Source organism: Amycolatopsis alba DSM 44262, from assembly GCF_000384215.1.
GTDB classification, from domain to species: domain Bacteria; phylum Actinomycetota; class Actinomycetes; order Mycobacteriales; family Pseudonocardiaceae; genus Amycolatopsis; species Amycolatopsis alba.
In genome coordinates this window covers 7057520-7114742 of sequence record NZ_KB913032.1, presented here as the reverse complement: position 1 = coordinate 7114742, position 57223 = coordinate 7057520, and the positions used below count along the sequence as shown (strand labels likewise).

Genomic DNA, 57223 nt, shown 5'->3' with positions numbered 1-57223 from the left:
TCGGCGGCCGCGAGCGCGATCATCTCGTGCGGGGCGCCTCCCGCGATCAGGATGACGAATCCGGCGGCCAGTGAGCCGATGCAGACCGCGAACGGGACGAGTCGTCCCGCGCGATCGGTGACATGGTGGCTGTCCCACTTGCCCTTCTTGGCGCCCCGCACGATCACGGCCATCGGGATCAGCGAGCCGGTGACGCCGACGATGAGCCCCCACAGCAGGGTCTTGCCGAAGTGGTGGCCGGTGACCTGCCACGCGACGACCAGTGGCAGGCCCAATACCCAGACCCACGGCGCGAGCACCTCGGTCGCGATCCGCGCGAGACGGCGGCGGGTCACGGGCGCTTCCGTGGGCTGGGTCGGCATGGTGCGTGGTCTCCTCGGGGATCGTGGCCGGAGCGGCTCCTGCCGGACGTGGGCCCGGCAGGAGCGGTGATCATCGTTCCAGACCGCGACGTCCCGCCCGCGCGAGGATGTCGGCGCCCGCCGGGTCGGCCAGGATCGCTTCCCCGAAGGTCTCCTTGGGCAGCACGGTGTTCGCGGCCACGGTCACCGTCTCGGGCGGGGTGTCGTGGCCATCGGGCCGGACGTCCCAGAAGTTCCCCACGAAGGCGACGTTCTCCATCGGCGGCCCCACCTGGAGCACGATCGGGGTGTCGGCCCCGTGGACGACGTTGCCGGTGACGGTGATCCACGCGGCGCCGTAGTCGGTGTAGAGACCGAAGTTGTACGAGGTGAGGACGTCGCGGATCACGTTGCCGCGGACCAGTGCCCCGCCGGCGAACGACGAGCCCTGCGGCGCCGAAAGGTAGATCCCGCCGCCGTCCATCAGTTTCCCCATGCTGCGCTCGACGAGGTTCGAGATCACCTGGGTGCCCTTGGCCCGCTCGCCACCGGTGATCACGACGCCGTTGTGCGGGACGTCGCGGATCTCGTTGTGGGCCACGGTCGTCTCTTCGGACTCGACCACGAGGACGGCGGACGAACCGCGGTACTCGGTGCCGATGTGGTGGACGAGGTTGTCTTCGAGTGACACCCGTGTGCTCGTGTGCACGGCGAGCCCACTGCCCGAGATATCGTCGAAGACGCATCCCCGGATCCGGACGTCGGCGCTGTCCTCGATGAGCAGCCCTCCCGCGCCGAGCCGGGTGAAGTGGCTGTCCTCCACCGTGACCCGGCTGACCGACGTGAGGCTGACGTTGGCGGGCAGCTGAACCGGCTGGGCGGGCACGTGGACGTAGCCGACGTCCGCGCCGAGGTCGATCTTCTGGAACTCGCCCTGCTCGTAGCGAGTATTGCCGTGATAGTGCAGGTAGCCGCCGGTGCGGGTGGGGCCGTTCCAGGTCGCGTCGGCGAAGGTGAAGCCGCGCAGCACGAGGTCGTGCACGCCCTGCCCGCTGATGAGCGTCTCGAGCACAGGGGCGACGACAATGGTCTTGCCGATCTCCTCGCCGGGTCGCGGGCGGTAGTGCAGGACATGGTCGCCCGGCCCGGTCCGGCTGACGGCGAAGGTGCCCGGCTCGGACAGGAACGCCACGTTGTTCTCGAGCACGGTGGGCGCGGCGAGGCCGTCCCAGGTCCCGTCGCCGCCGGCTCCGTACCACTTCGAGTCGTAGAGGGATTTGGCGTTGTCGAAGGCGGGCTGCGCCATCGTGACCGTGGTCGAGGAGGCGTCACCGGAGATCGACGCGACCGCGATCCGGGCTTCGGACCACGGGTAGACGCCGGGGTAGACGAACTCCAGGCCGGACGGATCCGGCCATGACTGAGGCTCGATGCTGTCCGTGACGTAGCCGGTCGCTGTTTTCGTCACGTTTCCTGGCAAGCCGGACGTGCGGGCCGCTCGGGTCGAAGGATGGTCGTCGACAGTGAGCCGTCGCGGCGCCAGGTCGCCGATCGGTGCCGTCCAGACGTCGTCGTCACCGGCTTGCCAGTCGCCGATCTCGCGGCCGCCGCTGAGTTCGACCTTGACCTGTTCCGGTGTTCCGTAGCCGTGCGCTTGGTAGACGACGCGGAAGCCGTTCGCGCCGGAATCGCCTAGTGCACCGTCGAAAATGAGAGGTTGTTCGAGGCGGTGGACGCCCGCGGTGAAGGTGACGACGATGTCGCCGGTCATTCCGGCCGTGACGGCGCGGACAGCGGCTTGCGCAGCTTTGGCGGTGGCGAAGGGCTGGTCGGCGGTCCCTGGCCAGTCGTCCCTGCCGTCGGGGGACACGAAGAATCTGATTTCGGGCATACTGAAGTGCTCCTGCGGGAGGTTTATGGGATATACTGCGGTTTATTACTTAAACACGAATGAGCGAAGAGCGTCAAGGAGTGCTGGTGACGGAAGACGACGCGCAGCCGGATCCCGAGCGGGCGATCGAGCTGCTGTGGGGCGCACCCGAACCGGACCGGCCGGGGTTGAGTCTCGGCCGGATCATCGCGGCGGCGATCGAAGTCGCGGACGCGGAGGGACTCGCCGCGCTGTCGATGCGCAAGGTCGCGGAACGGTTCGGCACCACCACCATGTCGCTGTACCGGTACGTTCCCGGCAAGGCGGAACTGGTGGAACTCATGCGCGACGCCGTGCACGGCGAGTTCCCGATGAAGCCTTCGGCCGGGCTCGGCTGGCGCGCGGGCCTCGAACACTGGGCGCGACGGGTCTGGGAGATGCACCGTTGTCACCCGTGGCTGGTCCACAGCGCCGGAACCCGTCGCCTTCCGGGGCCGAACATCATGGCCGGGTACGACCACGCGCTGGACGTGGCTTCGCGGAGCGGCCTGGCGCCGGCGCAGGTGATCGCGGTCGTGAACCTGGTCGGCGGATTCGTCGAGTCCGTCGCGCGGCAGGCGGGGGAGACCGCGGAACTCCAGCGCCGCACGGGCGTGTCCCATGAACGCTGGTGGAGCGAACGCGAGTCCCTGTTCGAGCGCCTCGACGGCTATCCCGCCCTGACGAGGCTGTGGAAGGGCGGCGGTATGGACGCGCCACTCGACCCCTTCGAATTCGGGCTGCAGCGCACCCTCGACGGGGTCCAGGCGCTCATTGAAGGCGGGGGGAGTGAGGTAATGCGTGACGAAACTGAGCGCGGGGAGTGTGCCATCTGCGGCAAGCCTCTGGAAGGGGTCGGGCGGGGCAGGCCGCGGGACTACTGCTCGAGGGCATGTCAGCAGCGTGCCTATCGCCGGCGGCAGGCTGAGGCGTCCGCAAGCGAATAGTACACGAATAGCCGCTTCGGACGTGCATAGCTGGCGAATAGCATCGGGAGGACACGGTAGGTCGGAGAGCGGGGAGACCGATGTTCGCCAACTGGATCCAAATCGCCGAACTCGCACTGCTGCCAGTGGGCCTCGCGATCGGCTACGCGGCCGGACGAATCTGCCGCCACGACGAGCGCGCCTCCTTCGGCGGGGGAGTCGCGATCACCCACCCCGGCTTGGTTTCGGAATACCAGGACCCCACCTGGGACGCGGGTGCGACTTGGGAATCGGCCAGGTAGGCCGATTCCGGGGGAGGGCGGCGGCAGGTCTCGGGAGAATCCGCTCGGGGCCTGTCGTCGGTTATAAAGTGTATAACGACCTATTCACCTTGGCAACGAACAAGATCAACTACACGATCTGACAATCAAAACCGCCAAGAGTGTCGGGGGTACTGGCTAGGGTTGCCCGATGATCACCGAGATCCAGCTCGAGCCGGTCGAAGAGCACACCGCGACGCCGGTGCTCTTCAAGGGTTTCGTCGAACCCGGAGCTCAGGCCGCTCAGGCGCTGCTCGTACTGGGAAAGGTCGCCCGCACGCGGTTCTGGATGCCGCCGTCGATGGTGAACCGGCTCATCGCCGAGTCCGATCCGGTGTTCACCGCGAGCCGGACAACGTTGCGAGCGGAGGCTTTCTCGCCGTGCTGCGGCGTCTACGCCAGGCTTGATCTCCAGGAAGTCGGAAGTCTCGGTGAAGGGTGCACGAACGTCGACCTGTCGGACGCGACACGAACCGTTCTGGCAGGCGTCGTGGCACAGGATCCGTTGCACCTGACCGTTCGCGGTGAGGGAATCCACTTGCGAACTCTCGACGGGCAGAACGACGAGTCGCTGGTACCGCTGCCTGATCGCTGGGTGGCGGGCTTCGCCGAGGTCGCCGCTGTCACGGCGGGCGCGGTCAAGATGGCGGAGCTGGACAAGGTCGAAACACAGGCCTTCCTGCGGCGGCTGCCCACCGCCGGTGGCAGGTCGTGGGCTGTGCCGTCCGGGCGTGGGCTCCGGCTGACGTCGCGTGCGGGCCGTGACTCGATCCCGGCGTCCGGACTGCATCGGCTGCGCGTGGTCGAGCCACTCGTCCGGTTCGCCCGAGGACTGACCGTCTACACACGACCGGACAGTGAGGTCGCGAGCTGGGTGCTTCAGCTGGAGCGCGCGCGACTCGTCGTGACGCTGTCTCCGGAGCCGTCCCGCGGCTTCTCCGGTGAAGGCGGTTGGTTGAACGCGCTGGCGGCGGGACTCGACGCGCCGGAACTCGTCGCGGGGCGTGCCGGACACGACGTCGTCGACGGCACGTGGTTCCCGCGGGAGCTGCCGAGCGGGAACGCTCCGGTGAACGGCCGACTGGCGAAGGCGCGTGAGCTCGTGGCCGCCGGGGCGGTCCGGTCGTTACCCGGCGGCGGCTACGAGATCACCCGTGCCGGGTCGGTGCAGCGGGTGCGGTTGTCCCCGGCGGGTTGCACCTGTGCTTGGTGGGCCAAGCATCAGGAGACACGGGGGCCGTGTTCGCACGTACTGGCGGCCCGGATGTCAGCGGCTGAGGCGTGATGCCGCCTTCGCCGCCTTCGAACTGCCTTTGAAACCTGCCAGCCAGGTCTTCGTTTCGGCGCTGATCGTGCCCGCGCCGCGTTCCATCAGGTCCGCGGCGAGCTCCAACAGCGCGAAGACGCCGCGGTGAGAAGGTTCCAGCCTCGGCAGTAAGGTGTCCAAAGTGGACAGGATGGCGATCGGGTGTTCGTTCGCGATGGTCGAAAGCCGGGGGGCCAGCCTCGTCGGAATGAGCTCAGGGCCGAGCACGCCCAGTGCTTCGCCGAGCGCGCGAGGGCCGAGCATCCGTCGGTCCAAGAGGGTCAGTGCGGCGTCCATGCCCAGCTGGACGGCGGCGGCGCGTTTCAGCACGAGCGTGGTGGCGATGAGCATCGTGCCGGGAAGGCCGGGTGTCGAAGGACTGTCCAGGAATGGCGGCAGCGCGGCCTTCTCCACGGGGTAGCCGACTTCGAAGTCGTTGAAGAGCAGGTTCCCGGCGACGGCGGCTTCCAGGTGGTCGCGGTCGTAGGGTGAAGAGACCGCTTCGTGGCATTCGGTGAAGCCGAGCCATTCGGGCGCCGGGCTGCCGAAAAGCACGCCCAGCCAGGGGGCTTTCGGTGAGACGGCTTCCGGGGTTTCGTCGATGTCCAGCGAGGTCAAGCCGTACTGGTTCAGGCCGATCTTCGCCGTCCAGGTGAACGGCGGTCCGGGGTCACCGCGCAGCGCAGCGGCGGGGTCGGCGGATTCGGGGTATCGGGCACGGGCGGCGGCGAGGGCGGTCCAGCCGGTGTCGCCGATGGGCGGTCCGCCGAGGGCGTAGCGGATGCAGTCGGCGTGCGGGCCGGTGAGTGCCGAGGCGAGTGAGCGGGCTTCGGGCCGGGTGTCCGGGGCAAGCCTCAGCAGCGCGTCGGCGACGTCGTCTTCGGGTGCTTCCGGGTGTTCGAGCATGCGGGAGACGAAGACGACCGGGTCGAGCCAGCCGCCCTGGTGGGTGGCGGCGGAGACAGGGCGGGCGGTGCCGTCCAGCAGGGCGTTGACCCGGTGGTGGAGCGGACGACGCCAGCCCTCGACCTGTGGTGGGCAGGCGACGTCGCGGCCGCTGAGGCCGAGGACGAGGGTGGCGACCAGTTTGGGGACGGCCGCGGCGTGCTTCTCGCCTGCGATCTTGGTGGCGCGTTTCACCAGTGGTTTGAGGGCGTCCTGGAGTTCGCCGGTGACGCGGTGTGCGCCGTCGAGGACGGCCAGGAGGAGGTCGGCCTGGTCGGGATCGGCGAGGAGGGAGGAGAGGGCTTCCGCGATCGCGGCCGGGGTGTCGGGGACGTCGAGCGGGATGGTCAGTGTTTTGCGCTGGTCCCAGGGTGGTCGTGTGGGTTCGGGGTATTCGGCGGTGTCGATGACGTCCGGTGTCTCGGGGGTGACGCCGAGCCGGGCGGTGGCGAGGGCGCGGACGTCGGAGGCTTCGTGGGTGAGTGCCGCTTCGAAGACTTCGTTGGCGATGTCGGTGAGTTCGGGTCGCCGGTCTGCGATGCGGCCGGCGAGTTTGAGCGCGAGTTTGGCGGTGGTGGCGCCTCGTCCCGCCGCGGCGGCGGGGAGGTGCTGGAGGGCGATTTCGTCGTCGAGGGTGCCTTGTTTGTCCACGAGAGACAGTGCTTTGACGGCGAAGGAGACAGTGCGGGGGAGGCTGCTTCCGCATAGCCGGGCGTAGCGGATTTGTGCCGTTGTGCGTTCGTCCGGTGTGGGTGCGAGCGCTTCGTGGAGGGCGGCGTACCACTGGGCGCGAAAGGCGGCGAAGTCGCGGGCGAGGACGTCGAGGGTGAGGTCGAGCAGTCTGGTGCGGTCGAGTTCGCCGGTGGCGGTGAGTTCGAGGAGCGCGGTCGACCATTTGTCTTCGTCGCGGACGTACTTGTCGAAGGCGGCGAAGCTGGCATCCCCGTTGCCTTCGAGCGTGAGGAGTTCCCAGAGTTCGGTGAGCGCTTCGGGTTCGGTTCGGAGCCGTTCGGCGAGGGGTTTTCCGCCGAAGCGTCCGGCCCAGCGGAACCAGCCCGCGTGGTACTCGGGTGTCCGGATGGGTTCGAGGTCGCCGTCGAGGGTCATGCGGCGGATCGCTTCCCACGCGGTCTGGTGGCCGATCAGGCGGAGAGCCATCGCCTTGCGTTCGGCGAGGGGCCGGTCCTGCAGCACGCGTTCGAGGATCGTGGGTGTGGCGATCCAGAGTTTCCGGAGCAGGGGGTCGCTTGTGGGAAGGATGGCCAAGAGGGCCGTGGCGGCTTGCTGGCCTTTGAGCGGGTTTCGGACGCCGTAGGTGTCGGGTTCGATCTCGATGAATTCTCGGCTGTCCTTGAACGCGGCCATGAGGTCGGGGATGAGGGCTTTCCGCTCGGCGGGGGAGAGCCCGAAGATCCGGGAGAGGACTTCCGAGGGTTGACCGGTGAGGATCGCGTCCAGGTGCACGGGGCCATTGTGTCGTGAGGGGCTACGGCCGAGGTCACGAGCGCCACGCTCGAGACGTTGAGCGTCACGAGACCCGGCCTCTGACTCCCTCAAGGAGTCCTTCACGGACATCTCGGCCCAGTTCCGTTCGTGAGCGTCGTCAGGAACGCTTGGATCTCGTGCGGTGTGAACACGAGGACCGGGCTTTTCTCGCCGAGCTTCGAATCCCGCACGCCGACGTAGCCGGGCATGGAGGCGTTGAACTCGACGCAACCGCTCGCCCCATTGCTGTAGCTGGACTTCCACCAGCCCGAAACAGTGGTGAGGGTGGGGCGGGGTGAATCAGTGGACATCAATTTCCCTTGCACAATCGCGGATCAGAGCACGTGAACGTTCAGGGTTCTCCGCTTGAACCTGAAGTCGTTCGAATGTGTTGCGAAAATCGAGGAGAGCTGCGGCGCTCTCGTAGTAGAGGCCTTCGCGTCGATTTTCGACATAAACGGTTCCAGGGTCGCCCCGGAACTCGGGTGGATAGGTCAAGATGATGAACATGCCGTCCGACGCGCCGTGGGCGCCCGCGCTGAAGGGGAGGACCTGGATGTCGATCTTCGGTCGTTCGGACAGGTCGATCAAGTGCTGCAGTTGCTCACGCATCACCGCAGGTCCGCCGATCTGCCGCCGCAGGACGCTCTCGTCAAGGATCGACCAGATCTGCGGAGCGTCTTCGGTGCGCTCGAGTATCTCCTGTCGCGCCATCCGCAGGTCGACCATGGCGTCGAGTTCGGCTTCGGAGGACCATTTCCGGCCTTCCAGCATGATCGCGCGTGCGTAGGCACGGGTCTGGAACAGTCCGGGAAGTGCGATCAGATCGACGGTGTTGATGCGCGCGGCGCCGGTTTCCAGCCCCAGATACAGATTCAACCATTCGGGCACCGCTCGGTTGAATTTGATCCACCAGTCGCGGCCGCGTTTCGCTCGCCTGGTCATGTCGCGGAAGAATTCGACCTTCTCCGGTGCGCCGTAGAAGGCGAGCAGGATTTCCAGGTCGGCGGGCGCCGGCAGGTTTCGTGCGGTCTCGATGTGCGCGATGACCGTGGTTGCCTTGCCGATACGTTCCGCCGCGGTCGCTCTGTCGTAGCCGGCGGCTTCCCGGAGGCGCTTCATCTCGAGCGCGATCCAGCGCTTGACGGCAGTGGGGTTCAGCGTGCTCATGAAGTCACCGCCTCTTCAGGGTGGTCACGTAGTGCGACCACGACATCACCCGCATGGCCCACGGTGCTGCCATGGACTCCCACAATGTGAAGCTCTACATTTGAGAACGTCTACAACTCGCGATTCTACATTGTGGAGGCGATGGGGTCACCGGCGGGGCCTGAGCGGGGGAGGTGGATGGCAATGATCGAGATCGTGATGGTGGAGCGCGCCGACGCGGTACACCACGTCTACTGCGCCGACAACAACTGACCGAGGGGAGGTTCTGATGCGTCCACGCGTGAAAGGCGAGCATCGACCGGTCCGTTTCGGGGACGGGATTCGGATCGGCGGGAAGGTGTTCGGCATCGCCGCCGAGCTGAAGGATCCGGATGGCGCGGTGTGGGCGCTGCTGGCCTGTCTGGACGGGACGCGAACGGTCGGTCAGGTGGTCGCCGACCTGACGCGGCGCTTCCCGTCGTGCTCCGCCGAGGAAGCCGCGGACGCCATCGAAAGACTGGTCGAACTCGGATATGTCGAGGACGCCGACGAGCCGGAGTGCACCGCGTTGAGCGCGCGGCAGCGTGAACGGCATTCGAGAGGCCGGTCGCTGTACCGCTGGATCGACCTGAAGCGCAGGATCTCGAGCTGGGATTTCCAGGTCCGCCTTGCCGAGGCGCGGGTGGTGGTGGTCGGCGTTGGCGGCGTCGGCTGCACGGCGGCTCTGGGACTGTGCATGTCCGGGGTGGGACGGCTGCACTGTGTCGATCCGGATGTGGTCGAACTGTCCAACCTCAGCCGCCAGATCCTCTACACCGAGCGGGATCTGGGCCGCTTGAAGGTGGAGGTGGCGGTGGACCGGCTGCGGGCGGTCAACTCCGACATCGAGGTCACCGGAGAGGCGACGAGGATCAAGGACGTGGCCTCCCTGCGAAGGCTGGCCGCCGATTGCGACGTGCTGGTGATGGTCGCCGACCAGCCTTCGGAGCTCCGGGCCTGGACGAATGAGGCGTGCGTGTCCACCGGCACCCCTTGGGTGCACGGGGGCTATCACGGCCCGCAGGTCAACGTCGGCATCTACCGTCCGGGTGCAGGGCCGTGTTACGAATGCGCCCGCCTCGCCGAACAGGACCGTGAGGCGTTGCGGCCACCGCTGGAGACCTGGAGGACTCCGACGGAGGTCCCGGTGAACGCGGCGAACGCGGTGACTGCCGGTGTGGTCGGCAACCTGGTCGCGCACGCGGCGATGCGCCTGATCACGGACGCGCCGATGCTCCGGCTGAATTGCCAGTACGGGTTCAGTCTCGCCACCATGGACCACAGTTTCATCACCGGTCTCGACGAGTCGCATGCGGAATGCCGGGCTTGCCGGATGGCGGGGTGATCACCCATCCGGGTCTTCGGTGACCAGACGGCGCGACACACGCCGGATCAGCCCGGCCGCTTCCTCCTCGCCGACCGCTTCTTCGTGCAGCAGGCGGAACAGTTGCCGGTACAGGGCGATTTCGTCCGGGTCCCTGAGCTGATGCTCGCCGGTGAAGGTCTCCACCGCGACGAACTCGGCGTCGATGATCCTGAATCCGTGCAGCGGGGCGATCGGGGTGGCTTTCCCGAAGGGCAGGATCCGGAGGTCGACCGTGTGCAGGCCGGCCAGGGACTGAAGCCGGTCCAGCTGGCCGAGCTGGGTCTCCAGGTCCCCGACGCGGATCCACAGGGCAGCCTCGCCGATCACGAACGGCAGGTCCTTGTCGCCTTGGTACAGCAGCGATTGCCGTTCGATGCGAGCGGCAACCAGCTGTTCGATGTCGGCGCTGGAGGCGTTGCCCATCTGTGCGGGCCCGGACGGCAGGGACAGCAGGCTGCGCATGAAAGCGGGTGTCTGCAGCAAACCGGGGAGCATCGCCGGTTGGAAGGTGGCGACCCTGGCCGCCTGGCGTTCCTGCTCGTGGACCGATCGCTGGGTTGCCCCGGCCCCGCCTGCCTTGCCGAACTCCTGGCGGACCGACACCGATTCGACCCGCGCGCGCCTGAGCAGTTCGGTGACCACGTTCTCTTCGCCGCGGGCGCCGGCCGTCCCGAGCCAGGCGACGATGTCGTCGCCGGTCGGGAACTGCGCGGCTGTTTCGATCTTGGACACCCGTGATTGCGGCCAGCCCAGTTCCTTGGCGAACTGGTTACCCGACATCCCGGTGGCCGCGCGGAGTTCGCGAAGCTTCATCGCGAGCCGGGCGCGGTCGGAGCCAGGGGCGGGTGAGGAAGGCATGATCCCCTTTCGCAGGGTGGGACTGCCGGGTCAGATCGTGATCATGTTACCGCCCTCTCGGGTCCATGGGTCGAATAGTACCCGAATAGCCCTGTGGGGTTGGCATAAAACAAGAATAGGCCTAGGGTGCGGCGAGCCTGCCGAAGCCGTCCTCCCCGTGCCCGGCGTCGATGGCTCGCTGCGCCTCGGCGCGGGCGGCGGACAGCACGCCGTTGTCGAGGTCTCGCGCGCGGATCGCGTCGAGGACGTGGTCCATGGTCGCCGCGGCGGAGCCGATGGTGCCGTACTCGCCGGGGTAACGGTCCGAGCCGACCTGTTCGGCGAGCACGTCGATCATGTCCGGGAAGAAACCGAGCAACGCTTTCGCTTCCCCTGCGATGTCGGCGGCGGCGATGCCTTCCGCCTTGGCGAGCGCGAACATGTGCACCACGCCGCTCATCGAGGTCCAGAGCATGTCCTGCAGGGACGCGTCGAACGCGGCGGCCCGGCCGGCGGAATCGCCGACGAAGCGCGCGTTCTCGCCGAGCGCGGCCAAGGTGGAGCGATGCGTTTCGTAGACGTCGGCGGGCCCGCTGAAGAACAATGCGGCGTCGGGGCCGCCGATCGCGTCGGTCGTCGCCATGATGACGCCGTCGAGGTAGTCGATGCCGTTCCCGGCGGCCCAGTCCGCCATCGCGCGGGCCTGTCGTGGTGATCCGCCGCTGAGGTTCACCAGGGTGCGGCCCTTGAGCGCTTCGGCGTCGAGGATCGACTGTGCCACGGCGTAGTCCCGGACGCAGACGATCACGAGCGGGCTGGCCGCGATCGCTTCGGCGGCCGTCCCGGCGACGGTGGCGTCGAGGCCGTTTTCCTTGCCAGGAGTGCGATTCCAGACGGTGGTGGGGTGGCGGGCGGCGGTGAGCGCGGCGGCGAGGGCGTGCCCCATGGGGCCGAGTCCGAGGACGGTCACGGTGGTCATGGCGGCTAAGCTAAACCTTGACATCGACGTGAGAGTCAAGGCTGGAGCGCGGATGAGGATCGGGGAACTCGCGCGGCGGACGGGTGTCAGCGAGCGCGCGCTCCGGTATTACGAGGAGCAGGGGCTGCTGACCCCGCAGCGGCGGCCGAGCGGCTACCGCGTGTACGGCGACGCCGACGTGGCGGCGGTGCGGCGGATCCGGATCCTGCTCGGGGCCGGGCTGAACACCGCGCAGATCCTGGAGATCCTGCCCTGCATCATCGACGAGGACGGCTGGCTGACACCCGACTGCCCGGAACTCGTCGACGCCCTGCGGCAGCAGCGGAACCGGATCGACGAGGCGATCGGGGAGCTGGAAAGCACTCGGGCCAACCTCGACACGATCATCGGTGCGGACCGGCGGGCGAGCTGAACCGGAAAGGCGGCCGTGCCCCTCGGGACACGGCCGCCTTGCACGGGTGGATCAGGCTCAGATGAGGCCGAGCTTCTTCACCGCGTCGCGCTCTTCGGCCAGCTCGTTGACCGAAGCGTCGATACGGGCGCGCGAGAAGTCGTCGATCTCCAGGCCCTGGACGATCTTGTACTCGCCGTTCGCGGCGGTGACCGGGAACGAGGAGATCAGGCCCTCCGGGACACCGTAGGAGCCGTCGGACACGACCGCCGCCGAGGTCCAGTCGCCCTCGGGGGTGCCGTTGACCCAGGTGTGGACGTGGTCGATCGCCGCGGAGGCGGCCGAAGCGGCGGAGGACAGGCCGCGGGCCTCGATGATCGCCGCGCCGCGCTTGGCGACGGTCGGGATGAAGTCCTCGGCCAGCCACTGCTGGTCGGTGATGACCTCGGTCGCCGGCTTGCCGGACACCTCGGCGTGCGCGATCGACGGGTACTGGGTCGCGGAGTGGTTGCCCCAGATCGCGACCTTCTTCAGCTCCGTCACCGGTACACCCAGCTTCTTCGACAGCTGCGCGAGCGCGCGGTTGTGGTCGAGGCGGGTCATCGCGGTGAAGCGGTCGGCCGGGACGTCCGGCGCGTGCGCCTGCGCGATGAGGGCGTTGGTGTTGGCCGGGTTGCCGACCACGAGGACCTTGATGTCGCTCGCCGCGCCGGCGTTGATGGCCTCGCCCTGCGGTTTGAAGATGCCACCGTTGGCCTCGAGCAGGTCGCCGCGCTCCATGCCCTTGGCACGGGGACGGGCGCCGACCAGCAGGGCGACGTTCGCGCCCTCGAAGGCCTGCTTCGGGTCGTCGAAGATGTCGATGCCCGACAGCAGCGGGAACGCGCCGTCTTCGAGTTCCATCGCGGTGCCCTCAGCCGCCTTGACCGCCTGCGGGATCTCCAGGAGCCGCAGCTTCACCGGGGTGTCCGGGCCGAGCAGCTGACCGGACGCGATGCGGAAGAGCAGCGCGTAGCCGATCTGGCCGGCCGCACCGGTGACGGTGACGTTGACAGGGGCTTGGGTCATTGCGGTTCTCCAGCTTGAGGCGACATCGACTTTGTACCGCGATGCTAGTCCTGTCCCGAGTCGCCGTTCGGGTGCGTCCAGTCACTGTTTTCTTGATCGATGCCACCACCGGCCACGTTCGCGGCGAGCCGGGACAGCAGCCCGGCCAGTGTGGTGATCTCTTCGTCGCTGAATCCGGCGCGGATCCGTTTGTCGTGTGCGATCGCCGCTTTCGCCAGCCGGTGGAAGACCGTTTCACCCTCGTCGGTGAGTTCGACCACGTGCACGCGCCGGTTGTCCGGGTCGCGCCGCCGGGTGATCAGGCCCGCGCTCTCCATCGCGTTGAGGTGATGGGTCAGCGTGGCGCCCTGGATGCCGACCGCGGCCGCGAGTTCCCGCTGGTTGGCCACGCGCCGGGTCTTCAGCGTGATCAGGATCTGCCAGACCGGCTGCGAGCCGCCGTCGGTGGCCAGCGCCTGGTCGAAGGCGCGCCCGACGGTCTTCGCGGTCTTGGCGAGGACGACGCCGATGGGTGCCGTGGTCGGTTTCTGCACGCCACCCAGTATAGCGCATCAATCTAAGCGTTTGACATCGAAACGTTCGATATCTAACGTTGTGGACATCGAACGAGATGGAGGGAACGCCATGCGCAGCACGGAGAACGAGATCCGCGAGCTCGGAGCCCGCTGGGCCGACGCCGAGGTCCGCGGCGACACGGAAGCACTCGACAGGATGACGGCGGCCGACTTCACCCTGGTCGGGCCGCTGGGTTTCGTCCTCGGCAAGCCGCAATGGCTGCAGCGCTACCGGGGCGGGGACCTGATCACCGAGAAGCTCGACTGGGCCGAGGTCGAAATCCGCGACTACCGCGCGGCCGCCGTGTCCGTCGGCGTGCACGCACAGGAGGGAACGCACCAGGGGAACCGGGTCGACGGCCGATTCCGCGTCACCCACGTGTTCGTGCGCGATGGCGAACGGTGGCTCATCGCCGGCATCCACCTGAGCCCGATCGCCGGACCGCCGCCCTTCGCGCGCCCTGAAGCCCCCTGAGTGCCCTCGGCCTCCGGGCGGCGGCGTTGCGAAAGCCACTTTCGCAACCTTCAGCGTTGCGAAAGAAAGTGGCTTTCGCAACGTGCTCCCACTGTCATACCTCTCACCCAAGGACGTGAATCATGCGAATCAGTGTCAGTGTCACCGACTTCTCCTGGCCCGGCGGGCAGGCCGCGCTGGTCGACAACCTCGCCGAGGTCGCCCGCGTGGCCGACACGACCGGCCTCGACACCCTGTGGGTGGCCGACCATCTCCTGCAGACCGCGCCGGGCAGCGATCCGGACTCGGAAATGCTGGAGGCGTACACCACCCTGGGCTTCCTCGCCTCGGAGACGTCCCGGATCAAACTCGGCACGATGGTCAGCGCCGCCACCTTCCGGGCGCCCGCCCTGCTGGTGAAGGCCGTCACCACGCTGGACGTCCTTTCGCGGGGCCGGGCCTGGCTGGGGATCGGCGCGGGATATCAGGAGGACGAGGCACGCGCGATGGGACTGTCGCTCCCGCCGGTCGCCGAACGGTTCGAGCGGCTGGAGGAGACCCTGCGGATCGCGCGCCGGATGTGGGACGGCAACAGCTCCGCGTTCACCGGTCGGCATTACCGGCTGGAACGGCCGGTCAACAACCCGCTGCCGGTCCGGCGGCCACGGGTGCTCATCGGCGGCACCGGGCCGAAGCGGACGCTGCGGCTGGTCGCCGAGTACGCCGACGCGTGCAACCTCTTCGACGTTCCCGACGGCGGCAAGACCGTCCGCGGGCATCTGGACGTCCTCGCCCGGCACTGCGCCGACGTCGGACGGCCGGTCGAGGAGATCGAGAAGACCATCGCGACCCGGCTGGCGCCAGGGGAGTCCTCAAAGGACTTAGCGGGCCGGTGCGCCGAGTTCGCGTCGTGGGGGCTCGACCACGTGGTGGTGATCACCGCCGGGCCATGGCGGCCGGAGGCGGTGGCGGTGCTCGGCGAGGCCGTGGGGCTGATCGCCGCCTGAGCGGGGCTGTCTTTCCGGAACCGTCAACAGCAGTCCGCGAACGCAATTTCCATATCGTGCGAACCGAGTGGTGTTTTCCGGGTAAAGTGGCTTTTTCGCCGCCCCCGGAAAACGGTTACAGACCATAATATAATTTCATGAACCGATTGCCGGGATGGTTTCGTCCGATCGGCGGGCGGCATCGCCGAGATCGTTTCGCTAACATGAGTCCGCCCAGTTCCCCGCCCCCCGTGTGGAAGTTTTGGGAAGGACCCCATGCTCAATGCAGTGGTTGCCGCCGTATCACTTTTCTCGACGATATTAACACCGAATAGCTGGGCGCCGCCGGGACCGCCGCCCGACCGGGTTGTCATCGACGTGGTCACGGTCAACGGCTCCGGTTGCCCGCCGGGTTCGTCCGCGGTCGCCGTCGCCAGGGACAACAGTGCCTTCACCGTGACCTACAGCGAATACACCGCGCAGGTCGGGGTCGGCGCGAAGCCCACCGACTTCCGGAAGAACTGCCAGCTGAATCTCAACATCCACGTGCCGCAGGGATTCACCTACGGTATCGCCAGCGCGGATTACCGCGGTTTCGCGGCGCTCGAGCCGGGCGCAAAGGGTTTGCAGCGGGCGAATTACTATTTCCAGGGCAATTCGCCGACCGCGCAGGTGAGCCACCCCATCAACGGGCCGTTGTCGGACAACTGGCAATTCCGCGACGAGGCCGAGGGCGGAGTCATCATCTACAAGCCCTGCGGCGAGGACCGGAATCTCAACGTGAACACGGAACTGAGGGTCGCGGCGGGTTCGTCGGATCCGAGGAAGACCACCAGTTTCATCACGATGGATTCCACCGACGGTGCGTTCCACACCACCTATCACTTCTCGTGGAAGGTCTGTCCGGGCTCCTGACATCGTCCCCAGGGTGACGGCCTGCTTCCCGGTCCGGAAGAAGGCCGTCTCCCACCCATACCCCGGTCAGGGCGCTGGCCGCCTGAACCGAGGAAATCGCGGCTCGTCGTCGCCCTGCCCGGCGGCGGCGAGTCTTCTCGACGACCCTGTTTCCGCGGTCGCCCCTGAGTCCGGTGACCGAATCCGTTTCGTCCGATCGGCGGGCGGCCGGGACGAGATCGTCTCGCTGACATCGCATCCGCCCAGTTCCCGCCGCGTGGAAGCTTTGGGAAGGATCTCATGCTCAACGTGCTGGTTGCCGCCGTGACGCTGCTCTCCTCGGTCGTCACGCCGAGCGGCTGGGTGCCGCCGCCCCTGCCGTCCGACAAGATCGTCATCGACGTCGTCACGATCATCGGAACCGGATGCAGACCGGGTACCGCGGCTATTTCCGTATCACCGGACAACACCGCGTTCACGGTCACCTACAGCGAATACACCGCCCAGGTCGGACTCGGTGCCAAGCCGACCGATCTGCGCAAGAACTGCCAGCTCAACCTCTATGTCCACGTACCGCAGGGATTCACCTACGGTATCGCGGGCACCGATTACCGTGGATTCGCTTCCCTGGCCGCGGGGGCCACCGGCCTGGAACGAGCGAACTACTACTTCCAGGGCAATTCCCCGACAGCCAACGTGAACCACACCCTCAAGGGCCCGTTGGAGGACAACTGGCAGTTCACCGACAACATCGAAGTCGGGGCCATCGTCTACAAACCCTGCGGCGAGGACCGCAACTTCAACATCAACACGGAATTGCGGGCCGCGGTCGGCACTTCCGATCCGAAGAAGACCACCAGCTTCGTCACCATGGACTCGACCGACGGCTCCATCAAGACCACCTACCACTTCTCGTGGAAGACCTGCCCCAAACCGAAGAACTGATCCCCAGAGGCGGCGGCCTCCTTCGAACCGAAGGGGGCCGTCACCCTTTCCCGGACGGCGCCGGATCCGTGGCCTCCACCCCGAACGCGCGGCCCAGCGCGATCACCGTCTCGTCGAGATGCCCGAGACTGGTGAGCACCGAACGCGCCCGCGGATCGTCGATCCGGTCCGCCACCGGCGTACCGTCGTCCCGGACCAGCGTCCCGTGCCCCGAACCGCCGGGATCGCCGATCGCCTTCCCCAGCACCACGATGTTCTCCCGGATCCGCCCGGTGTACAGCAGCAGCCGATCCGCCTCGTTGACCAGCAGCCCGGCCTGCGACCGCGCGGCGACATGCCGGGCGCGGAAGGCGATCGTCTCCACCGTCGTGAGCACATGCCAGCCGTAGTCACGGCGGCTGCTGAGATTCACCGGATGGGTGAGCGGCTCGATCGTCGTGCGGACCTTGTCCACCGCCCGGTCCAGATCACGCGACTTCTCGATGACACTCACGTTCTCCGCACCGGACAGCAGGCCCGCGGCCTTCTCGACGAACTCGTCCAGCTCGTCAAGCAACGCCGAGACGTCGTCCAGCATCACCGCGCGCGTGCGCACCGGCACGATCACCACCGCCGCCAGCACCCCGGCCGCCGCACCCACCGCGGTCTCCGCGACCCGGATCCAGAGCACTTCGAGGCTGAACGTCCCCAGCAGGCTGTAGAGCAGGCCGAGCATGCTGGTGATGAAGAACGCCATGATCACCTGCGACACCCGCGCCATGTAGACCATGCCGAACACGCACACCAGGATCAGCGCCAGCGTCGCGGGCACACTGCCCGACACCACCAGCGTCAGCACCAGCCCGCCCACGATCCCGATCAGGGTCCCGCCGAGCCGCCGGACACCCTTGACGAACGTCGCCCCCGCGGTCGACGAGCCGATGAACACCACGAACACCGTCAGCACCGCCCAGTACCACCGCTGGCTCGACACCAGCTCGCCGCCGAGAACGGCGAGCCCGCCGCCCACGACGGCCTGAATGGCGCTGCGGGTCTGGTTGTCGTACGCGAACGCCGCAGACTTCTCCTCGTCGGGATCTTCGGGATCGTCGGCGGTATCGGAGACGTCGTGCTCGGCGACCCGCTGCGCCCGCACGTCGGCCAGCGCGAGTTCGGCGAGGGCGCGGCGGACTCCGTCACCGGGCGCGGCGTGCTCGTCGATCCGGCTGCCTTCCACCAGCATCTTGCTGAACTCTTCGGTCTCGCTGATCAGCGGCAGCTCCCGCGGATCGCGCTCGATCAGTGACCGGAACCGCCGCATCCGCGCGATCAGATCGTCACGGACGTCCTCGTCGAGATCCTCGGCGCAGGTGCGCTGCACGGTGATCGTCAGCCACTGCACCGCCAGCTCGACCTCGATCGCGCGACGGCGGAGCCGGTTCGCCGACTCCGCGCCCGCCACCTCGGGCGCGGTGTCCTCGATGAGCAGCACCGACTCGTGCATGCGGGAGTTCGTCGTGCGGAGCCGCTTGCGGGTGCGCTCGCTGCCGCCCACCGCGAGATGGTCCTCGGCCGCCCGCACCACCGCGGCGAGCCTCGCCCGGAACGCCCGCCGGATCCGGAGGAACTCCGCGTCGGTGCGCTTGCGCACCAGGACGAACCGGACGACCGCGTTGGCCGCGATGCCGATGGTCAGCGCCAGCAGCAGCACCGGGACCTGCTTCAGATGCGTCTGCAGGAACATCGCGAAGAAGAACAGGAAGAACGACAGCGACCCCAGCGCGATCCCGCGTGAACCGAACCGCTGGGCGTAGACCGCGACGAAGATCAACAGTACGAACACGACGCTGTCCAGCGGCGGCACCGCCGAACCCACACTGGCCGCGGTGAGCGACGCCGCGCCGAGCACCAGCCCGAGCAACAGCGTCACCGCCTGCTGCCCCGTGGTCGTGTCGTTGACGGTGAAGGCGGAGGTCATCGCGGCGATCGCGGCGACGAGGGTGACCGTGAGCGGCTGGTGGAACGGCAGGATCGCCAGCACCGCGACGACGATGCTGAGCACGGCGGAGAAGGCGAGCCGGAGCCGGACCAGGCCGGGGTCGGAGGCGACCAGACGGTCGGTCGTGGCCTGGGTGATGCGGGAGATCATCGGGCGAGCAGCTCTCCTTGGGCGAGGGTGACCCGCCTGGCGGTGGACGAGGTGATGCGAAGACGGTATCGGGCGTGCCGCGCCGGCTCGGCGAGGGCGAACGGACGGGTCTGAAGGCGCCACCGGAACGTCTCGCCCTCACGCTGGTCCAGCAGCGTCCAGCGCTCGCCGTCGTCGGATCCCTCCAGCACCCACGAACGCGGATCGCCGCGGCGGCTTCCCGAGGTCAGGGTGTACATCACGACGTCGCGGGCGGTGTCTTCGACGGGGAAATCGATGACCGGTTCCCGTTCGGAGAAGGTGACCTCGGTCTTGGTGGTGTCGTCGAACAGGGCACCGGCGCCCGCGGTGATGTCCGTGAGCGGGCACGGGGTGGCCGGTTCGGCGGGGGTCCGGCCCCAGTCCGACGGCTGCGCGCCCATCGTGAACTCCAGCACCGCCCCGTCGGCCAGCGCGGAATGCGCGAGCGTGCTGCTCTCGTGCGGACGTCCGTCGATCGTCAGGCCGTGGACGTACACGGTGTCCTCGGTGTTGCCGGGCGCCTTGACGACCAGGTCCTTCCCGTTCTCCAGGTGGACGGTCGCCTTCGTGAACAGCGGCGAACCGATCGCGTACTCGGGGCTGCCCATCGCCAGCGGGTAGAACCCGAGCGCGCCGAAGACGTACCAGGCGGACATCTCGCCGTTGTCCTCATCGCCCGGATAGCCCTGGCCGAGGTCGCTGCCGACGTAGAGCCGCCGCAGGACCTCCCGCACGATCCGCTGCGTCTTCGAGGGCGCGCCGGCGTGGTTGTAGATCCAGGGAATGTGGTGCGATGGCTGGTTGGAATGCCCGTACTGTCCCATCCGGACATCGCGGGCCTCGGTCATCTCGTGGATCAGCCCGCCGTAGGAACCCGGTTTGCGGCCGGTCTCCGGCGTCGCGAAGAACGTGTCCAGTTTGGACTCCAGCGCCTCGGTGCCGCCGTGCAGCGCGGCGAGCCCGGCGCCGTCGTGCGGAACGGAGAAAGCGGTGTTCCAGGAGTTCGTCTCGGTGAAGTCGCCACCCCACGCCTCGGGGTCGTAGCCCTCGGCGGCGAAATGGCGGCTGCCGTCACGGTTGCGGCCCTGGAAGAACCCGATCAGGTGGTCGAAGTGGTTCGCGTACTGCCGCGAGCGCTGCCGGAAGTACGCGGCGTCGTCGTGGTGGCCGAGCTTCTCGGCGAGATTGGCCAGGCCGAAGTCGTTGACACAGCCTTCCAGCGCCCACGACAGGCCTTCGTGGACCGACGTCGGCGTGAACCCGAGGAAGATCGACTCGGCAAGGCCCTTCCGGCCGACGCTCTGCCCGTGCGGCGTCACGGTCGCGTTCTTCAGGCCCGCTTCGTAGGCGGCCTCGGCGTCGAACCCGCGCACGCCTTTGAGGTAGGCATCGGCGAACGCCACGTCGGAACTGGTGCCGGTCATGAGGTTGGCGTAGCCGGGGGAGGACCAGCGTGAGATCCAGCCGCCTTCACGGTACTGCCGGACGAATCCGTCGATCATCCGGCCGCACCGGCCAGGGGTGAGCAGGGCGTACGCGGGCCAGGTGGTGCGGTAGGTGTCCCAGAAGCCGTTGTTGACGTACATCTCGCCGTCCACGACCTTCGCGCCGGTCCTGGTGCGGGTGCTGGGCCGGAGGCGGCGGATGACCGGGCTCGCGTGGCGGACGCCCTTCGGCGTGTTCTCGTGCGCAGAGTTCGGATACAGGAACAGGCGGTAGAGGTTGGAGTAGAACGTCGTGCGCTGGTCCTCGGTCGCCCCCTCGATCTCGACCCGGTCCAGCACCTCCGCCCACTGTGCGCGGGCCCGGCCGCGGACCTGCTCGAAGGTCGTGCCGGCGGGGATCTCCAGGTCGAGGTTCCGTTTCGCCTGCGCGAGGCTGATCAGCGACGTCGCGATCCGCATCGTCACCTCGCCCGCCGCGAACTCCAGGAACCCGGTCACCGTGCGCCAGGCCGGGCGGCGGATCTTCCCGCCGCGTTCGGCGGGGACATCGAACTCCGCGTGGACGAACATCCGCCGCGCCCCGGCCGACAACCTGCTGCGGACCCAGGTGTGCCCGGTGACCATGCCTTTCGCCGCGTCGAGCCGCAGGCCGCCGCGGTTGCGGGCGTTGTCGAACAGCAGCCAGCCGCGATCACCAGGGAAGGTGAACCGGATCAGCGCCGCGTGATCCGCCGGGGCGATGTCGGTGGTGATGCCGTTGACGAACCGGACACCGTAGTGATGTGGCCGGTCGATCTCGTCGTCATGGGAGAACGCGAGCGCGCGACGGTCACGGTCCGCCTCGACCGGGCCGATCCCCGGCATCACCTGGAAGGTGTGCCGGTCGCCCATCCACGGGCTCGGCTGATGCGACAGTGCGAACGCCTGCAGCGCCGGGCGGTTCGCGGCGTCGTTGTGCCGGTGATAGCTGTAGAGCCAGTTGGTGGCGCTCGCGTCGGTGACCGGGGTCCAGAAGTTGAAGCCGTGCGGGACCGCCGTCGCGGGGAAATTGTTGCCCCGCGAGAACTTGTCGCTGGAATGCGTGCCGCGGGTGGTGCGGACGTGGTCGACCGGTTCGCGGATCTCGACGGCGCGTTCGGTGATCCGGACGTCGTCCAGCCAGCCCGCGCTCGCGCCGTCCGGCGGCTCGCTGATCAGGACGATCCGGGCGATCCGTCGTCCGGCGAACCCGCCCAGCCTGCGGCGTACCAGGTTCCACTGGTCCACGTACAACGTCTTGCCGAGGCCTTGCTCCGAGGCGCTGAACCCGGCGGCTGTCCCGTCGGCGAACTCGACGTCCAGCGCCACGAAGGTGCTGTGATAGCTGGGCACGGCGTCGGGCTCGGCTTCGGGGAAGACCACATAGGACAGTTCCAGGTGGCCGGTGACCTCGATGTCCACTTCGAACACCGTCGCGCGCAGCGTGTTCCCGTAGCGGAGGGCGTGCGCGCCGGTGAAGCCGACGCCCGTCTTCGCCGTCGGCGACGAAGCCGGTCCGGTGCCGACACGCAAGGCTGGATCCACCGGCTGCGGATCACCCGTTTCGAAGGAGGAGAAGAACCCGGTGATCGTCACCAGGCCACCGTAACTCGCACGCGTGAGCCCGGCTCGGTACGGCCTAAGCGTGGGAGGCGAGGAACTCCTCGAAGGTGCCCGCACCGGTCGCGTTCTCCGGCGTCAGGTTGCCGCCTGCCCGAAAAGCGCGGAACGCCTTGCCCGGCAGCCACAGCGGCACGATCGGCTTCCGGCGTCCCACCGACCGCTGAAACGCCTCTGCCAGGTCACGGGCGCTGCGCACCTCGGGGCCGCCCATGTCCGGCACCCGGCCCGACGGCTCACCGGACACCAACGCGACCAGCCGTTCCGCGACGTCGCCGGTGCTGACCGGCTGGAAACGGAATCCGGACGGCATGAACGTCACCGGCAGCCGACGCTGCGCCGCCGACGCCCGCGCGACGAGCTCGTGGAACTGCGTCGCGCGTAGCACCGTCCACGGCAGACCGGACTCCTCGATCACCTTCTCCGAGGCCAGCTTCTCGTCGTAGTAGAAGAACCGGATCACGTCGACGCCGACGATCGAGATGTACGCCAGATGCGGCCGGCCCGCCCGCCGCGCGGCCCCGACCAGATTCCGCGTCACCCGCTCGTCGCCGCGCCCCAGTGTCGACGCACAGTGGATGATCGCCGAGACACCGTCGACAGCGTCGGCCAGGCCGTCACCGGTCTTCAGATCGCACTGGGCCCATTCGTGGGAAACGTCAGTGGGATGCGGCCGACGGCTCATGACCCGGACCGGCAGGTTTCCGGCCGCCAGCCGCCGCACCACTTCGCGGCCGAGGTCGCCGGTACCGCCGGTCACCAGAATCGGTTTCATCACCCAGGTCCTCCGTTCACGAGAGCTTCCACCCTCAAGAACCGGCGGGCTACCCGGAACGTGACAGCTGCCGCGAGAGGAACGCGAGCTTGTCCGGATTCGCGACCGCGCGGAGCCCGGCGATCCGGCCGTCCACGACCTCGAACCCGAGGATGCCGAACAGGGCGTCACCGGCCGTCGCGATCACGGCGGGACCGCCGTTGACCTCGCCGATCGCGATCGACACCGGCGCCGCGCCTGCGAACATCCCGGCGTACAGGCGGGCGACCCGCTCCGCGCCGTGCACCGGACGCCGCGCCGCGGTGACCTTGCCGCCGCCGTCCGACCACGCCGTGACGTCGGCGGTCAGCAAGCTCTCCAACGCGGGCAAGTCACCGTCCCGCGCCGCCGACAGGAAGCTCTCGACCAGCTTTTCGAGCTGTCGAGGGTTCGAAACCCGTCGCTCGTCCGAACGGTCCAGGGTCCGCCGCGCGCGGCTGTGCAGCTGACGCGAGTTGACTTCGGAGACGTCGAGGATCGCGCCGATCTCGCGGTGGCTGTAGGCGAAGGCCTCCTTCAGCACGAACACCGCCCGCTCGACCGGACTGAGCTGTTCCAGCAGCACCAGCATCGCCAGCGACACCGAATCCCGCTGCTCCGCCGTCTCCAGCGGGCCGAGCACGTCGTCCGAGGTCAGGACCGGTTCGGGCAGCCACGGCCCGACATACCGTTCACGCTGTGCCCTGGCCGAGGTCAGCCGGTTCAGGCAGAGATTGGTGACCACCTTCGCCAGCCACGCCCGCGGCGACTCGATCGACCCGCGCTCGGCGCCCGACCACCGCAGGTACGCGTCCTGCACGGCGTCTTCCGCCTCCGCCGCCGAACCGAGCAGGCGATAGGCGAGCCCGAACATGACAGGCCGCAGCCGCTCGAATTCCGTGGCGCCGTCCATCTTCCCCTACGAATCCCGCTGAATCCACTGTGGACACCCCTGCGCCGGAGGTACCGATCACCGGGATGGCCGTACCTGATCGGCGCTGACGTCCACGGTGACTGTATCGGTACGAAGGGAACGTCTGCGTCACCACCGAGAGAGGGGTCTGGAGTGACGTCACGTTCCTCGCGTTCGCGTGCCTCGTTGTGCGCCGTGACCGCAATGACAGTGTTAGCGCTGGTCACAGCGCCCCAAGCCGGAGCGGCACCGGCACCGGGCGCTGTCCACACCACACCGGACAGATCCGGAAAGGACGTCGACGTCCGGGACACGGCGAGATCCGGTCCGCGCGCCCTGGACAGGCTCTCGGCGTCGCGGACGAGCTCCGTCGCGAAGGCTCGCGCGGAACTCGGTAACCAGGCCCTGCTCGATTTCGACGAGCTGACCGGTACTCCCCGCGTCCTCGCCCGCACCGACGGGTTCCTCACCGGACCGAGTGCGAAGTCGCCCCGCGACGTCGTGCTGGACTACCTGCGCGAGCAGGAAGGTCTCGTCGGCCTCGGGGCAGGCGACACCGCGAAACTGAACCTGCGCAAGGACTACGTCGACGTCGAAGGCACGCACCATCTGTCCTTCACCCAGGCCGTCGGCGGCGTCCCGGTCTTCGGCAACGGCCTGAAGGCGCACGTCACCAAGGACGGCAGGCTCATCCAGCTGGACGGCTCGCCCGTGCGCGGCCTTCCCGAGTCGCTCGGCGCGGGTGCCTTGGCCGCACCCGCCCCGGACGCCAAGCAGGTCGCGTTCCTCACCGCCGACGGGATCCGCCCCGCCTGGTACACGCTGGCCAAACCCGCCGCGGACAAGATGTTCCAGGAGGTCACCGACGCCGGGACCGGCAAGCTGCTCTACCGCAAGAACCTGGTCAGCCACGCGAACGACGCCGACGGCGCCAAGGGCCTCGCGTGGGAAGCGAAGCCCGGCCCGCAGAAGCAGGTCAACCTGACCCAGAAGGGCTGGCTGCCCGCCGACGCCAAGACCCTGGACGGCAACGTCGCGCACGTCGCCGCCGACGTCAACGGCGACCAGAAGTTCCAGCCGGAGGAGGAGATCGGGCCGAACACCGACGGCACCTACCGGTACAAGTTCACCGACTTCAACGCCGCCGTCGGCCCGCCGTGCTCGGCGGCGAGGCCCTGCTCCTGGGACCCGAAGACGCCTGGTTCGTGGGCGAAGAACCGGGAACAGAACGCCGTGCAGGCGCTGGCCTACGTCGGGAGCTTCCACGACCACCTGGCCTCGTTCCCGATCGGTTTCACCCGCGAGGCGGGCAACTTCGAGAAGGTCGACGGCGACGCCGTCCAGGTCCACACCCTGCTCGGCGCGCAGACGCCGGGCTACTACGACAACGCGTTCATGGGCACCCCGCCGGACGGCCACGCGCCGACGATGGGGATGTTCCTGTTCCACGACCCCAGGGACCCCGGCGACCCGTTCCTCGCGGCCAACTCCGCCGACGACGCCACGATCATCCACCACGAGTACGCCCACGGCCTGTCCAACCGGCTCGTCGTCGACGCGCAGGGCAACTCGACGCTGAACACCTTCCAGTCCGGCGCGATGGGGGAGGCGTGGAGCGACTGGTACGCCTTCGACTACCTCGTCGGGCGCAACGCGCTCAAGGACACCTTGGCTCCGGGTGAACTCCTCGGCGGGGACTACGTCAGCGACGGCGTACCCCTCGCCCGCACCCAGCCGCTGGACTGCCCGGTCGGCGCCGGTGCGCCGCAGTGCCCCGGCACACCAGGGGCGGGCCCCGGCGGCTACACCTACGGCGACCTCGGCCGGATCATCGGCGGCCCGGAAGTGCACGCCGACGGGGAGATCTGGGTGAGCACGCTGTGGGACGTCCGCTCCGCGCTCGGGGTGCCGCTGACACGGGCACTGGTCACCCGCGCGATGGAACTGTCGCCCGCCTCGCCGTCCTTCCTGGACATGCGGAACGCGATCCTGCAGGCCGACACGGTGATCAACGGCGGCCGCGCGCACGCCAAACTGTGGAAGGCCTTCGCCGCCCGCGGCATGGGCTACTTCGCCGCGTCGATCACCGGCGCCGACACCGAACCGGCCGAGGACTTCTCCACCCCGCCGCCCGCGGGCACCCCGACCGGGACCGTGACCGGCAAGGTCACCGACCGCGAAGGCGGAGCCCCGATCGCGGGCGTCGCCGTCCGCTTCGGCGGGCACGACTCCGGCTTCACCGGCTCGCTGTCCGCGATCACCGACGCCGCCGGCGGCTACACCATCCCCGGCGTGCTGCCGGGTACCTATCCGAAGGTCTACGCCTCCGGTGGCGGCGCCGACAGCGAGACCCGCACGGTCTCGGTGCGCTCGGGCACCACCAAGGTCGACTGGGCGCTGCGGTTCAACTGGGCCTCCGGCACCGCCGGTGCCGCCGTCGCCGGGTTCAACGGCGTCGACTTCACCCCGTATGGCTGCGGCCCCGGTGACCTGGCGGCTTCGTCGGTGCTCGGCGGTGGCGGCTGGTCGACCGACAAGGTCGTCCGCCCCGACGGCACGGTCGAGACCCGGTTCGTCACGATCAAACTGGGCAAGGCGGTCAACGTCAGCGCCATCGAAATCGACCCGTCCAACGTCTGCGGTGACGATCCGCCCGCCGCGGCCAAGGACGTCACCGTCGAAACCTCGGTGGACGGCACGAACTGGGTGAAGGCGGGCAGCGGCGACTTCAAGCCGGCCGACCTGAACAAGCTCACCGCGCTCCAGCTCGCGCCGGGCAGCGCGACCGGGGTGCGGTTCGTGCGGCTGACCGTTTCGTCCAACCAGCTGTCGTTCTACCCGGAACGGACCTGCTCGCCGCAGCCCACCACGGCCGGATGCCTCTATCTGGACGTGCAGAAGCTGGCGGTGCGGGGCGCTCCCGCCTGACCCGTCGAGCTGGGCCTCGTGAGTGGCTAGGGCGGTTGTCGCGGTGTCCTGAAGGCCCCCTTTGAGGCGTTGAACGTCTCAAAGGGGGCCTTCAGGACGCCCGTGCATCTCTGGCTCGTTCACGTCCCTGCCCGGCTGACCCCCGCGTCCAGTGAGGCCGGGCAGTGTCGCGAAAGCCACTTTCGGGACATCAGGCGTCGCGAAAGTGGCTTTCACGACACCCGCGGCTGCGAACTCGCGTGACGGAAGGGACGACACGCGTGTCCAGCTGGACGCCACGCGACGGACCCCGCGATCAACCGCGGCCACAATCCAGCAGGCACCTAAGACACCCTTGGCCCTAACCCGAATCGCCACTCACGGCGTGACCCATGGGACGACACGTGTGTCGTCCCGCCGATCACGTGAGTTCCGTTCCTGATCACGCGAGTCACGTTCCTGGTCACGTGTCGGTGCCGTATGATCGAGTCATCGGGGTAGAAACGTGCTGAGCACGCGCATACACGAGATCGCATGATCCGTCACTCCTTCACCTCGAAGGAGTCGACCTTTGCGTTCCCCTGTTCAAAGCCGTTCCCTGAAGGACGCGTGGCCCGCCCTGACCGGGCTCTCGGCCGTGTTCCTGTTCGAGATGCTCGACAACTCGATCCTCAACGTCGCGTTGCCGACCATCGGCCGCGAACTCTCCGCCTCGACGACCACCCTGCAATGGGTGACCGGCGCGTATTCCGTCGTGTTCGGCGGCCTGATGCTGGCGTTCGGCGCGCTGGCCGACCGAGTGGGCAGGCGCAAGATCATGCTCACCGGACTCGTGCTCCTCGCCGTGGCCAGCCTCGCGACGGCGTTCGTCACCGTCGCGTGGCAGCTCATCGCCGTCCGGGCCGTCATGGGGGTCGCGGCGGCGATGACGACACCGGGGTCACTCGCTCTCGCGTTCCGCCTCTTCGACGAAGACGTGCTGCGAGTCCGCGCGACCACGCTGATCTCGACCGTGGGCCTGATCGGCCTCGCCATCGGCCCCACCGCCGGTGGGCTCGTGCTGTCCATAGCGCCGTGGCAGGCGCTGCTGCTGGTGAACGTGCCTGTCGCCGCGCTCGCGTTCCTCGGCATCCCCGCCGACGATCCCGCCGACCTGCACCGCGACCCGATCGACGTCGCGGGCGCCGTGCTGGGAACCGCGACGATCGTCCTCGCGCTGCTCGCCCCCACGCTCTTCGTCGAAGAAGGCACCGCGTCGGTTCTGCCTTGGACCGCCGCCGTGGCCGCGCTCGCCGCCGGAACCGGCTTCGTCCTGCGTCAGAAGACCGCCCGGCATCCGTTGCTGGACCTGAAACTCGTCGCGCGTCCGCTGGTGTCCAGCGGTCTGGCGCTCAAGGCCGCGGCGGGACTGGCGACCGCCGGGCTCGGCTACCTCGTGACGCTGCACCTCCAGTTCGGTCTCGGCTGGGCACCCGCCCAGGCGGCGATCGGGATGCTGCCCCAGGTCGTCGTTCTCATCGCCGGCGGCGCGCTCGTCACCCCGCTGATGAAGCGTCTCGGACTCGTCAAGGCCGCCTGGCTCAGCGCCGCCGCGGTCGTCTGCGGGCTGGCCGTCTACACGGCGTTCGGTGGGCTCGGCTACGTCTGGATCGCCGTCGCGCTCGCTCTCGTCGCGGTGGGCATGCGCGTGGTCGGTGTCGTCGCGGGCACCAACGTGATGCGTGGCCTGCCGTCGAACCGGACCACCATCGGAGCCGCGCTCGTCGACACCGCCAGCGAAGTCACCACCGGGATCGGCATCGCGCTCAGCGGCACCATCCTGGCGCTGGTCTTCCCCGGAGCCCTGACCTCGGCCCGTGGATCGGCCGACTTCCTCGCAGCGACCACCCACGCCGGGCTCGCGCTCACCGTGCTGTCCGCGGCCCTCGTCAGCTTCGGCATCCTCCGCGGCCGCCGTCCCGAATAGGCGACGGTGCCGTGACCAGGCGGCGATCACGCGAGTCACGGCTTCGCGACGCCACCTTTGCCTGGCGCTCTATAGACGTGAAGGCCCCCTTCGCGATGAAGGGGGCCTTCACGTCCTTACCGGAGGACTACAGCTTCGCGCACTGCCCGGCGGCCGGGCCGCGGACGGTGTTCTGCAGGTCGTAGTCCGTCGGAGCGGGGGAGTTGGCCGCGCACGCCAGAGGTCCGCCGATCGTGCTGGAAGTCAGCACCGGCCCCTTGTTGCCCGTCAACGCCACCGGTCCGCCGATCTCGGTCAGTTCGATCGAGACCGCACCGGTCGCCCCGGTGATCGCCACCGGACCGCCCACCTTCGTCCGGTCCAGCACGATCTGCGCCGCACCCGTCGCCGTCAGCGGACCGGAGATCGACCCGCCGCGGACGATCAGGCTCGCACCCGGCGCCACCGACACCGGACCGGACACCGTCGCACCGTCCACACAGGTCACCCCGCTCTGCACGGTCAGCGGGCCCTTGCGTTCACCGGTGACCGTCTGCGTGCACGCCGCGTCCGGCTTGCCCAGCACCTCGAACTCCGACAGCGACGCCTCCTCGCCCGTGGTCGCGGTGACCTCGAGCCGGTAGTAGGCGTAGTGCGCCGAGTTCGCGATCTTGAACGGCTTGGTCTGCTGGCGCCACTGGAAACTCTGGTCGGTCCGCTGATCCGCGACCGCCCAGCTCTTCCCGTCGTAGGAACCCTTCAGCACCCAGCTCTTCGCGTCACCGGCACCCTTGCCCGAAGTCAGCGTGTAGTACGAACCCGCCTCCTTCGTCGAGGGCACCTGGTACTGGATCGGAGCCTTGACCTTCGCCTCGGTCCGCGACGTGTTGTCGAAGAACGCGGCGTCCGCGCCGGAGACCGGCTTGGTCAGGTCGTGCACCGGCGTCGGCACCGCGTCGCCCTTGGTGATCGACTTCGGCGCGTCGTTCGGGCCGGTACCCCACGACGACGGGTTCGGGCCCATGTCGAAGTCGAGCGTCCCGCCTCCTGCGATCGCCGAATGCGCCAGCGACGTCGAGGTCTGCGCCTTGCCGTTGACCTTCAGGCCCTGCACGTAGACGTTCTTCGCGCTGTTCTTCGGCGCGTTGACCACGATCTTCTTGCCGCCGGGCAGGTTCACGGTCGCCTTGGTGAACAGCGGCGAGCCGATCGCGTAGTCCGAGCTGCCGACCTGCAGCGGGTAGAAGCCCAGCATGCCGAACAGCCACCAAGCCGACTGCTCGCCGTTGTCCTCGTCACCGCCGTAGCCCTGGCCGAGCTCGCTGCCGACGTACAACCTGGACAGCGCCTCGCGGACCTTCGCCTGCGTCTTCGAGGGCTGACCCGCGTAGTCGTACATGTAGAGCGTGTGATGCGCGGCCTGGTTGGAATGCGCGTACATGCCCATCCGGACGTCCCGCGCCTCGGTCATCTCGTGGATGATCCCGCCGTAACTGCCGAACTTCAGCCCCGTCTCGGGGGTGGCGAAGAATTCGTCCAGTTTGGACGCCAGCCCCGCCTTGCCGCCGAAGAGGTTCGCCAGGCCCTGACCGTCCTGCGGGACGGAGAACCGCATGCCCCACGCGTTGGTCTCGGTGTAGTCGATACCCCACACCTCCGGGTCGAACTTGTCCTTGGCGCGGGTGAACTTGCCCGCCGCGTCCCGGCCCTGGAAGAAGCCGACACTGGGGTCGAACACGTTCACGTACTGCGTGGCCCGCTCGGTGAAATACCCGTAGTTGTCCAGGTACTCCTGCTTGCGCGGGTCGTTCGCCGGAGCCTCGTCGTAGAGCTTCTTCGACATGTTCGCGATCGCGTTGTCGTTGACGTAACCCTCGATCGCCCACGAGAACCCGTGGTCCGCGGTGTTCGGCGCGTACCCGAGGAACGTGCCCTCGTCGATGCCCTTCCGGCCGACAGCGCCGTTCGGCGGGGTCACCGTCGCGTTCTTGACCGCCGAGTCGTACGCCGACTGGACGTCGAATCCCTTGACTCCCTTGAGGTACGCGTCCGCGAAGGCGGCGTCCGAACTGGTGCCGGTCATCAGGTCCGCGTAACCGGGGGACGACCAGCGGGAGATCCAGCCACCGTCGCGATACTGCTGCACGAAACCGTCGACCAGCTTGCCGGTGGTGTCGGGGCTGAGCAGCGAGTACGCCGACCACACCGTGCGATAGGTGTCCCAGAACCCGTTGTTGACGTAGAACTCGCCGTCGACCAGTTTCGCCCCGGTCTGCGTCGGGGTGTCCTGACCGGCCTTCGGTGACACCGGGCTCGCGTACTTCTTCACCGGCTTCTCGAGGGTGCCGACGTTTTCGAAGCCCGAGTTCGGGTACAGGAACAGCCGGTACAGGTTGGAGTACAGCGTGATCAGCTGATCTTTCGACGCACCCTCGACCTCGACGACCTTGAGCTTCTCGTCCCAGGCCTTCGCCGCGGTCTCGCTCACCGACTCGACCGACGCGTTCGGGGCGAGCTCCTGCTCCATGTTCTTCTTCGCCTGATCGACGCTGATCAGCGAGGTCGCGATCCGCATGTTCACCGTCTTGTCGGCACCGGCGTCGAACTTCAGGTAGCCCAGGACGTTGTCCCGCTTCTGGTCACCTGAACCGGTCGACAGCTTCGAACCGGCGGTCACCGGCTTGTCGAAGGTGGCGTAGACGAACATCCGCGACGCGCCGGCCGATAGCCCGCTCTTGACGTCGCTGTAGCCGGTGATGGCCCGGCCCGCGGGGTCGAGGGTGAGCCCGCCGTTGTTGTTGACGTTGTCGAAGATCAAGTTCGAGTCCGCACCGGGGAACTTGAACCGGTACAGCGCCGCGTGATCGGTCGGCGCGACCTCGGTCTTGATGCCGTTCTCGAAGTCGACACCGTAGTAGTGCGCCCGAGCTGTCTCGTTGGAGTGCTTGAACGGCAGCTTTCGCGCCTCACGTTCCGGGTTCGGCACCCCGGTGGCGGTCGAAGGCAGGAACTGGAATGTCTGCCGGTCGGCCATCCACGGACTCGGCGCGTGGCTCGCGGAGAACGCCTGCAGCGACGGGAGGTTCTGCTCGTTGTTGCGCGAGTGGTAGGAGTACATCCAGCTCAACGTGCCCGCGTCGGTCGTCGGGATCCAGAAGTTGAACCCGTGCGGCACCGCGGTCGCCGGCATGTTGTTGCCCCGCGAGAACGACCCGTTCGACAGCGAACCGCGCGTGGTCAGCACGTTGTCGGACGGACGCAGGCTCGCCGGCGGCGTCGGCGTCGCCGAGACCTTGATGTCGTCCAGCCAGCCCTGCAACGAGCCAGGGCCGTCGGCGTTGTCGTAACCGACCAGGATCCGGTCGATCGTCTTGCCCTTCGCGACCACGCCGATCTGCGAGCGCACCAGGTTCCACTGGTTGGTGTAGAGCACCTTGCTCGCGCCCTGGCCCTGCGGCGAGAGCCCGAAGCCGTACTGGTCGACGGCGCCGAGCTGGCTCAGGTACGTGCCGTCGGTGAACGCCAGGTCGACCGCGACGTTCGTGCTCGGGTACTTCAGGTCACCGCGAATGAACTCCGGCTGCACCTTGTACGACAGCTCCGAGGTCGCCGCCACCGGGAGGTCGACGTCGAAGATCTTGTTGTACGACCAGCCGTGCCCCGGCGCCTTGTGGCTGCCGGCGTAGCGGAACGCCCGCGTGCCGGTGAAACCGACACGGTTCTTGTTCGTGTAGCCGCCGGTCGGGCCGCTGTCGGCGAAGCTGCGCATGTTCGGCAGCGCCGGCGGGGCCGGGTCCTCGTTGGCCAGCAGCAGCTCCGAGAGCTGCATGATGTCGCCGCCGTTGTTCTTCGTGATGTTCAGGCGGAAGAACTTGTACGCGGCACTCGCCGCGGGCAGGCGGTATTCCTTGGACTGGAACCGGTCCGAGAACTTCTGGCCGGTCTGCTTGTCCAGATCCGTCCAGGCCTGGCCGTCGGCGGAACCCTGCAGCGTCCAGTCCTGCGGGTCGCGGTTGTCGAAGTCGTTCGCGGAGGACAGCGCGTACCGCGTGATCGACGTCGGCTCCGACAGCGCGACCTGCGCCCAGCCGGTCGGTGTCCAGGCAAGCCACTTGGTGTCCGTCGAGCCGTCCACCAGGTTCGACGCGCCCTCGTTCGGGGTGTTCTCGCTGTTGGCGGACGTCTCGGTGACCTTGCCGCGGATGTCACCGGGGATGGTGGTGGCGTTCGCGCCGTCGACACCGAACGCCTTCGGCTTGCCGGACGGGTCGACGTCGACCGTGTCGCTCCACGTCGGCTGCGGCTCGCCTTGCTCGAACGAGGAATAGAAGTCCGGTGGCACCTCTTCGGCCGAGGCGGCGGCCGGAAGGGCCACCACCCCGGACACCACGACCGTGGCACTCAAGAGGCCGCAGACCCAAGGTCTGACGCTTCGGGGCATCGTTGCACCAATGCTTTCTCACGGGGGCAGGCTGGGCGCCGCACAGGCGGGGGACCGGTGGCGCCAAGAGAGAAAAACTCGGGGGTGACATCGATGTCAAGACACCCGGACAAACCTGACCCGAACTGGACAACCCGGATGACCCTGCGAGCCGTCCCGAAACACGGTGGACAACACACAGCGGCCGGGCCAGGGTGAATGAGCCAACCAAGGCTGATCCGGGAAACTGGGGTGGGGAAATGCGGCGGTTGTCCATGCTCGGCGTGGCAGCGCTCATCACGGCAGGCTCGATACTCACGGCTCCGGCGGCCACCGCCGGTGAAACGACTTTCCGCCCGGTGCGCACCTGCGCCGACCTGGTGCGGACCTACGACATTCCCGGCGCGATCACGCACGTCGAGACCGCGACCGTGGTACCGGCGACGGCGACCGAACCGGAGAACTGCGATGTCCGCGGGCACGTCGAACCGGCGGTGCAGTTCCAGTTGCGGCTGCCGACCAAGACGTACGCGGGCCGCTACCTGCAGTTCGGCTGCGGCGGGTTCTGCGGCGCCGTCACTCCGCCGCCGTTCACCGACTGCGGGCTGCCGCACGGCGGCGACGTCGCTGTCGCGGCCACCGACGACGGCCACGTCGGCACGACCCCGCTCGTCTTCGACGACGGCAAGTGGGCCGCGAACGACCAGGCCGCCCGCGACGACTTCGCCTTCCGGGCGCCACACGTGGTCTCGAAGGCGTCCAAGCGCCTCATCTCGGCGTTCTACGGCGCTCCGCCGAAGAAGTCGTACTTCAGCGGCTGCTCCGACGGCGGCCGTGAGGCGCTTCTGCTGGCACAGCGCTACCCGCACGACTTCGACGGCATCGTCGCCGGCGCGCCGGCCGGCTACTGGGGGCCGCTGATCGGCGCCTACCAGACCTGGCTCGCCAAAGTGAACACCGGCGCCGACGGCAAACCCATCCTGACCGGGGACAAACTCCCGGCACTGCACGCCGCGGCACTGTCCTCCTGCGACAAGGTCGACGGTCTCGCCGACGGCGCGATCGACGACCCGCGGGCCTGCCGCTTCGACCCGGCCACGATCGCCTGCCCGCCGGGCACCGACAACGCCGGGTGCCTCACCGCGGCACAGGTCGAGGCCACCAAGAAGATCTACGCCCCGCCGACCGACGAACGCGGCCGCAAGCTGTACCCCGGTGGCCAGACCGTCGGCTCCGAACTGTCCTGGTACGGCTGGACCATCGGGGCACCCGAGTTCGGTGGCGTCCCGTTCGCGCGGGCACTCGCCGACAACTACCTGAAGTACATGGCCTACCCGATCGGGGCACCGCATTCGTCGGTCGACGAGTTTGCCTTCACTTCGCGTGAATTCGACAGGCTGACCCCGGAAGGCATCCGCTCCAACGCGATGTCGACGGATCTGCGCGAATTCCGCCGTGCCGGCGGGAAACTCGTGCTCTGGCATGGCTGGGCGGACCAGGCGATCCCCGCGGCGGGCACCGTCGACTACTACCAGCGGCTCACCCGCGCCAACGGCGGCCATGCCGCGACGCAGGACTGGGCGCGGCTGTTCATGGTGCCGGGGATGTATCACTGCGGCACCGGCGACAAACTGACCGAGTACGACCCGCTGAAGGAGCTGGTCTCCTGGGTCGAGCGCGGCACCGCGCCGGACCGGACGATCGCCACCGGCCGCGGCGCCGACGGCAAGGTCTTCCGCACCCGGCCGGTGTTCCCGTACCCGCTGCAGGCCAAGTACGACGGCACCGGAAGCGTCGACGACGCCGCGAACTTCGTACCTGTACCGCCTTCGAGGCCTTCGCAGGATCTCGTGAACTGGGCGGGGAACGACCTGTACGGCAAGGCCGGTCCTGTTGCTCCCTAACGCGTGACTCGCGTGATCAGACACGGAACTCGCGTGATTGGAGACCGCACACCCGAGTGCGGCATCCAATCACGCGAGTTCGCCGTCTGATCACGCGAGTCACGTGCCCAATCACGCGAGTCACGTCTTCGAGCCCCGGCGAGCGGGCCGCCTAAGACAGCACGCCGTCCAGCAGCCGTACCCGCCGGTCCGCGATCCGGTGCACGTCGTCGTCGTGCGTCGCCACGATGACCGCGGCGCCCTCCTCGGCGCAGCGCCGCAACAGCCGAAGCACCCGCGGGGTGCTCCCGGCGTCCAGATGCGCCGTCGGCTCGTCGGTGAGCAGGACCCGCGGCCGCCCGCTGACCGCCCTGGCGAGCGCGACCCGCTGCTGCTGCCCGAACGACACCTCGAGCGGATAGCGGTCGCCGAGGTCGCCGATCCCGAGTTCCTCCAGCAGTTCCGAAACCCGCGCGTGGATGTCCTTCGCGCTGGGCTTGGGGACGTCGGACCGGAGCCGCAGCGGCAGCGCCACGTTCTCCGCGATCGTCAGTTCGTTCGCGAGACCGAGAGCCTGAGGCAGGACGGCGCAGGTGTGCCACGCCGGAGCGCCCGCTATCGGGACGCCGTCCAGCAGGACACTGCCGGAATCGGGCGAGTCGAAGCCACACAGCAGGGCCAGCAGCGCGCTCTTGCCGGAACCGGACCGGCCGGACACGGTGACGAGTTCGCCCGCGGCCACCCGCAGTTCGAGCCCGCGCAGGACTTCGACGTCCCCGCTGGGATGGGGGAACCGGCGGCGCAACCCGACGGCCTCGAGGGCGGGTTCCGCCATCACGGCACGACCTCCCGTTCTTCGACTTTTTCAAGTCTGCCTTTGTGCATCCGCGCGACCCGGCTGCCGAGTTCGATGAGCCTGTCGTCGTGCGAGGCGACGATGACGGCGAAATCCTGATCCGCCAGGTACTTCAGCGTGTCGAGCACCCGGTCCGCCGACCCTTCGTCCAATTGGGACGTCGGCTCGTCGGCGAGGACGACGGTCGATCGGCGCGCCAGGGTGCAGCCGAACGCGAGGCGCTGCTGCTGCCCGCCCGACAGCGCGGTGATCCGCCAGGCGCCGGTCCCGCCGAGCCCCAGCTGGTCGAGGATGTCGTCGGGCAGGCATTCCGTCCCGGCCGATTCCGCCGCCGCACGGAGATTGTCGGCGACGCTCAGATACCCGAGCAGGTTGTCGGTCGGGTTCTGGAACACCAGGCCGAGGTGGTTCCGCCGCAGCGCCCGCCGGTCGCGATGCCGCAGCTTGCCGGTTTCCGTTCCCTGGAAGGAGATCGTGCCCCGGACAGGCTGCTCGAACAGGCCGAGCGTCCGCAGCAGGGTGGATTTGCCGGAGCCGGACGGTCCCGCCAGCACGGTGATCCCGCGCGCGGGGATGTCGATGGTGACGTCGTCGACTCCGGTGACCGTGCCCGCCGGCGTCTGGTAGTCGACGCCGATCCCGCTCAGCCGGAAGATGGGTTTCTCAGGCACGGATCAACTCCGCGGTCCGGGCGGTGCGCACCGAGCGCATCGCGATCCAGCCAGCCAGCGCGACGACGAGCACGCCGACGGCCAGCACGGTCAGGGCGAGCGGGGTCGGGTTGGGCAGGGCCGACCTCGGCGCGAGGAACGTCGCCGGATCGAAGCGCGGCACCGAAAGACCCGCGACCGAAATCCCGCAGGCGACGCCGATGACCACCGCCAGCCCGCTGAGCGCGCCCAGTTCCATCAGATGACTCGCCAGCAGCGCCCGCGGCCGCATCCCCATCCGCAGGACCAGCGCGCCTGCCAGCGCGTTCTGCCGCCGCCGGACTTCGACCGCGACCAGCAGCGACAGCACCGCCACCACCCCGAGCACGGCGCCGAGTAGCGCCATGAACGAGAACGTCCACGACACGACGTAGAACGGAAGCGCGTCGAGCGCGGACTCACGAGTCACGCGGTTGACCGCCGTGACCACTCCGACGGACGTCAATGCCCCGGTCACCTGAGTCATCGACGAGCCGGACAGCAGGCTCCACTTCGGCACCGCGCGCAGCTGCGCCTCACTGAGCGATTCGCGGGAGATCACGTAGCCGGCCTTGGTGCCGATGATCGGGAACATCGGTACTTCGCCGACGGTCCTCGCATCGGGGAGACCGGCGGCCAGTTTGGGTTTCTGCGCGGCGTCGGTCCCGACCCGGATCGCCGGGATACCCGTGCCGGGGCTCGACAGCTCACCCAGCAAGCGGTCGACCTCGTCACCGTCGAGCGGGCCGAGCGTGGCACCGCGCCGGAAGGTCTGCGGATCCACCACCAGCACGACGTTTCCGGTACCGGTCAGCTCGCCGACGATCGTGGTGGTGCCGCTGATCTCCGCGGGCAACCGGACCTTGCCGGTGCCCACGACGCTTTCGGTGTCGACCCTGGTCTCGGCCCCGACGAAGATGGCCGACTTCGTCTGCAGCGCTTCTTCCTGACCACGGGCGATCCCGATCCCGGTCGCCAGGGTCCCGATGGCCAGCGTACCGATCACGAGGACGCCGGTGACCGGCGCGCGGGCGCTGGCGAGCCGCCGGATCGCCAGTTGCAGCGCCGGCCGTGACCACAGCCGCGCGCGATGCGAGGCGAGGAGCCCGAGCCAGGCCAGCCGTGCGGCGAGGAGGCCGACGGTGAGCACGACGAACACCGGGTAGGTGAGGGCGAGCGGGTCGACCTGGGGGAGCGGGTTGCCGATCCGGGATCCCTTGCTGTAGTCGACGAGCCGGTTCCACCCCAGCAGGGCGACGCCCGCGGTCAGCAGCTCCCACGGGAAGATCGCCAGCAGCTTCACCCCCTTGCGGCGTCCTGACCTGACCCTGCCGAGTTCGAACTCCCGATGAGTGCGGAAGGCGATCACCCCGGCCAGCAGCGCGAGCGAAACGAGCAGGATCGCGGCCGCGACGAGAGACCCCGCCAGCAGCGCCCCGTCGCCCAGTTCACCTGGTGGTCCGTACACTCCGAGCAACAGCCGCGCGAGCACCGCTCCCGCCGCGCCACCGGCGACGATGGGCAGCCCGAGTTCGGCCACGGCCAGCATTCCGAGCGCCCCCGGTGCGCTGCCGCGGGCGGACAGCAGCCTCAGCTGCGGGTGCCTGCGCTGGTACCACTGCAAGGCGACGGTGCCGATTCCGGCGCAGCCGACCAGGATGCTGATGGCCGCGAGCGGCAGGATCGAGACCAGGACGTTCGATTCGGCCTGGTTGCTGATCTCCACCGAACGCTCGAACGGCACCGATCCGACGATCGCGTCACCGAGGCCACGGCCGCTCAGATCCGCCTTGACGTCGGCGATGAGCGCCTTCGACCGCTCCAACAGGTCCTCGGCCTCGCTCACCGTCTTGGGAGGAGCCTCGTAGAACGACATGTGCAGCGCGGCGAACGACGGGACGCCCAAAGCACGGACCGCGTCGTCGAACGTCTTCCCGTCGGTGGCGAACATGACCGAGTCGAGCGGATCGTTGGCGAGCCTGCTGACGACGGCGTTCCGCTGCTGCGAGCACCACCAGCGCGGCGCCGGGTCGGAAAGGTCGCGGTACAGCCCGTTCACCGGGGGCAGCGGGGTGCCTCCGACCTTCGGAACGGCCCCGGTTTTGATCCCCTCCGCCTTGGCCACGACGGTGCCGAGCAAAAGCCCGCCGGCGCCCGCTGTCCCGTCGGCCAGCTCAAGGTGGCCCGGAACCGCCTGATCGCGGTGGGCGATGGTGACCTTGTAGTAGGGAACGCCGTTGAACTCGGTGCCGAAGAGATACGGCGTGTAGCGGGAGGTGACCGGCGCGGCGAAGCCGTGCGCCGGAGCGTTCCGCCGGACCGAATCGATGATCTGCGGGGCGGCCGCGGCGGGGACGTTGTTCTTGTTGAAGACCGGCCCGTAGTAGTCCGGGCACGCGATGCCGGACTGGTACTCGACCGCCGCGCCGCCCGCGGCCGAGGCCTGCAGGATGGCGGCGGTACCGAGGAAACAGGCCAGCAAGGCCGTCACTGCGGCGATGATCAAAGTCAGAGGGCTGGTCAACGCCGCCCGCGGAGCCGCTCGCCACGGCATCGTCACCCTGGGCCCGCTGGGAGCCCCCCACCTCACCCGCATGGCTAAGCACGCTACCGGTCACGGCGGCTCGGCGACAGAAAAAAATCACCCTTTGTTGTCGACGTGAAGTAAAGCGTGGTCCATTGTGGTGACACGGGTGCATGGTCATTGACTGTCGGTCACCAGCTGATCGATCGGTGTCGCCGCGCCCGCCTCCCTTGCCGCCGAGAATGCGTTTTCTCCGAGGGCCTCGACGATGGCGCCGGCGATCCTGTCGACGTCGCCGCGTTCGCCCTTCGCCAGGGGAGCGCCCGCCGATTCACGGGAGGCCGCCGCAGCCCCCAGCAACCGCGCGGCCAGGCGGTAGTCGCCGGCAGCCGCTTCCGCGCCGGCCAGACCTTCCAGGCCGAGCGCGATCGCGCGAGGATCCTCGCTGTGCCGGGCGAGAGCGAGACCGTCCAGCTGGAGACGCTTCGCCTTCGCCGTGTCCCCGCGCTGCTCGGCGATGAACCCGAGTTCGGCGAGGACCAGGGTGCTGCCCGCTTCGGATGCCAACCGGCGATGCCAGTCCAGAATGGACAACAGCCGTTGCTCCGCCTCCTCGAACCGGCCCTGCCGTCGCGCGCCGAGCGCGAGACCTGTCTCGGCGTAGACCTCGCCGGGTTTGAAGCTGTGCTCGACCGCCAGCGCCCTGGCCCGCTCGTGGAACTCCTCCGCACCCGCGAAATCACCGGTGAGCAGCGCTGTCCGGCCGAGCCAGGACAGTTTGTAGGCGACCTCCGGCCACAACTCCAGTTCCTCCGCGCGGCGCAGGCTTTCGCGGTGGACGCGGGCGGCGTGGTCGTAGTCCCCGGCGATCGAGGCCAGCATCCCGACGACGAACGACGCCTGCAGCCAGCCCCAGCGCTCGCCCAGCCCGTCGAAGATCCCGGCACTCTGCGCGGCTATCCGGCCACCACCGGTGAGATCTCCGCCAGAGATCAGGTGGCTCGCCCTGTCGCTCAGCGCGGCCGCGGCGCCCCAGTCGTCACCGATGTCGCGGGCGGTTTCCAACGCGCCGAGAGTGAGCTTCTCCGCCCGGCACAGATCGCCGATCGTGGACCATGCGTAGCCGAGGAACCACAGCGTCCGGGCCCGTGCCACGGGATCGGCGATGCCCCACGCTGTTTCCTCTGCCGCGTCCTCGGTGCCTGTGCCGTCGAGCACGGCGATGCCGGCGCGCCACCCGAGAGCCTGCGCGCGCTCGTCGCCGGTGGTGATCTCCGTGTCGAGCACGAGGTTCAGTGAGCGCCGGGCCTCGGTGAGCCGTCCGCGAAGGAACCAGAACCAGGTCGTCGCGTTCACCAGCCGCAACGCGAGCCGATGTTCGCCCTGCCGCAGCAGCGTTTCCAGGGCGCGCCGGGTGTTGGCCCCTTCCGCGTCGAGCCTGTCGAGCCAGCGCCGCTGTTCCTTGCCGCGAAGCCCCGTGTCGCCGCGTTCGGCCAGTTCGACGTGGAAACGGGCGTGCCGTAGATGCAGTTCGTCGAGTTCGCCCGCCTGATCGGCCTGGTCCAAGGCATAGGCCGAAACGGATTCCAGCAGCCGGAACCGCGGTTGGCCGGACCTGCCCGTCCTGCTGACCACCAGCGACCGGTCGACGAGCCGGGACACCAGGTCCAGGACGTCGGCCGACGCGATCTCACCGCCCGCGCAGACCGCTTCGGCCGCGTCGAGACCGCAGCCTTCGGCGTGGACGGCGAGCCTGCGCAGCACGATCTGTTCGGGCTCGCTCAGCAGGCTCCAGCTCCAGTCGATCATCGCGCGGAGGGTCTGCTGTCGGCGTGGCCCGCCTCGCCTGCCCGAGGACAGCAGGCCGAACCGGTCGTCGAGGCGGGCGAGGAGTTCGTGCACCCCGAGCGTCCGGACCCTGGTGGCGGCGAGTTCGAGCGCGAGCGGGATCCCGTCGAGTGTGTGGCAGATCCGGGCGATCACGGCCGCGTTGCCCGCGTCGAGAGCGAACCCAGGGGCGGCCGCCGCGGCACGGGCGGTGAACAGCCGGACCGCGCTTGACTCCCGTACGGCGGCGAAATCCGCCTCCGCGGGCAGTTCGAGCGGCGGGACCGCCCAGACCTGCTCTCCTGGCAGGCCGAGCGGTTCCTGACTGGTGGCGAGCACGCGCAGTCGGGGAGCGGCCGCCAGCAGCCGCTCCACCAGCGCGGCGACCGGTTCGACGACCTGCTCGCAGTTGTCGAGGACGAGCAGGATCTCCTTGTCGCGTAAGGCGTCCGCCAGCGACTGTGTCAGCGTCTTGGCCGAGTTGGCCTCTTCTCGGAGGTCCAAGACCGCCGTGAGGACGACGGCGACCAGATCCTCCGGCGGGCACGTCGGGCACTCGACGTTGTCCAGGCCTGCCAGCTCGACCAGCCAGGTGCCGTCGGCCATGGCGAGCTTCGACGCGGCCTCGATGGCCAGCCTGGTCTTGCCCACCCCGCCGGGACCGGTGAGGGTGACCAGCCGCGCGTCGGTGACCAGCGACCCGACCTCCTTGACCGCCGTCGTGCGGCCGATCAATTCGGTCAAGGACTCCGGCAGGTTCCCGCGCACCGGCTCGGCGGCTCGGACGGGCTCGAGATCCGGGCTCCGGGTGAGGATCGCCTGGTGCAGAGCGGCGAGATCGGGCCCTGGTTCGAGACCGGACTCGTCACGCAGGCGGGACCGCAGTTCGGCGTAGGTTTCGAGCGCCTCACCGTGCCGCCCGGCGGCGTACAACGCGCGCATCAGCAGCCCTCGGAGCCGCTCCCGGAGCGGATGCCGTGACACCAAACCCACGAGTTCCGCGGTGAGGGCGTCATGTTCGCCGAGCGCCAGCCGGGCATCGGCTCGCTCCTCTTCGGCGAGCAGCCTTTCCTCCTCCAGCCGCTGCGCGGCGGCCACGGCGAAGAGTTCGTCCTCGAAGCCGGCGTACGCGGGCCCTCGCCACAACGCCAGCGCGTCCGCCAGCAGCGCGGCACGGGCACGCGGGTCCACGGCGTCCCTGGCACGGGCGGTGAGCGCGCGGAATCGATGGACGTCCAGATCTCCGGGCTCGACGGCGAGGACGTAGCCGGCGGGTTGATGAGTCACGATCTCTCTCGCGCCCGGCTCGGCCCGGTCGAGGGCGCGGCGCAGCTGGGAGACCTTGGTCTGCAGGGTGTTGCCCGGATTACCCGGCGGATGCTCGCCCCACAGGTCGTCGGTCAGCGACGACACCGACGCCGCCCTGCCCTCCCGGCTCAGCAGCCCGGCGAGCAGGAGGCGGACCTTCGCCTCGGGCACGACGACGGACTCGCCCGCGGTCGTCCACACGGCGAGTGGTCCCAGCAGTCCGAAACGCACGAAACCGACGTTAGCGCGAGGCACCGACAGAAGCGTGCGTGAGGCCGTGCGCGGACCCGCAGCGATCCGTGCGCGGGCGGCGGCACGGTGGTCCCATGAGCGAACACGGCAAGACCCCGGTGACGGTACTGGGGCTGGGCGCGATGGGAACCGCGCTCGTGGAGGCACTACTGGCCGCGGGACATCCGGTCACCGCGTGGAACCGGACCGCGAGCCGCGCCGAGGGCGTGGCGGCGAAGGGGGCAACGGTCGCGCCGACCGTGGCCGAAGCCCTCGCGGCGAACGAGATCGTGATCGCGTGCCTGCTCGACTACGACTCGGTGCACGAGGTCCTGGACCCGGTCGCGGCCGGGCTCGCGGGACGGCAGCTGATCAACCTGACCAACGGCACCCCCGGCCAGGCACGCGAGATGGGCGCGTGGGCCGAGGAGCTGGGTGCGGAGTACCTGGACGGCGGCATCATGGCCGTCCCGCCGATGATCGGCACTCCGGCGTCGTTCATCTTCTACAGCGGCTCGGGCACCGTTTTCGGCCGGGCCCGCACCGCGCTCGACACCTTCGGCGGGGTCAACTACCTCGGCGTCGATCCCGGTCTGGCGCCTCTGTACGACCTCGCGCTGCTCAGCGGGATGTACGGCAACTTCATCGGCGTCATCCAGGCCTACACCTTGGTCGGCTCGGCCGGGGTCAAGGCGAGCGAGCTGACTCCGCTGCTCCGCGGCTGGATGGAGGCGATGCTGAGCAGCTTCCTGGACCGCGCGGCCGAACAGATCGACAGCGGTGACTACGGGACCGACGTCGTGTCGAACATCGCGATGCAGGCCGCCGCGTTCCCGAACCTCGCCAAGGCGGCGGCGGAACAAGGTGTCAGCGCCGAACTGCTGGCCCCGTTGCAGTCGCTGATGGACAGGCGGGTCGCCGCCGGACACGGCGCCGAAGACCTGGTCGGCGTCATCGAAATCCTCAAGAAGTAAAAGGAAACACAATGATCACACTGATCGGGCTCGGCCCGATGGGACAGGCCATGGTCCGCGTTCTCCTGGAGAACGGCCATGGAGTGACGGTCTGGAACCGCACCGCGAGCCGCGCGGACGGCGTCGTCGCCGCGGGCGCCGTGCGCGCCGAAACCCCGGCGGACGCGGTGGCGGCGTCGGAACTGGTGCTGTTGAGCCTCACCGACTACGCGGCGATGTACGACATCTTGGGCAAGGCAGGGGAAACCTTGGCTGGCAAGGTGGTCGTCAACCTCAGCTCGGACACCCCGGAGAAGACCCGCGAAGCCGCCGAGTGGGTCAAGGCCCGCGGCGGGCAGTTCATCGCGGGCGGCGTGATGGTCCCGGCGCCGTTGGTGGGCAAGGAAGAAGCCTACGTCTTCTACAGCGGCCCCACCGAAGTGTTCGAGAAGCACCGCGAAGTGCTGGCGCTGATCGGGCGGGCCGACTTCCTCGGTGAGGACGTCCGGCTGGCTCAGCTGTTCTACCAGGCACAGCTGGACATCTTCCTGAACTCGCTCTCGGCGTTCATGCACGCGAGCGCGCTGGTGCGTTCGGCCGGGGTACCGCTGGAGAAGTTCCTCCCGTACGCCAAGGACAACTTCGCGATGATGGGCTTCTACCTGGAAGCCGCGGTCGAGCAGATCGAGAAGGGCGACCACCCCGGCGACGAGGCCGACGTGATCATGATGGGCGCGAGCGCCGATCACATCGTGCAGGCGAGCCGGGACGCCGGGATCGACGTTGCCCTGCCCGAGGCGGTCAAGTCGCACTACGACCGGGCGATCGCCGCCGGGCACGGGCGCAGCTCGTGGACCAGCCTCTTCGAGATCATCAAGGCTGACGGCAGGTAGGCGGCTGGCTCGTGAGTGGCTAGGAAGGTAAGGCACACGTGTCGTGCCGTTGGGTCAGGCGCCGTGTCTCGAAGGCCCCCTTTGGGACGTTCAACGTCCTGAAGGCCCCCTTTGAGACATCCCGAAGTGCGGCCGCCCGTCAGGACACGTTTGACTTACCGCTCAATAGAACCGTCCTAGCCACTCACGACGCCGAGAATCTCCAGGAAGGCCTTCGCCGCCGGAGTGACTGTGAAGCGGTTCCAGACGAGATGTTCGATCCGCGCAGGCGCGTCGGTCACTGGCACGGTGACCACTCCGGCCAGGTTCGGCACGTACTTCGACGGCAGCAACGCCACGCCCAAGCTCTGGTGGATGAGCCGCGCCATGAAGTCGGCGGCCGTCACCTCGAAGGCCACCTCCCGTGACACCTTCGCCGCGGCGAAGGCCTGATCCGTCTGGGCCCGGCCCGCCGATCCCACCGGGAAGTCGACGAACACCTCCGACGAAAGCCGCTTCAAGTCCACTTCGGACTCTCCGGCGAGGGGATGATCCGGTGCCACCACGGCGATCAGGTCGTCACGCCCCAGTTCGCGGGTGCTCACGCCCTCGGGCCGGTCGGATACCGGCAGGCCGAGGAACGCGACCTCGATCGCCCCGTCCTTGACCTGCTCCACCAGCCGTCCGCTCGCCCCGACCCGGAGCCCGATCCGGACGTGCGGGTATCGGTGGCGGAACGTCTGCAGCGCCGCGGGAACGTCGACCGCCGCGACGGTCGGGATGACGCCGACGGTGAGCCGTCCGCGGATCTCGCCGACGGCGGCGGCGACCTCGGAACCGGCCCGTTCGGCGGCGTCGAGGCATTGGCGGGCGGCCGGGAGGAAAGCCTCGCCCGCGGCGGTGAGCCGCACCCGGCGGCTCGTGCGTTCGAACAGCCGGGCGCCGAGTTCCCGCTCCAGTCGCGCGATCTGGTGGCTCAATGCCGACTGTACGACGAGGCACCGTTCCGCGGCGCGCGTGAAGCTGTTCGTCTCCGCCACCGCCACGACGTACCGCATCTGCTGAAGCTCCATGTATTCATCTTGAATCACGATGGATCAAGTGACAAACATGTGTTGGACTCATCGATCTTCGGCGTCGAAGCTGAGAAGCGTGAAAACACTGACGACCACACCTCGCGCCGCCGGACTCGCCGGCATCGCGCTGACCGCGTTCGCTCCCGTGGTCTGGGGAACGACCTATGTGGTCACTACCGAACTCCTCCCGCCGGGGCATCCGCTGTTCGCCGGGCTCATGCGTGCCCTGCCCGCCGGCCTGATCGCACTGGCCATCACCCGTACCCTCCCGCGCGGTACCTGGTGGCTGAAGGCCGCCGCACTCGGCATCCTCAACATCGGGATGTTCTTCCCGCTGCTGTTCGCCGCGGCCGAACGGCTGCCCGGCGGAGTCGCCGCCACCCTCGGCGCCGCCCAGCCGCTCCTTGTCGCGATCCTCGCCGTGGCCGTGCTGCGGCAGAGCCCGTCGGCGTGGCGGTTCGCCTGGGGGATCGTCGGGATCGTGGGAGTCGGGCTGGTCGTGATCGGACCCGCCGCGGGCTTCGACCTCGTCGGGGTCCTCGCCGGTCTCGGCGGCGCCGCGACCATGGCGCTCGGCGTCACCCTCACCAAACGGTGGGGGCGCCCGGCGGACGTCGGGCCGACGGCGTTCGCTTCATGGCAGCTCACCGCGGGCGGGTTGTTCCTGGTTCCGGTGACCTTCCTGTTCGAAGGCGCGCCGCCCGCCATCGACCTGGACGCGGCGCTCGGTTACCTCTGGCTTGGCCTGATCGGCGGCTTGCTCGCGTACGTCCTGTGGTTCCGCGGCATCACGTCCCTACCGGTCACCTCGGTCGCCGTCCTCGGCCTGCTTTCGCCGATGGTCGCCGCGATCCTCGGTGCCGTCCTGCTCGGCCAGTCGCTCGGCCTGATCCAGCTCGCCGGTTTCGCCCTCGCCCTGGCCTCGATCGTCGCGGGCCAGATCACCCCGAAGACCAAGAAGGAAGGCGTCCGATGAAGATCGCCGTCGTCGGAGCAGCGGGCATGACCGGCTCCCGTGTCGTCACCGAAGCCATCTCCCGCGGGCACCACGTCACCGCTGTCTTCCGCCGCACACCGCCGGACTCGCGGCATCCGGACGTCGAGATCGTCCGCGGCGACATCACCGATGTCGGCCGCATGAGCGAAGTCTTCGGGGGAGTCGACGCCGTCGTGGGCGCGACAAGACCGGCTCCGGGCGCGGAGGACACCGTCGCCGCGACCGCCAAAGCCCTGCTTGACGCCGCGGCGGGCACCCGTGTCCTGGTCGTCGGTGGCGCCGGACCGTTGCGCTCGCCGTCCGGGGGGCTGGTCATCGACGACCCGGTGTTCGTCCCGCTGTCGTGGCGGACGATCGCCTCGGCCAGCACGACACAGCTCCAAGTCTGCGAGGCGCACGACGGCGACTGGGTGTACCTCAGCCCGCCCGCCATGCTTGAGCCCGGAATCCGGACCGGCACCTACCGGCGGGGGACGACGACCATCCTCACCGCGGAGGACGGATCGTCCCGGATCTCGGCGGAGGATCTCGCCGTCGCCATCGTGGACGAACTCGAGAATCCCGGCGGAGACCGGCATTTCACCGTCGGATACTGAACTCGCGCACCGTCACGGCCGCCACATCGGCTCGGGCGGATCGCCGGGCGAGGGGGTCTCCGGGCTCCGTTCGGCCTCGATCTGGATCTCGATGTTGGTCTTGTGCGCGATCGGATCCCAGATCTCCTCGATCGGCGCCAGCAAGGACTGACTCACGCCGCGGCTACGGGCTCGCACGGCGTACCACGCGAACCCGGCCAAGAAGAGGGGAAGGCTAAGAAACGCCGCCACGGGTGCCAGGAGCTCCATGCATCCGACGATACAGTAACGTCGTGTTTCTAGAAACGTACTGTTACTGAATGGGTGGGCGATGACCAGGCTGACACGGGCCGAGCAGCAGCGGCGCACCCACGAGCACCTGCTGGGCGCCGGGCGTCAGGTCTTCCTGCGGCGTGGTTTCCTGGCGGCGACGGTCGAGGAGATCGCGGCCGACGCCGGGTACACCCGCGGCGCCGTTTACAAGCACTTCGGTGGTAAGGAAGGGTTGTGGCTCGCGATCATCAGGGCCGACGCGGACGGTCATCTCCAGGGCCTGCGGGAAGCTCTCGCCCGTGCCGCCACCCGTGAAGAGGTGATCGCGGCGCTGAATCCCGTCGACGTGGCGGACAAGGACGCGGCGAAGTGGAGCGCGGCGGCCGCGGAAGTGCTCGCCGCGACCGCGCAGCAACCGGAAACCGCCACGCTGGTCGCCGCCATCCAGCGTCGTCACGACGACGAGGTGGTGGCCCTGCTCACCGAACACACCCGGCGCCTGCGTCTCGAACCCGCGCTGCCGCTGGATCAGGCCGTCGTCATGCTGGGCGCTCTGGGGATCGGGCTCGCCCTGCGGCAGAGCGTCGCCCCTGCGGCGGACCCGGCGGCCATCCTCGCTCACGTGCTGGAAACAATGATCCCGATCAAGGCAACGTAGCGGACAGGGCCGGCGTGCTCCTGATGACACCGGGGGAGAGGCCGATGCAGTTGTATCCGTTGCAAGAAGGCGAAGAAGTGCTGTGGACCGGAGCGCCACAGCGGCCGCGAAAGTGGTTTCCGGAGCACATCCAGATGGTCGCGCTGGCCGTCCCGTTCGTCTTCCTGTTCTTCGTTTGGGTGGAACACTCGGGATTGCCCCCGTTCATCGGCCTGTTCGCGGCCTTCTTCATCCTTTTCCACCAGCGCCTGAGCGACCGGCGATCGAGGGAAAACGTCCTCACGTACATGGTCACCAATCAGCGGATCATCTTCGTCGCGAACTGGCAGGCCGGTACCGAGTTCCGCTGGGTCTGGTTCCGGTACCTGCAGCATCCGCCGGAGGTCAAGGTGGACGAGACGGGCGTCGGCACGGTCACCTACGGCAGCCGGTGGGGCCGCTCACGGGTCCGGAGCAACGAACTCCGCGGCGCCTGGGCGGCGCCGGTACTGGAGCTGCGGGCGATCCCCGACGCCCGGCGTGTGGCGGATCTCATCGAGGAGGCGCGAAACTGGCTGATCGCCACCTACACTCAGGCGCCGTGATCGATTCCTTCACCACCGCCGACCTCGTGGACGAACACGGCGACAGGCTGCACGTCTGCGACACCCAGTTCCGCCAGTTCGGCGGACACCGGAAGTTCGCGGGTCCGATCCGGACGGTCTCCTGTCACGAGGACAACGGCCTGGTCAAGAAGCTGCTGGCCACACCCGGCGAAGGCGGTGTCCTGGTGGTCGACGGCGGTGGCTCCCTGCATAGCGCGCTCACCGGCGACATGATCGCCAAATCCGCCGTCGACAACGGCTGGGCGGGCGTGGTCGTCCACGGCGCGGTACGCGACAGCGCCGAGCTCGCCGGACTCCCGCTCGGCGTGAAGGCGCTCGGCACCAACCCGCGCAAGAGTTCCAAGGCGGGCGTCGGCGCTGTCGACGTCCCGGTCGGTTTCGGGGGAGTGACCTTCACTCCCGGCGACACTCTTTACTCCGATGACGACGGAGTCGTGATCCTTCCCGCGACCACAGCCTGAGCCGGCTCAGACGACGATGACCCGCCGTCCGCGGGCGTGCCCGGCGTGGCTGTCGGCGTGCGCCGCGGCGGCGTCGGTGAGCGAGTAGGACTTCTCCACCGGGATATGCAGCTTGCCGCGCGAGATGAGGTCGACGGCCTCGGCCAGCGCGTCCGGCACACTCCCGGCGACGCCGGAGAACCGGACGCCGAACTCGGGGGCGCCGAGATCGGCGATGGAGAGCACCTTCCCCGGATCCCCGGTCAGCTCGACCAATTCGCCGATCACGCCTGAACCCGCCAAATCGAGGGCCGCGTCGACCCGGCCGAGTCGCCGCACCCGCTCCACCCAGCCCTCGCCGTACGTCGTGGCGACGGCACCCAGGCCGCGCAGGTAGTCCTGGTTCGCGGCGCCCGCCGTGCCGATCACGGTGATGCCGCGTTCGCGGGCGATCTGCAGGACCGCCGAGCCGACCCCGCCGGACGCGCCGCTGACCAGCAGCGTCTGACCAGGCCGCACGTCGACCTCGCGGATGAGGCGCAGCGCCGTCTCGACCACGGAGGGGTATCCCGCGGCCTCTTCGAACGACAGGTTCGCGGGCATCCTGGCCCAGGCCGGCAGGACGGCGAACTCGGCGTAGGTACTCGAACCCTCGCCGAACACGGAGTCGCCGACCTCGACACCGGTGACGCCTTCGCCGACCTCGTCCACGATCCCGGCGGCGTCGATGCCCACCCCGGACGGCAACACGGTCGGATGAGCCCCCAGGACCTGACCCTCGCGGATCCGCCAGTCGACCGGGTTCACACCCGCCGCCCGCACCGCGATGCGCACCTGACCCGGTCCCGCGTGAGGGGCCTCGGCGTCGACCAGCTGCAGGACTTCCGGACCGCCGAACTCGGTAAAGATCACTTTCTTCATGAGATCGACCGTAGCACTAACCGTTAGTGTTTTGGAACTGTTGTTGTTTTGGATCTGATAGCGTCGCCTCATGACCGCGCCGACCGGGCGTCGCGAGCGCAAGAAGGCCGCGACCCGCCAGAAGATCGCCGAGACCGCTCTGCGGCTCTTCCTGGAACGCGGGTACGACGAGGTGGGCATCCGTGAGGTAGCCGCGGAGGCCGACGTCGCCGTGACCACGCTCTTCTCCCACTTCGCCTCGAAAGAGGCTTTGGTGTTCGAGCAGGACGCGGACTTCGAGCAAGGTCTCACGCGAGCGGTCACCGAAAGGGCTCCGGACGAGCCGCTCATCCCCGCGCTGCGGCGGCAGGTCCACGCGATGGTGCGGCACTGCACGGCGGACGGCGCGGCGCCGATCTTCCGCATGATCGACGAATCGCCCGCGCTGCGGGACTACGAGGACTCGATGCGGCTGCGTCACGCGGAGTCGCTGGCGGCGGCCATCGCCGCCGATCCCGATCTGTCGCAGTCCGCGACGGCCTGCCGCACGATCGCGAGATTCGTGATCGACGCCTATTCGCTGGGCCGTGAGGCGGCCGACCCTGAGGCCGCGGTGGACGAGATCTTCCGGATGATCGAGGCCGCCTGGGAAGCCGCCTGACCCCTGTTCACTTCCGGGCGACGAGCCGTTCCACCAGACCGAGTTTGAACCGCTCCCGGTGTTCCACGGTCAGGCCGAGGCCGCCGATCTTGTCGAGCGGGCGCCGGAGAAAGTGTTCACCCGCCATCGGCACGGTGACCTTCTCGGCGAGCCATTGCAGGCCTCGGACAACGCGCGACGAACTGGCGACGTGGTCGAGAAGAACGAGCCGCCCGCCGGGCCGGAGGACCCGCGTCATTTCCCGCAACGCCTTGCCGTCGTCGGGGATGGCGCAGAGCCCGAGGGTGCAGACCACGGTGTCGAACGAACCGGCCTCGAAGGGTAGGTCGTGGGCGTCGGCCCGCCGCAGTGTCACCGGATGACCGAGACGTTCGGCGCGGGCGCGGGCGATGGCGAGCATGCCGTCACTGAGATCGATGCCGGTGAGCATGACACCTTCGGGATAGAGCGGCAGGTTCAGGCCGGTCCCGACGGCGACTTCGAGGACATCGCCGTCGGCCTGGCCGCACGCCCACGCCCGCGAATCGCCGAACAGCTTCCGGTCGAGAAACTGCATCTCCCGGTCGTAGTTCCGGGATTTACCGTCCCAGTAACGATTCCAGCGCACGGTGCGGGTCATGACGCTCCTTTCAGCAGCAGTGCTCGCCGCGCCAGGCCTCGCGGCCTTCCTTGATCGCGACGGCGGCGATGACGAGGGCGACCAGCGGATCCGCCCAGTACCAGCCGAGGAGACTGTTGAGCAGCAACCCGACCAGCAGCACGCCGGAAAGATAGGTGCAGAGCAAGGTCTGCTTCGAGTCGGCGACCGCGCTCGCGGAGCCGAGTTCCCGGCCGGCGCGACGCTGGGCGTGGGAGAGGAAGGGCATCACGAGCAGCGAGACCGCCGCCAGCACGATGCCGACGGTGGAATGTCCGGCGGGATCGGCGCCGAACAGGGTGCGTATCGATTCGACGGTGACATAGGCGGCCAGCGCGAAGAACGACACCGCGATGACCTTGAGTGCGGTGCGCTCGCGGGCTTCGGGATCTTTACCGGCGAACTGCCAGGCGACGGCCGTGGCGGACGCGACTTCGATGACCGAGTCCAGGCCGAAGCCGATCAGTGCGGTCGAGGAGGCGATGGTGCCCGCGGAGATCGCGACGACCGCCTCGATGACGTTGTAGGTGATCGTCGCGGCGACCAGGAGCCGGACCCGGCGCGACAGTACGGCCCGGCGATCCGGGTCCAGCGTGGACTTCGCGGTGCAGCAGCCGTCCACACAGGAAGTGCTTTCCATGCTCATCGGAGCACCTCGGCATCGTCCACACAGGCCTCGGTGGTGTCGACCGCGAGCACGACCTGAACCAGTTCCCGCAGTGCGCGGGCCAGATGCGCGTCCGCCAGCGCGTAGCGGACCTGCCTGCCTTCATAGGTGGCCACGACCAGCCCGCAGCCTCGGAGGCAAGCCAGGTGATTGGACACGTTGGAGCGGCTCAAACCGAGCTGGTCGGCCAGTTGGCCCGGATAGTTCACCCCGTCGAGAAGGGCGACCAGGATCCGGCACCGGTTCGGGTCGGCGAGGGCACGGCCCAGCCTGGCGAGCGCGGCACCCTGAGTCTCACATGTCAGCACGGAAGGAACAGTACAGCCTCAGCTGACATATGGGCAACGGCTGAAGGATGAGCCGAGCGCGGCGAGACGGAGTGGCCACATGGGACTACTGACACGACGGAGTGTCCGGACGCGACGCTGTGTTCGGTAGCCCGCTGTCAAGACGTCGCCGAGCACGGCCCCGGAGGTGACCCGAAAGGGGGTGGCACACCCACTCCAACGGTCGCATAACGGGCACTCCGAGGAGTTTCCGGACGGCTTCGCATAACACCTCAGAACAGTCGCTGGACCGATTGTGTGGGCACATTAAAGCGTCGAGTAATGGGGGAAATTGTGTTCTCACACAATGGAAAAAGCGGCATTCGGGTGGCCTTCTCGCATTACCTGAAAGTGCGCTTGTGTAGGCAAAGCGCCTTGCTATGTTGATCCCCGTGGAGCCGCACATCGGGGCATGACGGCACGCCACGGTTTGTGGATCTTGTTTGCTCAAGCGACTATCGAAGGGTGGACCTTGCTGTGACCGTGACCGAATCGGGCACTTCCGCCGAAGGTGTCCAGGGGTCGGAAAACCCGCAGTTGAGTTTGGGGCGGGCCGCCGCGCGAAACCTGGCGACCACGACTAAATCCGTTCCGCAGATGCAGGGCATTTCGTCCCGCTGGCTGCTGAAGATGCTCGATTGGGTCCAGGTCAACGGTGGCGCCTATCGGGTCAACCGGCGGCTCAATTACGCGGTCGGTGACGGACGGGTGACGTTCTCCAAGGCGGGCACCGAAGTGAGCGTGATCCCGGCGGAACTGGGCGAACTGAAACCGCTCAAGGGATACGACGACGAAGAAGTACTCGCCGAACTCGCCCGCCGCTTCGAACAGCAGGAGGTGGCCGCAGGCGACGTGCTCGTCGAATTCGGGCACCGGGCCGACCGAGTCTACCTCATCGCCCACGGCAAGATCACCAAAACCGGCCCCGGCCCCTATGGTGACGAGACCGCGCTCGGCGTGGTCAAGGACGGTGACTACTTCGGCGGGCAGGCGCTCGTCGCCGATGACGGCATCTGGGAGTTCACCGCCAAGGCGGCCACCGCCTGCACCGTGCTCACCTTGACCCGGCAGGACTTCGAGCGCGTACTCGAACAGTCCGAATCGCTGCAGGCGCAGATCGAGCAGACATCGCAAGACACCGGACGTTCCAACGATTTCGGCGAAGCCGAGATCGACATCTCCTCCGGTCACGACGGCGAGCCGCTGTTGCCGGGCACGTTCGTCGACTACGAGACCTCGCCACGGGAATACGAACTGAGTGTCGCCCAGACCGTGCTGCGGGTCCACAGCCGGGTGTCCGACCTCTACAACCAGCCGATGGACCAGACCGAACAGCAGCTCCGCCTGACCATCGAGGCGCTGCGCGAGCGCCAAGAGCACGAAATGATCAACAACACGGACTTCGGCCTGCTCCACAACGCCGACTTCACCCAGCGCATCGCGACGCGCACCGGACCGCCCACCCCGGACGACTTCGACGACCTGCTCGCCCTGGTGTGGAAGGAACCCGGCTTCTTCCTCGCGCATCCGCGCACGATCGCCGCGTTCAGCCGCGAGTGCAGCAAACGCGGCATCTACCCGACCGGCGCCGACCTCGGCGGCCACAAGGTGCCGTCCTGGCGCGGGGTCCCGATCCTGCCGTGCAACAAGATCCCGGTGAGCCAGACCAGCACCAGTTCCGTACTGCTGATGCGCACCGGCGAGCAGAACCAGGGTGTGGTCGGCCTGCGTCAGATCGGCCTGCCGGACGAGTACGAGCCCGGATTGAACGTCCGCTTCATGGGGATTTCGGAGCAGGCGATCATCTCCTACCTCGTCAGCACGTACTACTCCGCCGCCGTGCTCGTACCGGACGCCCTGGCCGTCCTCGAAGCCGCCGAACTCGGCCGCGAAGGATGACCGCCACGACGCCGGAGGCCGACCGGCGGCTCAGTCTCGGCCCCGCGGCCGCGCGGAACCTGGCGACGACCACCAAAACGCGGCCGCAGATGCAGAGCATCACGCCGCGCTGGCTGCTGAAGATGCTGCCGTGGGTGGAGGCGACCGGTGGCACCTTCCGGGTCAACCGCCGCCTGACCTACGCCATCGGCGACGGGCGGGTGAGCTTCACCAACGTCGGTACCGAGGTCCGGGTCGTCCCGCAGGAACTCGCGGAACTGGCGCTGCTGCGGGGTTTCGACGACGAGGACACGCTCACCGCGCTCGCCGACCGGTTCGTGCAGCATGAATACCAGCCCGGCGAGACCATCGTCAGCCACGGCTCCCCGCTCGACGAGGTCGTGCTGGTCGCGCACGGCAAGGTCGCGAAAGTGGCGCCGGGCGAGTACGGCGCCGAAGCGGCCATCGGCAGCATGGCCGACGGCGACCACTTCGGTGACGAAATGCTCGCCGGCATCGACCGGAACTGGCCGTTCACCGTCAAGGCCGTCACCCCGGTCATCGTGCTGACCCTGCGCGCCGACGACTTCGCCGACCTCAACGGCCGGTCCGAGGCGCTGCGCCGCCACGTGCAGGACATGCTGGCACACAAAGGAAAGCCGCAGAACGCCAAGGGTGAGTCCGAGATCGGGATGTCGTCCGGGCACGACGGTGAGCCGCTGCTGCCGGGCACGTTCGTCGACTACGAGATCTCGCCACGCGAGTACGACCTGGCCGTCGCGCAGACGGCACTGCGGGTGCACACGCGGGTGACCGATCTCTACAACGGGCCGATGGACCAGTTCGACGAGCAGCTCCGGCTGACCATCGCGGCCCTGCGGGAACGGCAGGAATACGACCTGATCAACAACCGCGAGTTCGGACTACTGCACAACGCCGACCTCAAATCGCGGTTCCAGACCCGGTCCGGTCCGCCGACGCCCGACGACATGGACGAACTCGTCAGCCGACGCCGCAAGACGAAGTTCTTCCTCGCCCATCCGCGCGCGATCGCCGCTTTCGGCAGGGAATGCACCCGCCGCAGCCTGTACCCGGAAGGCACCACGGTCGACGGCAAGGTGGTCGCCGCGTGGCGCGGGGTACCGCTCCTGCCCTGCGACAAGATCCCGATCACCGAGAACGGCACCTCGTCGATCCTCGCCATGCGGACCGGCGTGGACGACAACGGCGTGATCGGCCTGCACCAGACCGGCCTGCCCGACGAGTACGAGCCGGGCCTGAACGTGCGCTTCGACGGCATCTCCGATCAGGCCGTCGCCAGCTATCTGGTCAGTACCTACTACTCGGCCGCCGTGCTCGTGCCCGACGCGCTCGGTGTCCTGGAGAACGTCGAGGTCGCGCGTTGACCCCTCGCCCCGTCACCACAACGAACAACAATGCTCCAGAAAGGACCACCCACGTGACCATCGCCCGTACCCCCGCTCCCGCCAAGGTTCTGCGCACCGAGTACCAGAAGTCGGTGGCGTCGTACTGGAACAAGGAGAAGGATCCGGTCAACCTCCGGCTGGGTGACGTGGACGGGCTGTATCACCACCACTACGGGGTCGGCGAGGTCGACTGGTCCGTACTGGAAGGCCCCGAGAGCACCCGCGACGAGCGGATCATCGCCGAAATGCACCGCCTGGAGACAGCGCAGGCGGACGTCCTGCTCGATCACCTCGGCGACGTCAAACCGGACGACTGGCTCCTCGACGCGGGCTGCGGGCGCGGCGGGTCCAGCATCATGGCCAACGCGCGGTTCGGCTGCCACGTCGACGGGATCTCGATCTCGGAGAAGCAGGTCGAGTTCGCCAATCACCAGGCGGACATCCGGGGCGTCTCCGACAAGGTCGGCTACCACTTCCGCAACATGCTCGACACCGGCTTCGAAACCGGTTCGCGCAAGGCGATCTGGAACAACGAAAGCACCATGTACGTGGACCTCCACGAGCTCTTCGCCGAGCATGCGCGACAGCTGGAGTTCGGCGGCCGCTACGTCACCATCACCGGCTGCTACAACGACGTGACCGGTGGCCGGTCCAAGGCCGTCGCGCAGATCGACCAGCACTACACCTGCAACATCCATCCGCGCAGCCAGTACTTCAAGGCGATGACGGCCAACGACCTGGTGCCGATCTCGGTGGTGGACCTGACGGCCGACACGATCCCGTACTGGGAACTGCGAGCGAAGTCTTCGGTGGCGACAGGGGTCGAAAAACCGTTCCTCGACGCCTATCGCGAAGGCAGCTTCCACTACCTGCTCATCGCGGCGGACCGGGTCTGACCTCGCGAGACCATCGGAGACACTGATGACGGAACAGGGTGCACTGGCCACGTTGCTGGCCGGGCCACGCGGACTGGGTACGTCCGCCGCCCGGCTGGCGGCACGGTTGACCGCTGTTTCTCCGGCGGTGGAGGAAACTCCGCCGCCGGAGGCACCCGCCCTCGACCCGACATACGCATACCGGCCGTGGGGTGATGGGTCGGCGCCGCCGCTGTACGTCCCCGTCACCGAACGGATCAACGTTCCGCTCGCCGACGAGGTCGACCGGCGGCTGATCGGGTGGGCGGGGGAGTGCGGTTTCGACGAGGGGGAGCGCGAGCAGATCGGGAAGGCGGGCTTCGGCAGGCTGGTCATGCTCGCCCACCCGGACTGCGAAGACCCCGACAAGCTGTTGATCTCCGCGAAGCTCAACGCCGCCTGGTGGGCCGCCGACGACCTCTACGCCGACGACACCTCGCTCGGCGCGGTGCCGGCGGAACTGCCCCCGAAACTCGCGTTGGCGATGGCCGCCATGGACCCGGTGCCGTCGTTGGGCGAATTCAGCCGCGACCTCGACGAAACGTTGCGGAGTGACAGAGTTCTGGTGGCGCTGAACTCCGGAACGGAGTACTTGCGGCGGAACGGGACTGCCGCGCAGGTCAACCGCGTCTGTTATTCGACCTTCGCGATGTTCGTGAGCTGGAGCGCCTACGCGGCCTGGCGCCACAGCGGGAAATACCCGCCGGCCTGGGAGTATCTCGCGGCCCGGCAGCACGACAGTTTCTACACCTCGATGACGTTGATCGACGTCCTCGGTGGCTACGAACTGACGTCGAACCTCTACTACGACCCGCGGGTCCGGGAAGCGGCGATCCAGGCGGGCACGGCGTCCGTGCTCGTCAACGACGTGCACTCGGTCGCCAAGGATCTGGAGGACGAGTCGCCACCGTGCAACGCGGTCCTGCTGATCGCCGACGACCG

The 57223-nt window shown here is 68.4% G+C and carries 48 protein-coding genes (2 of these 48 cut by a window edge); 24 read left to right on the top strand and 24 right to left on the bottom strand.

What is annotated here, in order from left to right; genetic code table 11:
* Together AMYAL_RS0133500 and AMYAL_RS0133495 are read right to left on the bottom strand one after the other, a co-directional pair.
* On the bottom strand, positions 1 to 362 hold the 5' portion of the coding sequence (locus AMYAL_RS0133500) for a hypothetical protein (protein ID WP_020635665.1). Its footprint begins 268 nt before the window's first position; only the first 362 of its 630 coding nucleotides appear in the window; its start codon is at positions 360 to 362; its stop codon lies beyond the left edge, outside the window.
* A 70-nt stretch (positions 363 to 432) separates the two neighbouring features.
* Positions 433 to 2232 (bottom strand): right-handed parallel beta-helix repeat-containing protein, encoded by a 1800-nt coding sequence (locus AMYAL_RS0133495; protein WP_020635664.1) that lies wholly within the window; start codon positions 2230 to 2232, stop codon positions 433 to 435.
* Between the two features lie 86 nt (positions 2233 to 2318).
* On the opposite strand from AMYAL_RS0133495, the gene AMYAL_RS0133490 reads away from it, so the two are divergent.
* From AMYAL_RS0133490 to AMYAL_RS0133480, 3 genes are all read left to right on the top strand, one after another.
* Positions 2319 to 3197 carry a TetR/AcrR family transcriptional regulator gene (locus AMYAL_RS0133490; protein ID WP_026467656.1) on the top strand — a complete coding sequence of 293 codons (879 nt, stop codon included), beginning with the start codon at positions 2319 to 2321 and terminating at the stop codon, positions 3195 to 3197.
* 80 nt (positions 3198 to 3277) lie between these two features.
* Positions 3278 to 3478: a hypothetical protein gene (locus AMYAL_RS0133485; protein ID WP_020635662.1), complete on the top strand. Its 201-nt coding sequence runs from the start codon at positions 3278 to 3280 to the stop codon at positions 3476 to 3478.
* 169 nt (positions 3479 to 3647) lie between these two features.
* A complete protein-coding gene (locus tag AMYAL_RS0133480; RefSeq protein WP_020635661.1) occupies positions 3648 to 4781 on the top strand; it encodes an SWIM zinc finger family protein in 1134 nt (377 codons plus the stop codon).
* On the opposite strand, the gene AMYAL_RS0133475 is transcribed toward AMYAL_RS0133480, so the two are convergent.
* The 3 genes from AMYAL_RS0133475 to AMYAL_RS0133465 all read right to left on the bottom strand — a co-directional run bounded on the left by AMYAL_RS0133475 (position 4764) and on the right by AMYAL_RS0133465 (position 8402).
* Positions 4764 to 7211: a DUF6493 family protein gene (locus AMYAL_RS0133475; protein WP_020635660.1), complete on the bottom strand. Its 2448-nt coding sequence runs from the start codon at positions 7209 to 7211 to the stop codon at positions 4764 to 4766. The genes AMYAL_RS0133480 and AMYAL_RS0133475 overlap by 18 nt on opposite strands.
* Positions 7212 to 7312: 101 nt before the next feature.
* A complete protein-coding gene (locus AMYAL_RS0133470; RefSeq protein ID WP_026467655.1) occupies positions 7313 to 7543 on the bottom strand; it encodes a DUF397 domain-containing protein in 231 nt (76 codons plus the stop codon).
* The gene (locus tag AMYAL_RS0133465; RefSeq protein ID WP_020635658.1) at positions 7533 to 8402 is read right to left on the bottom strand and encodes a helix-turn-helix domain-containing protein; all 870 of its coding nucleotides are present in this window, start codon (positions 8400 to 8402) and stop codon (positions 7533 to 7535) included. Before AMYAL_RS0133465 ends, AMYAL_RS0133470 begins: the two co-directional genes overlap by 11 nt.
* Before the next feature lie 268 nt (positions 8403 to 8670).
* Here AMYAL_RS0133465 and AMYAL_RS0133455 point away from each other — a divergent pair, with 268 nt between their 5' ends.
* A complete protein-coding gene (locus AMYAL_RS0133455; RefSeq protein ID WP_020635656.1) occupies positions 8671 to 9765 on the top strand; it encodes a HesA/MoeB/ThiF family protein in 1095 nt (364 codons plus the stop codon).
* Here AMYAL_RS0133455 and AMYAL_RS0133450 read toward each other — a convergent pair whose 3' ends face one another.
* Both AMYAL_RS0133450 and AMYAL_RS0133445 read right to left on the bottom strand, forming a co-directional pair.
* Positions 9766 to 10644, bottom strand: a complete 879-nt coding sequence (locus tag AMYAL_RS0133450; RefSeq protein WP_020635655.1) for a helix-turn-helix domain-containing protein — start codon at positions 10642 to 10644, stop codon at positions 9766 to 9768.
* 121 nt (positions 10645 to 10765) lie between these two features.
* Positions 10766 to 11602, bottom strand: coding sequence for an NAD(P)-dependent oxidoreductase (locus tag AMYAL_RS0133445; protein WP_020635654.1), 837 nt, complete (start codon positions 11600 to 11602; stop codon positions 10766 to 10768).
* A 52-nt stretch (positions 11603 to 11654) separates the two neighbouring features.
* Between AMYAL_RS0133445 and AMYAL_RS0133440 the strand changes: the two genes are divergently transcribed.
* Positions 11655 to 12014 (top strand): MerR family transcriptional regulator, encoded by a 360-nt coding sequence (locus AMYAL_RS0133440; protein WP_020635653.1) that lies wholly within the window; start codon positions 11655 to 11657, stop codon positions 12012 to 12014.
* Positions 12015 to 12071: 57 nt separating this feature from the next.
* On the opposite strand, the gene AMYAL_RS0133435 is transcribed toward AMYAL_RS0133440, so the two are convergent.
* Together AMYAL_RS0133435 and AMYAL_RS0133430 are read right to left on the bottom strand one after the other, a co-directional pair.
* Positions 12072 to 13061: a malate dehydrogenase gene (locus tag AMYAL_RS0133435; protein ID WP_020635652.1), complete on the bottom strand. Its 990-nt coding sequence runs from the start codon at positions 13059 to 13061 to the stop codon at positions 12072 to 12074.
* A 44-nt stretch (positions 13062 to 13105) separates the two neighbouring features.
* A complete protein-coding gene (locus tag AMYAL_RS0133430) occupies positions 13106 to 13594 on the bottom strand; it encodes a MarR family winged helix-turn-helix transcriptional regulator (protein WP_020635651.1) in 489 nt (162 codons plus the stop codon).
* A 91-nt stretch (positions 13595 to 13685) separates the two neighbouring features.
* Here AMYAL_RS0133430 and AMYAL_RS0133425 point away from each other — a divergent pair, with 91 nt between their 5' ends.
* The 4 genes from AMYAL_RS0133425 (at position 13686) to AMYAL_RS0133410 (ending at position 16894) form a co-directional block, all read left to right on the top strand.
* On the top strand, positions 13686 to 14090 hold the full coding sequence (locus tag AMYAL_RS0133425) for a nuclear transport factor 2 family protein (RefSeq protein ID WP_020635650.1): 405 nt from the start codon (positions 13686 to 13688) through the stop codon (positions 14088 to 14090).
* A 122-nt stretch (positions 14091 to 14212) separates the two neighbouring features.
* Complete coding sequence (locus AMYAL_RS0133420; protein ID WP_020635649.1) at positions 14213 to 15076, top strand: LLM class F420-dependent oxidoreductase; 864 nt, start codon at positions 14213 to 14215, stop codon at positions 15074 to 15076.
* Positions 15077 to 15331: 255 nt separating this feature from the next.
* Entirely contained in the window at positions 15332 to 15970 is a 639-nt protein-coding gene (locus AMYAL_RS0133415; RefSeq protein ID WP_026467654.1) for a DUF4360 domain-containing protein, read from the top strand.
* A 279-nt stretch (positions 15971 to 16249) separates the two neighbouring features.
* The gene (locus AMYAL_RS0133410) at positions 16250 to 16894 is read left to right on the top strand and encodes a DUF4360 domain-containing protein (RefSeq protein ID WP_020635647.1); all 645 of its coding nucleotides are present in this window, start codon (positions 16250 to 16252) and stop codon (positions 16892 to 16894) included.
* Positions 16895 to 16934: 40 nt separating this feature from the next.
* On the opposite strand, the gene AMYAL_RS0133405 is transcribed toward AMYAL_RS0133410, so the two are convergent.
* Genes AMYAL_RS0133405 through AMYAL_RS0133390 form a run of 4 tightly spaced genes read right to left on the bottom strand, consistent with a single transcriptional unit; the run spans position 16935 to position 23832 of the window.
* Positions 16935 to 19022, bottom strand: coding sequence for an FUSC family protein (locus AMYAL_RS0133405; RefSeq protein ID WP_020635646.1), 2088 nt, complete (start codon positions 19020 to 19022; stop codon positions 16935 to 16937).
* A complete protein-coding gene (locus tag AMYAL_RS0133400) occupies positions 19019 to 22102 on the bottom strand; it encodes a GH92 family glycosyl hydrolase (RefSeq protein ID WP_020635645.1) in 3084 nt (1027 codons plus the stop codon). Before AMYAL_RS0133400 ends, AMYAL_RS0133405 begins: the two co-directional genes overlap by 4 nt.
* Positions 22103 to 22145: 43 nt before the next feature.
* Positions 22146 to 22904 carry an SDR family oxidoreductase gene (locus tag AMYAL_RS0133395; protein ID WP_026467653.1) on the bottom strand — a complete coding sequence of 253 codons (759 nt, stop codon included), beginning with the start codon at positions 22902 to 22904 and terminating at the stop codon, positions 22146 to 22148.
* 46 nt (positions 22905 to 22950) lie between these two features.
* Positions 22951 to 23832: an RNA polymerase sigma-70 factor gene (locus AMYAL_RS0133390; protein ID WP_020635643.1), complete on the bottom strand. Its 882-nt coding sequence runs from the start codon at positions 23830 to 23832 to the stop codon at positions 22951 to 22953.
* Positions 23833 to 24036: 204 nt separating this feature from the next.
* On the opposite strand from AMYAL_RS0133390, the gene AMYAL_RS0133385 reads away from it, so the two are divergent.
* Together AMYAL_RS0133385 and AMYAL_RS0133380 are read left to right on the top strand one after the other, a co-directional pair.
* Complete coding sequence (locus AMYAL_RS0133385) at positions 24037 to 26760, top strand: M36 family metallopeptidase (protein WP_020635642.1); 2724 nt, start codon at positions 24037 to 24039, stop codon at positions 26758 to 26760.
* 550 nt (positions 26761 to 27310) lie between these two features.
* The gene (locus AMYAL_RS0133380) at positions 27311 to 28705 is read left to right on the top strand and encodes an MFS transporter (RefSeq protein WP_039794538.1); all 1395 of its coding nucleotides are present in this window, start codon (positions 27311 to 27313) and stop codon (positions 28703 to 28705) included.
* Positions 28706 to 28832: 127 nt separating this feature from the next.
* On the opposite strand, the gene AMYAL_RS0133375 is transcribed toward AMYAL_RS0133380, so the two are convergent.
* Positions 28833 to 33125, bottom strand: coding sequence for a GH92 family glycosyl hydrolase (locus AMYAL_RS0133375; protein WP_039794537.1), 4293 nt, complete (start codon positions 33123 to 33125; stop codon positions 28833 to 28835).
* 239 nt (positions 33126 to 33364) lie between these two features.
* Between AMYAL_RS0133375 and AMYAL_RS0133370 the strand changes: the two genes are divergently transcribed.
* Positions 33365 to 35008 (top strand): tannase/feruloyl esterase family alpha/beta hydrolase, encoded by a 1644-nt coding sequence (locus tag AMYAL_RS0133370; protein ID WP_026467650.1) that lies wholly within the window; start codon positions 33365 to 33367, stop codon positions 35006 to 35008.
* A 151-nt stretch (positions 35009 to 35159) separates the two neighbouring features.
* On the opposite strand, the gene AMYAL_RS0133365 is transcribed toward AMYAL_RS0133370, so the two are convergent.
* From AMYAL_RS0133365 to AMYAL_RS0133350, 4 genes are all read right to left on the bottom strand, one after another.
* Positions 35160 to 35822: an ABC transporter ATP-binding protein gene (locus AMYAL_RS0133365; RefSeq protein WP_020635638.1), complete on the bottom strand. Its 663-nt coding sequence runs from the start codon at positions 35820 to 35822 to the stop codon at positions 35160 to 35162.
* A complete protein-coding gene (locus AMYAL_RS0133360; protein ID WP_020635637.1) occupies positions 35822 to 36514 on the bottom strand; it encodes an ABC transporter ATP-binding protein in 693 nt (230 codons plus the stop codon). The genes AMYAL_RS0133365 and AMYAL_RS0133360 overlap by 1 nt, the downstream gene beginning before the upstream one ends.
* Positions 36507 to 39086, bottom strand: coding sequence for an FtsX-like permease family protein (locus AMYAL_RS0133355; protein ID WP_026467649.1), 2580 nt, complete (start codon positions 39084 to 39086; stop codon positions 36507 to 36509). The genes AMYAL_RS0133360 and AMYAL_RS0133355 overlap by 8 nt, the downstream gene beginning before the upstream one ends.
* 147 nt (positions 39087 to 39233) lie before the next feature.
* A complete protein-coding gene (locus AMYAL_RS0133350) occupies positions 39234 to 42422 on the bottom strand; it encodes an AfsR/SARP family transcriptional regulator (protein ID WP_020635635.1) in 3189 nt (1062 codons plus the stop codon).
* A gap of 95 nt (positions 42423 to 42517) precedes the next feature.
* Here AMYAL_RS0133350 and AMYAL_RS0133345 point away from each other — a divergent pair, with 95 nt between their 5' ends.
* Both AMYAL_RS0133345 and AMYAL_RS0133340 read left to right on the top strand, forming a co-directional pair.
* Positions 42518 to 43396 (top strand): NAD(P)-dependent oxidoreductase, encoded by an 879-nt coding sequence (locus AMYAL_RS0133345; protein ID WP_020635634.1) that lies wholly within the window; start codon positions 42518 to 42520, stop codon positions 43394 to 43396.
* 11 nt (positions 43397 to 43407) lie between these two features.
* Entirely contained in the window at positions 43408 to 44268 is an 861-nt protein-coding gene (locus AMYAL_RS0133340) for an NAD(P)-dependent oxidoreductase (protein WP_020635633.1), read from the top strand.
* A gap of 176 nt (positions 44269 to 44444) precedes the next feature.
* Here the strand turns inward: AMYAL_RS0133340 and AMYAL_RS0133335 are convergent, their stop codons facing one another.
* A complete protein-coding gene (locus AMYAL_RS0133335) occupies positions 44445 to 45320 on the bottom strand; it encodes a LysR family transcriptional regulator (RefSeq protein WP_020635632.1) in 876 nt (291 codons plus the stop codon).
* A 79-nt stretch (positions 45321 to 45399) separates the two neighbouring features.
* Here AMYAL_RS0133335 and AMYAL_RS0133330 point away from each other — a divergent pair, with 79 nt between their 5' ends.
* Positions 45400 to 46299 (top strand): EamA family transporter, encoded by a 900-nt coding sequence (locus AMYAL_RS0133330; RefSeq protein WP_020635631.1) that lies wholly within the window; start codon positions 45400 to 45402, stop codon positions 46297 to 46299.
* Complete coding sequence (locus AMYAL_RS0133325) at positions 46296 to 46916, top strand: NAD(P)-dependent oxidoreductase (protein ID WP_020635630.1); 621 nt, start codon at positions 46296 to 46298, stop codon at positions 46914 to 46916. The genes AMYAL_RS0133330 and AMYAL_RS0133325 overlap by 4 nt, the downstream gene beginning before the upstream one ends.
* Positions 46917 to 46928: 12 nt before the next feature.
* Here the strand turns inward: AMYAL_RS0133325 and AMYAL_RS49540 are convergent, their stop codons facing one another.
* Positions 46929 to 47165 carry a hypothetical protein gene (locus AMYAL_RS49540; RefSeq protein WP_143267825.1) on the bottom strand — a complete coding sequence of 79 codons (237 nt, stop codon included), beginning with the start codon at positions 47163 to 47165 and terminating at the stop codon, positions 46929 to 46931.
* A 61-nt stretch (positions 47166 to 47226) separates the two neighbouring features.
* On the opposite strand from AMYAL_RS49540, the gene AMYAL_RS0133315 reads away from it, so the two are divergent.
* From AMYAL_RS0133315 to rraA, 3 genes are read left to right on the top strand one after another with little or no spacing between them, the layout of a single operon-like run.
* The gene (locus tag AMYAL_RS0133315; RefSeq protein ID WP_020635628.1) at positions 47227 to 47826 is read left to right on the top strand and encodes a TetR/AcrR family transcriptional regulator; all 600 of its coding nucleotides are present in this window, start codon (positions 47227 to 47229) and stop codon (positions 47824 to 47826) included.
* A gap of 44 nt (positions 47827 to 47870) precedes the next feature.
* On the top strand, positions 47871 to 48410 hold the full coding sequence (locus AMYAL_RS0133310; protein WP_020635627.1) for a hypothetical protein: 540 nt from the start codon (positions 47871 to 47873) through the stop codon (positions 48408 to 48410).
* The gene (gene rraA / locus AMYAL_RS0133305) at positions 48407 to 48892 is read left to right on the top strand and encodes a ribonuclease E activity regulator RraA (RefSeq protein ID WP_020635626.1); all 486 of its coding nucleotides are present in this window, start codon (positions 48407 to 48409) and stop codon (positions 48890 to 48892) included. The genes AMYAL_RS0133310 and rraA overlap by 4 nt, the downstream gene beginning before the upstream one ends.
* Before the next feature lie 6 nt (positions 48893 to 48898).
* Here rraA and AMYAL_RS0133300 read toward each other — a convergent pair whose 3' ends face one another.
* Entirely contained in the window at positions 48899 to 49792 is an 894-nt protein-coding gene (locus tag AMYAL_RS0133300; protein WP_020635625.1) for an NADP-dependent oxidoreductase, read from the bottom strand.
* Positions 49793 to 49862: 70 nt separating this feature from the next.
* On the opposite strand from AMYAL_RS0133300, the gene AMYAL_RS0133295 reads away from it, so the two are divergent.
* The gene (locus AMYAL_RS0133295; protein ID WP_020635624.1) at positions 49863 to 50432 is read left to right on the top strand and encodes a TetR/AcrR family transcriptional regulator; all 570 of its coding nucleotides are present in this window, start codon (positions 49863 to 49865) and stop codon (positions 50430 to 50432) included.
* Positions 50433 to 50439: 7 nt separating this feature from the next.
* Here AMYAL_RS0133295 and AMYAL_RS0133290 read toward each other — a convergent pair whose 3' ends face one another.
* The 3 genes from AMYAL_RS0133290 to cmtR are packed head-to-tail and all read right to left on the bottom strand — an operon-like array spanning position 50440 to position 52044.
* Complete coding sequence (locus AMYAL_RS0133290; protein WP_020635623.1) at positions 50440 to 51051, bottom strand: class I SAM-dependent methyltransferase; 612 nt, start codon at positions 51049 to 51051, stop codon at positions 50440 to 50442.
* A gap of 10 nt (positions 51052 to 51061) precedes the next feature.
* The gene (locus AMYAL_RS0133285; RefSeq protein WP_020635622.1) at positions 51062 to 51715 is read right to left on the bottom strand and encodes a cation efflux transmembrane domain-containing protein; all 654 of its coding nucleotides are present in this window, start codon (positions 51713 to 51715) and stop codon (positions 51062 to 51064) included.
* A complete protein-coding gene (gene cmtR / locus AMYAL_RS0133280) occupies positions 51712 to 52044 on the bottom strand; it encodes a Cd(II)/Pb(II)-sensing metalloregulatory transcriptional regulator CmtR (protein WP_020635621.1) in 333 nt (110 codons plus the stop codon). The genes AMYAL_RS0133285 and cmtR overlap by 4 nt, the downstream gene beginning before the upstream one ends.
* Before the next feature lie 495 nt (positions 52045 to 52539).
* Between cmtR and AMYAL_RS0133270 the strand changes: the two genes are divergently transcribed.
* The 4 genes in view from AMYAL_RS0133270 to AMYAL_RS0133255 are tightly spaced (at most 53 nt apart) and all read left to right on the top strand, a layout consistent with a single transcriptional unit that may run on beyond the window.
* On the top strand, positions 52540 to 53961 hold the full coding sequence (locus AMYAL_RS0133270; RefSeq protein ID WP_020635620.1) for a family 2B encapsulin nanocompartment shell protein: 1422 nt from the start codon (positions 52540 to 52542) through the stop codon (positions 53959 to 53961).
* Complete coding sequence (locus AMYAL_RS0133265; RefSeq protein WP_020635619.1) at positions 53958 to 55346, top strand: family 2B encapsulin nanocompartment shell protein; 1389 nt, start codon at positions 53958 to 53960, stop codon at positions 55344 to 55346. The genes AMYAL_RS0133270 and AMYAL_RS0133265 overlap by 4 nt, the downstream gene beginning before the upstream one ends.
* Positions 55347 to 55399: 53 nt before the next feature.
* Positions 55400 to 56263 carry a geranyl diphosphate 2-C-methyltransferase gene (locus AMYAL_RS0133260; protein WP_020635618.1) on the top strand — a complete coding sequence of 288 codons (864 nt, stop codon included), beginning with the start codon at positions 55400 to 55402 and terminating at the stop codon, positions 56261 to 56263.
* Between the two features lie 25 nt (positions 56264 to 56288).
* Positions 56289 to 57223: the 5' portion of a family 2 encapsulin nanocompartment cargo protein terpene cyclase gene (locus tag AMYAL_RS0133255; RefSeq protein ID WP_020635617.1), read on the top strand. 211 nt of this gene lie beyond the right edge of the window; the window shows 935 of its 1146 coding nt (coding positions 1-935); it begins with the start codon at positions 56289 to 56291; the stop codon falls past the right edge of the window.

Coding starts and splice junctions, on each gene's coding strand:
- AMYAL_RS0133495 (WP_020635664.1), bottom strand. CDS start 2,232: ATGCCCGAAATCAGATTCTTCGTGTCCCCCGACGGCAGGGACGACTGG.
- AMYAL_RS0133485 (WP_020635662.1), top strand. CDS start 3,278: ATGTTCGCCAACTGGATCCAAATCGCCGAACTCGCACTGCTGCCAGTG.
- AMYAL_RS0133480 (WP_020635661.1), top strand. CDS start 3,648: ATGATCACCGAGATCCAGCTCGAGCCGGTCGAAGAGCACACCGCGACG.
- AMYAL_RS0133470 (WP_026467655.1), bottom strand. CDS start 7,543: ATGTCCACTGATTCACCCCGCCCCACCCTCACCACTGTTTCGGGCTGG.
- AMYAL_RS0133465 (WP_020635658.1), bottom strand. CDS start 8,402: ATGAGCACGCTGAACCCCACTGCCGTCAAGCGCTGGATCGCGCTCGAG.
- AMYAL_RS0133455 (WP_020635656.1), top strand. CDS start 8,671: ATGCGTCCACGCGTGAAAGGCGAGCATCGACCGGTCCGTTTCGGGGAC.
- AMYAL_RS0133450 (WP_020635655.1), bottom strand. CDS start 10,644: ATGCCTTCCTCACCCGCCCCTGGCTCCGACCGCGCCCGGCTCGCGATG.
- AMYAL_RS0133445 (WP_020635654.1), bottom strand. CDS start 11,602: ATGACCACCGTGACCGTCCTCGGACTCGGCCCCATGGGGCACGCCCTC.
- AMYAL_RS0133440 (WP_020635653.1), top strand. CDS start 11,655: ATGAGGATCGGGGAACTCGCGCGGCGGACGGGTGTCAGCGAGCGCGCG.
- AMYAL_RS0133435 (WP_020635652.1), bottom strand. CDS start 13,061: ATGACCCAAGCCCCTGTCAACGTCACCGTCACCGGTGCGGCCGGCCAG.
- AMYAL_RS0133425 (WP_020635650.1), top strand. CDS start 13,686: ATGCGCAGCACGGAGAACGAGATCCGCGAGCTCGGAGCCCGCTGGGCC.
- AMYAL_RS0133420 (WP_020635649.1), top strand. CDS start 14,213: ATGCGAATCAGTGTCAGTGTCACCGACTTCTCCTGGCCCGGCGGGCAG.
- AMYAL_RS0133415 (WP_026467654.1), top strand. CDS start 15,332: ATGCTCAATGCAGTGGTTGCCGCCGTATCACTTTTCTCGACGATATTA.
- AMYAL_RS0133410 (WP_020635647.1), top strand. CDS start 16,250: ATGCTCAACGTGCTGGTTGCCGCCGTGACGCTGCTCTCCTCGGTCGTC.
- AMYAL_RS0133405 (WP_020635646.1), bottom strand. CDS start 19,022: ATGATCTCCCGCATCACCCAGGCCACGACCGACCGTCTGGTCGCCTCC.
- AMYAL_RS0133390 (WP_020635643.1), bottom strand. CDS start 23,832: ATGGACGGCGCCACGGAATTCGAGCGGCTGCGGCCTGTCATGTTCGGG.
- AMYAL_RS0133385 (WP_020635642.1), top strand. CDS start 24,037: ATGACAGTGTTAGCGCTGGTCACAGCGCCCCAAGCCGGAGCGGCACCG.
- AMYAL_RS0133375 (WP_039794537.1), bottom strand. CDS start 33,125: ATGCCCCGAAGCGTCAGACCTTGGGTCTGCGGCCTCTTGAGTGCCACG.
- AMYAL_RS0133370 (WP_026467650.1), top strand. CDS start 33,365: ATGCGGCGGTTGTCCATGCTCGGCGTGGCAGCGCTCATCACGGCAGGC.
- AMYAL_RS0133365 (WP_020635638.1), bottom strand. CDS start 35,822: ATGGCGGAACCCGCCCTCGAGGCCGTCGGGTTGCGCCGCCGGTTCCCC.
- AMYAL_RS0133355 (WP_026467649.1), bottom strand. CDS start 39,086: ATGCCGTGGCGAGCGGCTCCGCGGGCGGCGTTGACCAGCCCTCTGACT.
- AMYAL_RS0133345 (WP_020635634.1), top strand. CDS start 42,518: ATGAGCGAACACGGCAAGACCCCGGTGACGGTACTGGGGCTGGGCGCG.
- AMYAL_RS0133340 (WP_020635633.1), top strand. CDS start 43,408: ATGATCACACTGATCGGGCTCGGCCCGATGGGACAGGCCATGGTCCGC.
- AMYAL_RS0133335 (WP_020635632.1), bottom strand. CDS start 45,320: ATGGAGCTTCAGCAGATGCGGTACGTCGTGGCGGTGGCGGAGACGAAC.
- AMYAL_RS0133325 (WP_020635630.1), top strand. CDS start 46,296: ATGAAGATCGCCGTCGTCGGAGCAGCGGGCATGACCGGCTCCCGTGTC.
- AMYAL_RS49540 (WP_143267825.1), bottom strand. CDS start 47,165: ATGGAGCTCCTGGCACCCGTGGCGGCGTTTCTTAGCCTTCCCCTCTTC.
- AMYAL_RS0133315 (WP_020635628.1), top strand. CDS start 47,227: ATGACCAGGCTGACACGGGCCGAGCAGCAGCGGCGCACCCACGAGCAC.
- AMYAL_RS0133310 (WP_020635627.1), top strand. CDS start 47,871: ATGCAGTTGTATCCGTTGCAAGAAGGCGAAGAAGTGCTGTGGACCGGA.
- AMYAL_RS0133300 (WP_020635625.1), bottom strand. CDS start 49,792: ATGAAGAAAGTGATCTTTACCGAGTTCGGCGGTCCGGAAGTCCTGCAG.
- AMYAL_RS0133295 (WP_020635624.1), top strand. CDS start 49,863: ATGACCGCGCCGACCGGGCGTCGCGAGCGCAAGAAGGCCGCGACCCGC.
- AMYAL_RS0133290 (WP_020635623.1), bottom strand. CDS start 51,051: ATGACCCGCACCGTGCGCTGGAATCGTTACTGGGACGGTAAATCCCGG.
- AMYAL_RS0133285 (WP_020635622.1), bottom strand. CDS start 51,715: ATGAGCATGGAAAGCACTTCCTGTGTGGACGGCTGCTGCACCGCGAAG.
- AMYAL_RS0133265 (WP_020635619.1), top strand. CDS start 53,958: ATGACCGCCACGACGCCGGAGGCCGACCGGCGGCTCAGTCTCGGCCCC.